General features: G+C 60.6%; 52 protein-coding genes (1 of these 52 running past the window's edge). 25 read left to right on the top strand and 27 right to left on the bottom strand.

Translation table 11 applies throughout. The annotated features are described in order from the left end of the window. The 13 genes from bhcA to ACR0E6_RS14030 all read right to left on the bottom strand — a co-directional run. Positions 1–153, bottom strand: the 5' portion of a protein-coding gene (gene bhcA, locus ACR0E6_RS13970; RefSeq protein WP_480584399.1) for an L-aspartate--glyoxylate aminotransferase BhcA. The gene continues 1038 nt to the left of window position 1, outside the view; only the first 153 of its 1191 coding nucleotides appear in the window; the start codon lies at positions 151–153; its stop codon lies beyond the left edge, outside the window. A 257-nt stretch (positions 154–410) separates the two neighbouring features. Beyond that, the gene (locus ACR0E6_RS13975) at positions 411–1145 is read right to left on the bottom strand and encodes a proteasome-type protease (RefSeq protein WP_480584401.1); all 735 of its coding nucleotides are present in this window, start codon (positions 1143–1145) and stop codon (positions 411–413) included. Between the two features lie 11 nt (positions 1146–1156). After that, complete coding sequence (locus ACR0E6_RS13980; protein WP_480584403.1) at positions 1157–1954, bottom strand: transglutaminase family protein; 798 nt, start codon at positions 1952–1954, stop codon at positions 1157–1159. A 3-nt stretch (positions 1955–1957) separates the two neighbouring features. After that, a complete protein-coding gene (locus ACR0E6_RS13985; protein ID WP_480584405.1) occupies positions 1958–2899 on the bottom strand; it encodes an alpha-E domain-containing protein in 942 nt (313 codons plus the stop codon). Positions 2900–2902: 3 nt separating this feature from the next. Next, complete coding sequence (locus ACR0E6_RS13990) at positions 2903–4321, bottom strand: circularly permuted type 2 ATP-grasp protein (RefSeq protein WP_480584407.1); 1419 nt, start codon at positions 4319–4321, stop codon at positions 2903–2905. A gap of 144 nt (positions 4322–4465) precedes the next feature. Further along, a complete protein-coding gene (locus ACR0E6_RS13995) occupies positions 4466–5686 on the bottom strand; it encodes an aminopeptidase P family protein (protein ID WP_480584409.1) in 1221 nt (406 codons plus the stop codon). A 161-nt stretch (positions 5687–5847) separates the two neighbouring features. Beyond that, entirely contained in the window at positions 5848–7059 is a 1212-nt protein-coding gene (locus tag ACR0E6_RS14000; RefSeq protein ID WP_170630803.1) for an ABC transporter permease, read from the bottom strand. Positions 7060–7064: 5 nt separating this feature from the next. Next, complete coding sequence (locus ACR0E6_RS14005) at positions 7065–8339, bottom strand: ABC transporter permease (protein WP_170622431.1); 1275 nt, start codon at positions 8337–8339, stop codon at positions 7065–7067. A gap of 72 nt (positions 8340–8411) precedes the next feature. Further along, positions 8412–9503, bottom strand: a complete 1092-nt coding sequence (locus tag ACR0E6_RS14010) for an extracellular solute-binding protein (RefSeq protein ID WP_170622430.1) — start codon at positions 9501–9503, stop codon at positions 8412–8414. A gap of 104 nt (positions 9504–9607) precedes the next feature. After that, positions 9608–10696 carry an ABC transporter ATP-binding protein gene (locus ACR0E6_RS14015; protein ID WP_480584500.1) on the bottom strand — a complete coding sequence of 363 codons (1089 nt, stop codon included), beginning with the start codon at positions 10694–10696 and terminating at the stop codon, positions 9608–9610. 148 nt (positions 10697–10844) lie between these two features. Then, positions 10845–11555 (bottom strand): maleate cis-trans isomerase family protein, encoded by a 711-nt coding sequence (locus ACR0E6_RS14020; protein ID WP_480584411.1) that lies wholly within the window; start codon positions 11553–11555, stop codon positions 10845–10847. After that, complete coding sequence (locus ACR0E6_RS14025; RefSeq protein ID WP_480584413.1) at positions 11552–12697, bottom strand: M24 family metallopeptidase; 1146 nt, start codon at positions 12695–12697, stop codon at positions 11552–11554. The genes ACR0E6_RS14020 and ACR0E6_RS14025 overlap by 4 nt, the downstream gene beginning before the upstream one ends. Then, entirely contained in the window at positions 12694–13737 is a 1044-nt protein-coding gene (locus tag ACR0E6_RS14030) for a pyridoxal-phosphate dependent enzyme (protein ID WP_480584415.1), read from the bottom strand. Before ACR0E6_RS14030 ends, ACR0E6_RS14025 begins: the two co-directional genes overlap by 4 nt. Before the next feature lie 124 nt (positions 13738–13861). On the opposite strand from ACR0E6_RS14030, the gene ACR0E6_RS14035 reads away from it, so the two are divergent. After that, the gene (locus ACR0E6_RS14035) at positions 13862–15046 is read left to right on the top strand and encodes a M24 family metallopeptidase (protein WP_480584417.1); all 1185 of its coding nucleotides are present in this window, start codon (positions 13862–13864) and stop codon (positions 15044–15046) included. Positions 15047–15220: 174 nt separating this feature from the next. Here ACR0E6_RS14035 and ACR0E6_RS14040 read toward each other — a convergent pair whose 3' ends face one another. The 4 genes from ACR0E6_RS14040 to ACR0E6_RS14055 form a co-directional block, all read right to left on the bottom strand. Continuing rightward, positions 15221–16684, bottom strand: coding sequence for a cytochrome-c peroxidase (locus ACR0E6_RS14040; RefSeq protein ID WP_480584419.1), 1464 nt, complete (start codon positions 16682–16684; stop codon positions 15221–15223). Between the two features lie 65 nt (positions 16685–16749). Beyond that, entirely contained in the window at positions 16750–17346 is a 597-nt protein-coding gene (locus ACR0E6_RS14045) for a GNAT family N-acetyltransferase (RefSeq protein ID WP_480584421.1), read from the bottom strand. Positions 17347–17426: 80 nt separating this feature from the next. Then, positions 17427–18062, bottom strand: coding sequence for a hypothetical protein (locus ACR0E6_RS14050; protein ID WP_480584423.1), 636 nt, complete (start codon positions 18060–18062; stop codon positions 17427–17429). Positions 18063–18168: 106 nt separating this feature from the next. Further along, positions 18169–19107 (bottom strand): homocysteine S-methyltransferase family protein, encoded by a 939-nt coding sequence (locus tag ACR0E6_RS14055; RefSeq protein ID WP_480584425.1) that lies wholly within the window; start codon positions 19105–19107, stop codon positions 18169–18171. Between the two features lie 148 nt (positions 19108–19255). On the opposite strand from ACR0E6_RS14055, the gene ACR0E6_RS14060 reads away from it, so the two are divergent. Then, a complete protein-coding gene (locus ACR0E6_RS14060) occupies positions 19256–20812 on the top strand; it encodes a winged helix-turn-helix domain-containing tetratricopeptide repeat protein (protein WP_480584427.1) in 1557 nt (518 codons plus the stop codon). Here ACR0E6_RS14060 and ACR0E6_RS14065 read toward each other — a convergent pair. Next, positions 20787–21791 carry a hypothetical protein gene (locus ACR0E6_RS14065; RefSeq protein WP_480584429.1) on the bottom strand — a complete coding sequence of 335 codons (1005 nt, stop codon included), beginning with the start codon at positions 21789–21791 and terminating at the stop codon, positions 20787–20789. The two genes, ACR0E6_RS14060 and ACR0E6_RS14065, sit on opposite strands and share 26 nt — an antisense overlap. A gap of 295 nt (positions 21792–22086) precedes the next feature. Between ACR0E6_RS14065 and ACR0E6_RS14070 the strand changes: the two genes are divergently transcribed. Next, entirely contained in the window at positions 22087–23610 is a 1524-nt protein-coding gene (locus ACR0E6_RS14070) for an ABC-F family ATP-binding cassette domain-containing protein (RefSeq protein ID WP_480584431.1), read from the top strand. 32 nt (positions 23611–23642) lie between these two features. Here ACR0E6_RS14070 and ACR0E6_RS14075 read toward each other — a convergent pair whose 3' ends face one another. After that, positions 23643–24686 carry a helix-turn-helix domain-containing protein gene (locus tag ACR0E6_RS14075; protein WP_480584433.1) on the bottom strand — a complete coding sequence of 348 codons (1044 nt, stop codon included), beginning with the start codon at positions 24684–24686 and terminating at the stop codon, positions 23643–23645. 164 nt (positions 24687–24850) lie between these two features. On the opposite strand from ACR0E6_RS14075, the gene ACR0E6_RS14080 reads away from it, so the two are divergent. Beyond that, positions 24851–26041, top strand: a complete 1191-nt coding sequence (locus tag ACR0E6_RS14080) for a sterol desaturase family protein (protein WP_480584435.1) — start codon at positions 24851–24853, stop codon at positions 26039–26041. 11 nt (positions 26042–26052) lie between these two features. Here ACR0E6_RS14080 and ACR0E6_RS14085 read toward each other — a convergent pair whose 3' ends face one another. Beyond that, positions 26053–26466, bottom strand: coding sequence for a VOC family protein (locus ACR0E6_RS14085; protein ID WP_480584437.1), 414 nt, complete (start codon positions 26464–26466; stop codon positions 26053–26055). 201 nt (positions 26467–26667) lie between these two features. On the opposite strand from ACR0E6_RS14085, the gene ACR0E6_RS14090 reads away from it, so the two are divergent. The 8 genes from ACR0E6_RS14090 (at position 26668) to ACR0E6_RS14125 (ending at position 34898) form a co-directional block, all read left to right on the top strand. Beyond that, entirely contained in the window at positions 26668–27039 is a 372-nt protein-coding gene (locus ACR0E6_RS14090) for a YciI family protein (RefSeq protein WP_480584439.1), read from the top strand. 3 nt (positions 27040–27042) lie between these two features. Further along, positions 27043–28278 (top strand): RNA polymerase sigma factor, encoded by a 1236-nt coding sequence (locus ACR0E6_RS14095; RefSeq protein ID WP_480584441.1) that lies wholly within the window; start codon positions 27043–27045, stop codon positions 28276–28278. Positions 28279–28346: 68 nt separating this feature from the next. After that, a complete protein-coding gene (locus tag ACR0E6_RS14100; RefSeq protein WP_480584443.1) occupies positions 28347–28733 on the top strand; it encodes a VOC family protein in 387 nt (128 codons plus the stop codon). 24 nt (positions 28734–28757) lie between these two features. Next, positions 28758–29156 (top strand): MAPEG family protein, encoded by a 399-nt coding sequence (locus tag ACR0E6_RS14105; RefSeq protein WP_170622413.1) that lies wholly within the window; start codon positions 28758–28760, stop codon positions 29154–29156. Next, positions 29156–29500 carry a TfoX/Sxy family protein gene (locus ACR0E6_RS14110; RefSeq protein WP_480584445.1) on the top strand — a complete coding sequence of 115 codons (345 nt, stop codon included), beginning with the start codon at positions 29156–29158 and terminating at the stop codon, positions 29498–29500. The genes ACR0E6_RS14105 and ACR0E6_RS14110 overlap by 1 nt, the downstream gene beginning before the upstream one ends. 12 nt (positions 29501–29512) lie before the next feature. Continuing rightward, entirely contained in the window at positions 29513–30172 is a 660-nt protein-coding gene (locus ACR0E6_RS14115) for a DUF2461 domain-containing protein (protein WP_480584447.1), read from the top strand. Positions 30173–30645: 473 nt separating this feature from the next. Then, positions 30646–34557: an OmpA family protein gene (locus tag ACR0E6_RS14120; protein ID WP_480584449.1), complete on the top strand. Its 3912-nt coding sequence runs from the start codon at positions 30646–30648 to the stop codon at positions 34555–34557. Continuing rightward, complete coding sequence (locus tag ACR0E6_RS14125) at positions 34539–34898, top strand: hypothetical protein (protein WP_480584451.1); 360 nt, start codon at positions 34539–34541, stop codon at positions 34896–34898. Before ACR0E6_RS14120 ends, ACR0E6_RS14125 begins: the two co-directional genes overlap by 19 nt. Positions 34899–35010: 112 nt before the next feature. On the opposite strand, the gene speB is transcribed toward ACR0E6_RS14125, so the two are convergent. The 4 genes from speB to ACR0E6_RS14145 form a co-directional block, all read right to left on the bottom strand. After that, positions 35011–35973: an agmatinase gene (speB, locus tag ACR0E6_RS14130; RefSeq protein WP_480584453.1), complete on the bottom strand. Its 963-nt coding sequence runs from the start codon at positions 35971–35973 to the stop codon at positions 35011–35013. Between the two features lie 21 nt (positions 35974–35994). Next, complete coding sequence (locus ACR0E6_RS14135) at positions 35995–37275, bottom strand: TRAP transporter large permease (protein ID WP_480584455.1); 1281 nt, start codon at positions 37273–37275, stop codon at positions 35995–35997. Next, positions 37272–37868 (bottom strand): TRAP transporter small permease, encoded by a 597-nt coding sequence (locus ACR0E6_RS14140; RefSeq protein ID WP_480584457.1) that lies wholly within the window; start codon positions 37866–37868, stop codon positions 37272–37274. The genes ACR0E6_RS14135 and ACR0E6_RS14140 overlap by 4 nt, the downstream gene beginning before the upstream one ends. 72 nt (positions 37869–37940) lie before the next feature. Further along, positions 37941–38957 carry a TRAP transporter substrate-binding protein gene (locus ACR0E6_RS14145; protein ID WP_480584459.1) on the bottom strand — a complete coding sequence of 339 codons (1017 nt, stop codon included), beginning with the start codon at positions 38955–38957 and terminating at the stop codon, positions 37941–37943. A gap of 146 nt (positions 38958–39103) precedes the next feature. Between ACR0E6_RS14145 and ACR0E6_RS14150 the strand changes: the two genes are divergently transcribed. Further along, complete coding sequence (locus tag ACR0E6_RS14150; protein ID WP_480584462.1) at positions 39104–40039, top strand: LysR family transcriptional regulator; 936 nt, start codon at positions 39104–39106, stop codon at positions 40037–40039. 86 nt (positions 40040–40125) lie between these two features. Here ACR0E6_RS14150 and ACR0E6_RS14155 read toward each other — a convergent pair whose 3' ends face one another. Beyond that, on the bottom strand, positions 40126–41748 hold the full coding sequence (locus ACR0E6_RS14155; RefSeq protein ID WP_170630850.1) for an acyl-CoA dehydrogenase family protein: 1623 nt from the start codon (positions 41746–41748) through the stop codon (positions 40126–40128). 119 nt (positions 41749–41867) lie between these two features. Beyond that, the gene (locus ACR0E6_RS14160) at positions 41868–42539 is read right to left on the bottom strand and encodes a GntR family transcriptional regulator (RefSeq protein ID WP_480584464.1); all 672 of its coding nucleotides are present in this window, start codon (positions 42537–42539) and stop codon (positions 41868–41870) included. 126 nt (positions 42540–42665) lie between these two features. On the opposite strand from ACR0E6_RS14160, the gene ACR0E6_RS14165 reads away from it, so the two are divergent. Genes ACR0E6_RS14165 through ACR0E6_RS14180 form a run of 4 tightly spaced genes read left to right on the top strand, consistent with a single transcriptional unit; the run spans position 42666 to position 46433 of the window. Continuing rightward, positions 42666–43610, top strand: coding sequence for a class II glutamine amidotransferase domain-containing protein (locus ACR0E6_RS14165; RefSeq protein ID WP_480584466.1), 945 nt, complete (start codon positions 42666–42668; stop codon positions 43608–43610). After that, on the top strand, positions 43607–44320 hold the full coding sequence (locus tag ACR0E6_RS14170; RefSeq protein WP_480584468.1) for a GltB/FmdC/FwdC-like GXGXG domain-containing protein: 714 nt from the start codon (positions 43607–43609) through the stop codon (positions 44318–44320). Before ACR0E6_RS14165 ends, ACR0E6_RS14170 begins: the two co-directional genes overlap by 4 nt. Then, positions 44305–45729 carry an FMN-binding glutamate synthase family protein gene (locus ACR0E6_RS14175; RefSeq protein WP_480584470.1) on the top strand — a complete coding sequence of 475 codons (1425 nt, stop codon included), beginning with the start codon at positions 44305–44307 and terminating at the stop codon, positions 45727–45729. Before ACR0E6_RS14170 ends, ACR0E6_RS14175 begins: the two co-directional genes overlap by 16 nt. After that, positions 45726–46433 (top strand): type 1 glutamine amidotransferase, encoded by a 708-nt coding sequence (locus ACR0E6_RS14180; protein ID WP_480584472.1) that lies wholly within the window; start codon positions 45726–45728, stop codon positions 46431–46433. Before ACR0E6_RS14175 ends, ACR0E6_RS14180 begins: the two co-directional genes overlap by 4 nt. Here ACR0E6_RS14180 and ACR0E6_RS14185 read toward each other — a convergent pair. After that, positions 46430–47569 carry an FAD-dependent oxidoreductase gene (locus ACR0E6_RS14185; RefSeq protein ID WP_480584474.1) on the bottom strand — a complete coding sequence of 380 codons (1140 nt, stop codon included), beginning with the start codon at positions 47567–47569 and terminating at the stop codon, positions 46430–46432. The genes ACR0E6_RS14180 and ACR0E6_RS14185 overlap by 4 nt on opposite strands. Before the next feature lie 91 nt (positions 47570–47660). Between ACR0E6_RS14185 and ACR0E6_RS14190 the strand changes: the two genes are divergently transcribed. From ACR0E6_RS14190 to ACR0E6_RS14225, 8 genes are read left to right on the top strand one after another with little or no spacing between them, the layout of a single operon-like run. Beyond that, the gene (locus tag ACR0E6_RS14190; RefSeq protein WP_480584476.1) at positions 47661–48953 is read left to right on the top strand and encodes a glutamine synthetase family protein; all 1293 of its coding nucleotides are present in this window, start codon (positions 47661–47663) and stop codon (positions 48951–48953) included. Then, positions 48953–49219 (top strand): EutN/CcmL family microcompartment protein, encoded by a 267-nt coding sequence (locus ACR0E6_RS14195; protein ID WP_480584478.1) that lies wholly within the window; start codon positions 48953–48955, stop codon positions 49217–49219. The genes ACR0E6_RS14190 and ACR0E6_RS14195 overlap by 1 nt, the downstream gene beginning before the upstream one ends. A 40-nt stretch (positions 49220–49259) precedes the next feature. Further along, the gene (locus tag ACR0E6_RS14200) at positions 49260–49568 is read left to right on the top strand and encodes a BMC domain-containing protein (RefSeq protein ID WP_170630867.1); all 309 of its coding nucleotides are present in this window, start codon (positions 49260–49262) and stop codon (positions 49566–49568) included. Between the two features lie 19 nt (positions 49569–49587). Beyond that, positions 49588–50772, top strand: a complete 1185-nt coding sequence (locus tag ACR0E6_RS14205) for a hypothetical protein (RefSeq protein ID WP_480584480.1) — start codon at positions 49588–49590, stop codon at positions 50770–50772. Continuing rightward, positions 50772–52151: an aldehyde dehydrogenase family protein gene (locus ACR0E6_RS14210; protein ID WP_480584482.1), complete on the top strand. Its 1380-nt coding sequence runs from the start codon at positions 50772–50774 to the stop codon at positions 52149–52151. The genes ACR0E6_RS14205 and ACR0E6_RS14210 overlap by 1 nt, the downstream gene beginning before the upstream one ends. Continuing rightward, positions 52148–52771 carry a BMC domain-containing protein gene (locus tag ACR0E6_RS14215; protein ID WP_170611731.1) on the top strand — a complete coding sequence of 208 codons (624 nt, stop codon included), beginning with the start codon at positions 52148–52150 and terminating at the stop codon, positions 52769–52771. Before ACR0E6_RS14210 ends, ACR0E6_RS14215 begins: the two co-directional genes overlap by 4 nt. Further along, on the top strand, positions 52771–53952 hold the full coding sequence (locus ACR0E6_RS14220; protein WP_480584484.1) for a malate dehydrogenase: 1182 nt from the start codon (positions 52771–52773) through the stop codon (positions 53950–53952). Before ACR0E6_RS14215 ends, ACR0E6_RS14220 begins: the two co-directional genes overlap by 1 nt. Beyond that, complete coding sequence (locus ACR0E6_RS14225; RefSeq protein ID WP_480584486.1) at positions 53949–54356, top strand: Rid family hydrolase; 408 nt, start codon at positions 53949–53951, stop codon at positions 54354–54356. The genes ACR0E6_RS14220 and ACR0E6_RS14225 overlap by 4 nt, the downstream gene beginning before the upstream one ends. Positions 54357–54469: the final 113 nt, after the last annotated feature.

Consider the following 54469-nt stretch of genomic DNA (forward strand, 5'->3'; position numbering starts at 1 on the left):
GCCAAACACCTTCTTGGTGTCTTCCAGCACCGGTGCGAAGGTCTGTACAAAATCCGGGGCGCGGTGGTCCTGAGTCTGCACCTGCATCGCCAGCCGCAACCTGTCGGGGATGTTCGTTGGACCGGGAATAAAGACCGGGTTCTGGTTGGACATTTTCGCTTCCTCCGCTTTGACGAAATTGTCTTATCGGGCGGGGGAAACTGCAATTTTCTCGAAAATGTTTTTTACTGGGTGAAAAAATGCCTTAACGCGTTGAAAATCAGTGCCTGCGTATTTTTTCAAAAAAGTAGCTAAAATTTCCGAAAATGAAAAAGTAACCGCAGTCATCATCTCCGACTGCGGTTTTCACCTTCGAAAAGGAAGAGATTCGGCTTGCGGTCCGTCAGACCCAAAGGTCCGAACACCCCCCGTTAATCGGGTGCATATTCCGGCAGTTTCGACAGCGCAGATTTCAGCGCGTCCCCCCACCCATCCGAGATGGTTCGGAAATAGGGATCGTCCCCTTCGAACCGGGTGCGCTGACCGGGTTCGAAACTGTCTTCGTCATAAAGAAACAGGTCGAGCGGTGCGCCGACGGACAGGTTGGCCTTGATGGTCGAATCAAAGCTGACAAGCAGCAGTTTCACCGTTTCGGCAAAGCTCATGTCGGGATCATAGGCACGCACCAGAATGGGGCGTCCGTATTTGGTTTCGCCAATCTGGAAGAACGGCGTTTCGTCGCCCGCCTCGATGAAATTGCCCTCGGGGTAGATCAGAAACAGGCGCGATGGTCCGCCCTTGATCTGGCCGCCCAGGATCAGCGTGGCGTGAAAGGCGCTGTCGGCCTGTTGGCCCGAGCGGGCGTGCTGTTCGATGACGTCGTTCAGCGTATCGGCAACCAGTTGCGCGACCTGAAACATCGTCGGTGCTTCGAGGATCGAAGGGGATCGGTCTGCGGGCACCTTGGTGCGTTCTTCCAGCAGGCTGATCGTCGCCTGCGTCGTGGCCAGATTGCCAGCGGTCAGAATGGTGATCGAACGGTCGCCCTCGACCGTCCAGTTGAACATCTTGTTGAAGGTCGAGACATTGTCAACGCCTGCATTGGTGCGGGTATCGGACATGAACACCAGCCCACGGTTCAGCCGCATCCCCACAGCATAGGTCATCTTGGTCTCCGTTACTGCTGTGCGACCTGCAATTGCACTGTCAATTGCTCGCCCGCTGCCCCAATTCTGCTTCCTCTTACCGGGGCAGCCTGCGCATAGTCCAGACCGGTTGCAACACGGACGTAGCGGCTGTCGGGGGATATTCCGTTCGATATGTCAAATCCGACCCATCCCAGCCCGTCCAGATGCGCTTCGGCCCAGGCGTGGGTGGCGTCCTGAACCTCGGTATCGCTCATCATCAGATAGCCCGAGACATAGCGGGCCGGAATGCCAAGTGCGCGGGCGCAGGTGATAAAAATGTGGCTATGGTCCTGACAGACGCCGCAGCCAGCCTCCAACGCGTCTTCGGCTGTCCAGTCGGGTTCCGAGCATCCGATCTTGTAGGTCACATGATCGCGGATCGCGGCAGACAGCGCGTGCAACCGGTCCAGCGGTTCGCCATCGGGCAGGGATTTGATCAGTGCGGCCACGCCCTTGCCGGGCTTGGTTTGATGCGTGTCGCGCTGAAACAGCCACAGCGGGATCGACCCTTCATGAGGCCCCAGAACGCCGTGGGTGTCCGAGATATCGACCACGCCTTCCGAGATCAGCGAGACGCTTTGCGTGTTAGGCTCGAAACTGATCAGTTCCACCGTGTTGCGGTGATAATCCTCAAAGCTCAGCTCTTTGCGGCCACCAAGGACTTGCGTGGTCCAGCTGTCGATTTTCTGGTTGCGGAACGACTTGGGCGTTTTCCTCAGCTGTTGCAGGCCAAAGGGCACCGGGGCGTCGAAATCGTATCGGGTTTCGTGTCGGATGTGCAGTTTCATGGCTTACTCATAGAAACGATAATCGATTTCGATCTGTCGGCTCAGCCCGGCGAGATCGTTCTGGAATTCCTGAATGTACTCATGCAGGCCAAACTCGAAGATATCTGCGATGGCGCGATCCAGATATTTGTCGTACAGCGCATTGGACGCCTCGCAGGATGGACCGGCGAAGCCATAGTCCTTCTTCAGATATGACAGGTTTTCCTGAATCTTGCGGCAACAGAAATGCAGGCTGCGCGGCATGCGCTGGTCCAGTATGAGGAATTGCGCAATGTCCGAAGGCGAGGTTTTTTGGCCATGCGTCATCCGATAGCCCCCGCCAGCCCCTACGGATCGCAGGATGCTTTCCCATTGGATATTGTCCAGCGACGATCCCACCGAGAATGCCGTTGGCAACAGCACATAATATTTGACGTCCAGAATGCGCCCGGTGTTATCGGCGCGTTCGATGAAGGTGCCGATGCGGGTGAAGTCGAACATGTCGTTGCGCAGCATGGTGCCAAGTATGGCGCCGCGCACAAGCGCCGATTGATGGCGGATCAGTTCCAGCAGGCCGGGCAAGTCGCGTTCGTTCACCTTGCGCCGAAGGGCCCCGTCCAGTTGCATCCATGTGGCGTTCACCGCGCTCCAGACATCATGGGTCAGCGCCGTGCGCACCAGTTTTGCATTCTCGCGTGCCTGTTTGACAACGGACCAGACCGATGACGGGTTATCCCCATCGCGCAGCACCCAGTCGACCGCATTGTCGCGGGTGACGTCGTCATATTTCTCCTGATAGGTGCCCAGAACGCCCGCTGTGCGCAGGACCGAACTCCATTCCTCGACCGAGTTCTGGGTGCGGGTCAGCGCCATGCGTTGACCGGTTTCCAGCAATCTGGCCGTGCTTTCCGCGCGTTCCAAGTAGCGGGACATCCAGAACAATCCACCTGCAGTTTTTCCCAGCATGGCTTAGTCCTCCAGCACCCAGGTGTCTTTGGTCCCGCCACCCTGGCTGGAATTCACCACCAGCGATCCCTTTTTCAGTGCAACCCGCGTCAACCCGCCGGGCGTGATCTTGATCCCGTCGGGCGAGACCAGCACGAAGGGGCGCAAGTCCACATGGCGGGGGGCCAGCCCCGAGCGGGCAAAGATCGGAACCGTGGACAGCGACAGCGTAGGTTGCGCGATATAGTTGGCCGGGCGCGCCTTTAGCTTTGCTTTGAAGGCTGCGATCTCTTTCTTGCTGGCGGTCGGGCCGATCAGCATCCCGTAGCCGCCCGAACCGTGAACCTCTTTCACCACCAGATCGGACAGGTTGTCGAGGACGTAGGACAGGGATTTCGGATCGGCGCAGCGCCAGGTCGGGACGTTTTGCAGGATCGGCTTTTCGCCGGTGTAGAACTCGACGATTTCGGGCATGTAGGAATATATCGCCTTGTCGTCCGAGATGCCCGTGCCCGGCGCATTGGCGATGGTGATGCCGCCTGCGCGGTAGACGTCCAGAATGCCCGGAACGCCAAGTGCGCTGTCGGGATTGAAATTCAGCGGGTCCAGAAAATCGTCATCGACCCGGCGATAGAGCACATCGATGGGCCGATATCCGCGCGTGGTGCGCATACAGACGCGCCCATCGACCACGCGCAGATCGTGGCCTTCGACCAGTTCCACCGCCATCTGATCGGCCAGGAACGCATGCTCGTAATAGGCCGAGTTATAGATGCCGGGCGTCAGAACAGCCACGCTCGGCTCACCTTCGGCACAATCGGGCGCGCAGGCGGCAAGCGACCGCCGCAGATTGCGCGGATAGTCCGAGACGTTGCGCACATTGTTGGCGCTGAACAGTTCCGGGAACATCTTCAGCATCGTCTCGCGGTTTTCCAGCATATAGCTGACGCCCGAGGGCGTGCGCGCATTGTCTTCCAGCACGTAAAACTCATCCGGCCCGGTGCGGACCAGATCGATGCCGACGATATGAGTGTAGATCTTGCCCGGAGGGGCGACACCGATCATCTGGGGCAGGAACGCCTCGTTCGCGGCAATCATCTCGGGCGGTAGGCGACCGGCGCGGACAATTTCCTGCCGGTGATAGATGTCGTAAAGAAAGGCGTTGATCGCGCGTACGCGTTGTTCGATCCCGCGTTCCAGCCGTTGCCATTCGCGGCCCGAGATGATGCGGGGGATGATGTCGAAGGGGATCAGTCTTTCTTCCGCTTCGGCCTTGCCGTAGACGTTGAAAGTGATGCCTGTCAGGCGAAAGACCTCTTCGGCTTCGCGCTGTTTTGCCCGTAATCTGGCGACATCTTCGTGATTAAGCCAGCGACCGATTTCTTCGTAAGGACCGCGCAGAGATCCGTCGCCATTGTACATTTCGTCAAAGAATTCTCCCATGCAGGAAGTTTGACGAACATATCCGAGTTTGCAAGGGGAACGGCCGAAATGGCCCCGAAACGGTTGTATTGCTGACTATTTATAGGGCTTTCAGCGCGCAGCCGCAGGAAAATGGGGTGGGGCACAGGCCCCACCCCGGATCGGTCAGGCACCGATGATGTTGTGGCCCGGCCCATAGGGGAAGCCGGTGATGTTCTCGGCCCCGTCTTCGCCCACGACCAGAATATCATGCTCGCGATAGCCACCCGCGCCGGGCTGGCCTTCGGGGATCCACAGCATCGGTTCGATCGAGACGACCATGCCGGGCTCCAGAACGGTGTCGATATCTTCGCGCAGTTCCAGACCGGCCTCGCGCCCGTAATAGTGGCTGAGGATCCCGAACGAGTGGCCATAGCCGAACGAGCGATACTGCAGCAGGCCCTCATCCGCGAAGAGCCGGTTGATCTCGGCGGTGATGCCCGAGCAGGTCGCGCCGGGTTTGATCAGGCTGAGGCCCAGTTCATGCGCGGCCACGTTGGCCTTCCACAGGCGCAGGCTGTCGGCGTCCGGCTCGCCCAGGAATAGGGTGCGTTCCAGCGCGGTGTAATAGCCCGAGATCATTGGGAAGGTGTTCAGCGACAGGATATCGCCCTTTTGCAGCGCCCGTTTGGTGACCGGGTTATGGGCACCATCCGTGTTCAGCCCGGACTGGAACCAGACCCATGTGTCGCGAATTTCGGAGTCGGGATAGGCCCGCGCGATTTCCTCTTCCATCGCGTCGCGGCCGGCCATGGCGATCTCGATCTCGGTCGCGCCTTCGCGGATGGCCGCGTGGATGGCGGCGCCGCCGACATCAGCGGTGCGCGCGCCGCCTTTGATCAGCTCGATCTCTTCCGCGGATTTCACCATGCGGGCGAACATTGTGTCGGGTGCGATATCGACCAGTTCGGGCGTGTCCAGCATCCGCAGCGCGGTGTCGCGCGCGGCCAGGGTCATGTGGTCGCCTTCGATCCCGATCCGTTTCGCGCCGCCGATCAGGCTGGCCACGGCGCGCCAGTAATTGTCACGCTTCCAGTCGGTGTAGATCACATTCTCGTCAACCGAGCGTCGCCAGGGCTGGCCCGCATCGATATTGGCCGAAACGGTGGTGCAGGCGTCCTGCGTGACAACGCAGCCATAGGGGCGGCCGAACGAGCAATACAGAAAGCCCGAGTAATAGGCGATGTTCTGCATCGAGGTCAGCAGCACCGCCGGGATATCGCGCTTGGCCATGATGGCGCGCAGGGCGCTCAGGCGGCGGCTGTATTCGGCTTTGCTAAAGGGCAGGGGGGCCTTGTCACCATTGTGGCAAGTGAAGAATTCGGGGCGTTGAGCTATATCGTTCATCCTTGGTCTCTCATCTTTGCCGGGTATGCAAAGCCCGGCCACTTGTCCCGGCGTTCAGGACAGGCGGTCTCGGGTTCCGAGAGCCGTTCGCCCCAGTGCGTCCGCGACGCCATCGCGGCTGGGGTGAACAGGTGAATCGTTAGATCAGCTTTGTCCCTGCGTCAAGCGGGCGAGAGACCCCGCAAACGCTCGGACCTGCGGCGCAGCAGTTCAACCGTGGTCAGCAGAGCAATCGACAACACCACAAGGATCGTGGCGACCGCCAGAATGGTCGGGCTGATCTGCTCGCGCAGGCCGGTGAACATCTGCCAGGGCAGCGTCTTTTGGCTGGCCGAGCCGACGAACAGCACCACCACAACCTCGTCAAACGAGGTGATGAAGGCAAACAGGCCGCCCGAGATCACGCCCGGCAGGATCAGCGGCATCTGGATCTTGAAGAAGGTCCGCACCGGGCCTGCACCCATATTGGCCGCCGCCCGCGTCAGCGACCGGTCAAAGCCCACCAGCGTCGCGGTCACGGTGATGATGACGAAGGGGATGCCCAGAACGGCGTGCGCTAGGATCACTTTTACGTAACCCACGAAGTTCTTGTTCATACCCAGCGTCCCTTCGAGGAAGTTCCCGATGTCGCTGTAGAAAAAGAACATGCCGGTGGCCGAGATGATCAGGGGCACGATCATCGGCGAAATCAGGATCCCCATGATCGCCCGCCGTCCCGGCACGTGGGACTGGCTGAGCCCGATGGCGGCCAGTGTTCCCAGCGAGACCGAGATGACCGTCGCAATCGGCGCGATGATCAGCGAGTTCTTGAAGCTGCGCTGCCATTCATTGTTGGTGAAGAAGTCGCGATAGTGTTTCAGCGAATAACCTTCCGGGTCCAGCCGCAGCATCTCGGGCGTGAAGGTAAAGAAGTCCTGTGCGTTGAACGACAGGGGCAGAACCACAAGGATCGGCGTGATCAGGAACACAAAGATCGCGCCGCAGATCACCCGGAACAGGTAGTGATAGAATACCTGTTTCGGCGTCAGATAGGGCAGCAGTTTTTGCCGATAACGCCCCTCGTACAGCCAGTAGGTAAACCAGGCAAAGAACCAGCCGCCCAGCAGGCCCAGAACGCCGCCCATCGGACCGGCGACCAGAAAGCCAACAATGCCGAAACCCAGGATGTTGACCCAGCGGGCCAGCTTCTCGTTCTTGAGCAGGTTGATATAGACCCAGGCCAGCCCGGCAATCAGCACAGCGCCGCCCAGAAGGCCCAGAAGGATCGATCCGTTGCCTGCGCCGACAAAGATACCGGCGAAGGCCCCTGCCAGCGCGACGCTGGGCAGGACCATGGACATGGGTTTGCGGGAAATCGGAGTCAGTGCGGCCATTTTGATTATCCCAGCTTCACGTTATCGATGCCGACGATCTTGTCGTAGACCCAGTAGAGTAACAGCACGACGCCCAGAAGGATCGTCCCCAGTGCCGCGGCCAGCCCCCAGTTCAGCGAGGACGAGATGTGATAGGCGATCCGGTTCGAGATAAAGACGCCCTTGGTGCCGCCCACGATCTCGGGCGTGATGTAGTAACCGATGGACAGAATGAACACGAGGATCGATCCCGCGCCGATACCCGGAATGGATTGCGGGAAGTAGATGCGCCAGAACGTGGTCCAGTTGGTGGCCCCCATCGATTTCGCCGCGCGGGTGTAAGAGGGCGGGATGGTTTGCATCACCGAATACATCGGCAGGATCATGAAGGGCAGCAGGATATGCGTCATCGCAATGATCGTACCGATCTGGTTGTTGATGATCACAAGCCGCGCGTCATCCGCCACCAGCCCAAGCCAGACAAGGGTTTCGTTGATCACCCCCTGTTGTTGCAGCATTACTTTCCACGCCGAAGTTCGCACCAGCAACGAGGTCCAGAAAGGCAACAGGACAAGGATCATCAGCAGGTTCGACACCCGCATCGGCAAGGTCGCCAACAGGTAACTGACCGGATAGGCCAGCAGAATACAGGCCCCCGTAATCACCAGTGACATGAACAGCGTGCGCCCGAACAGCTTGATCAGAATCTGTTTGTCTTCGGGCTGGGCCTGCGCGCCTTCGGGCGTGCGGCGCATGTCGACCGCGTTCAGGAAATAACCGTTGGTAACAGCAGGCGAGTGGGTTTTGATCACGGCCCAGGTCTTTGGGTCCCCCCAGCCATCGTGCACGTCGATCAGTTTTTCCTTGAACGGACCATCCGTTTCCGGATCCATTTTGTTGATTTGCCGCCCGGATCTGCGGAACATCGAAGACATGCCGGTTTCTTCGTAGTTCAGACGCGAGCCCAGACGGGTGTGCTGTTTGTTGTCGATGGCGACAAGCATATCGCGCACAAAGGCATCATAGACGGCCTCGTCGGGCAACTCGCCCGAGGTGTCGTCCCAATCCTTGAGGGCTTCGACGGTCAGAGGCAGCGTGTCCGCAACAATGCTGTTTTCGACCGAGCGGAACAGCATTGAGGCAATGGGAATGATGAACGAGAACATCACGAACAGCAGCAAAGGGGCAATCAGCAGCAAAGCCCGCATTTTCTGTCGCCGCAAAGAACGGGCCAGCGACTGTTTCAGCGGCGTCCCATCTGCCGCCAGCATTGGCCCTGCATTATCGCTTGCGTCCGTCATCGTTATTCCCTGTTTTGTCTTGGTCTGGGGGCGGCGCACCGCCCCCGACAATCCTATGTCGTCAGGTCCGGCTTATTGTGCCAGCCACGCCTGGAATTTGGCGTCGATGTCGTCGCGGTAGTCCGCCCAGAACTCGTAGTTATACAGGAACGTGTTCTTTGCGTTTTCCGGATCGGTCGGCATGTGCGGTGCCATGTCGATGCCCAGATCGGCATGCTGACCCACCAGCGGAGCCGACGAGGCACGGGCCGGACCGTACGAGATCCACTTGGCCTGATCCGCCAGACGCTGAGTGTCGGTGGCGAACATGATGTAGTCCAGCGCCTGCTTCTGACGCTCTTCGCTCAGACCAGCCGGGATGATCCATCCGTCCAGATCGAACACCTGCGCGTCCCACAGCATGGCGACGGGCTGGTTCTGCTCTTCGATCACGCTGAACAGACGACCGTTATAGGTCGAGCCCATGATGACCTCGCCATCCGCCAGCAGCTGCGGCGTGTCAGCACCGGCAGACCACCAGACAACGCTGTCCTTGATGGTGTCCAGCTTGGCCAGTGCCTGATCCTGACCTTCCGGGGTTGCCAGAACGTCATAGACATCGTCCTTCGCAACGCCATCGCAGATCAGGGCCCATTCCATGTTGTTGATCGGGCGCTTCTCCAGCGAGCGTTTGCCTGGATAGGCTTCCAGATCAAATACGGCGCAGACATCGGTAGGCGGTGTGTCACCAACCAGATCGGTGCGGTAGCCGAATGTGGTCGAATACACGATCTGCGGGATAAAGCAGTCGCTGACCAGCAGGTCGCCAAAGTCTTCGGACGCGGGCGTGCCATCGGGGGCAGGGGCCAGCATGGTGTCAGGGTCGATTTCCATCGCCAGACCTTCGTCGCACAGACGGATCGCATCGGCGGCAACAACATCGACCACATCCCATGTAATGTTGCCCGCTTCGTTCATCGCGCGCAGTTTGGCAACCGCTTCGGCCGAGCTGTCATCGTTCAGAATGGTGACGCCGGTCTTTTCCGAATAGGGCTCGTGATACGCCTTAAGCTGCGATTTGGAATATGCGCCGCCCCAGGAAACGATCGTCATTTCCTGCGCGGACACGCCGCCCGCGGCGATTGCAACGGCGGCAGTAGTCAGAAGGGTTTTGGTTGCTTTCATGTGTAACTCCCAGTTCATCCCGTTTATGTATGTGGTCAGCTGATGCACGGGTCTTCATCAGCCGGTCCCTCTCGTATAGATCCGCTTGTTTTGCGCGGCTTGGTCTATGCGTCGAGCGCACGACAATCCTGTGCCAGCCACCCGATCTCGATCTCCTGACCGGCCTGCAGGCGAATGGCGTCGGGGGCGTTCCGTGTTTTGACGATAAAATCGTCGTTTCCGGCAACCGACATGCGGAAGCGGAAGACATCGCCCATATAGATGAATTCCTTGACCGTCGCTTTCAGCGTATGCGCGTCGGCATGCAGACGGTCCTTGTTGAATTCGACCCGCTCGGGCCGGATCGAGACCTTGGTCCGTTCGCCCGGATTGTGCACGTTGATCGGCACCGCATCGATTTCCGAGCCGTCGTCCAGCTGGATCAGGCAGGTGTCGCCGTCGATTGACTTGACCACGCCTTCCAGCGTGTTGTTCTCGCCAATGAACTGCGCAACAAAGCTGTTTTCCGGCTCTTCATACAGTTGATCCGGCGGTGCAAGCTGTTGAATGCGGCCATCGTCAAACACCGCGACACGGTCTGACATGGTCAGCGCTTCGGTCTGGTCGTGGGTCACGTAGACGGTGGTAATTCCCAGCTCATGCGCAAGGCGGGTGATCTCGAACTGCATATGCTCGCGCAGCTGCTTGTCCAACGCACCCAGCGGTTCGTCCATCAGAACCAGTTCGGGCTCGAACACCAGCGCGCGCGCCAGAGCGATCCGCTGTTGCTGACCACCGGACAGTTGCGCCGGACGACGTCCGCCAAAGGCACCCATCTGAACCATGTCCAGCGCACGTTTGACCTTGGCCTCACGTTCGGATTTGCCCAGCTTGCGCACTTCCAGTGGGAACGAGAGGTTCTCGGCCACGGTCATGTGCGGGAACAGCGCGTAGTTCTGGAACACCATGCCAATTCCGCGCTTGTGCGGTGGAATGTTGTTGATGGGTTTGCCGTCCAGCAAAATCTCGCCATGGGTGGCAGTTTCGAACCCGGCCAACATCATAAGGCATGTGGTCTTGCCAGAGCCCGACGGCCCGAGCATGGTCAGAAATTCGCCTTTTGGCAGTGCCAGATTGAGGTCTTTAACGACGAGGATTTCGCCATCATAAGACTTTTGAACGCGTTGAAATTCGACAAACGCGGCGTCGTTCATTGCTTCGGTCACAAGACCCCCTGTTTCGTCAAATGATTATCCGGCTTTTTCGGATTTCATTGATCTGTCCGCATGAATTAAGACCAAGCCGAATACGTTTTGCAACAAGGAATGTCGTTTTTTGTTCCCGGGGTCTCGAATTGACAATTCAATTGACGGAATTCAGGCGCCGCATGTGCCACGCAAGGCTTTGATTGCTTGATAATACAGGCTTTCCAAGCCGCGCCCGTATTTCCGGCAGTGCTGACAAAGTTTTGAGGTTGGTACAGCTTAAGAAAACAGCATCCACCTGTGGATCAGACCCCAATTCAACGGCTGCCGAGACAACCGAATCATTGGAAATCCGCACAACCTTTGCTTCTTCTGATTCGCCGAATGTGCCAAAAACATCGGTCGAGATTCCGTTTTCAGCAAATGCGCGCCGCAGCGGGATGTTCACTTCCTCAATATAAGGCGACAGAAGCGCGAATTTCGAAACGCCGTGATTCGCGGCGCAGGCCACGGCGGCGCGCAACGGGTTTGTCACTTCGGCCGTGTTGCAGGTCTTCTTGACCATTTGGGCAACACGATCTGATCCAATCACCGAACTGGCCGAGGTGCAGCCATAACCGACAACTTTGTATGGCCGCGCCTTGGGCAATAAATCGGCAGCGGCGGGCAGGGCGTTTTCCATCTCGGCCAGCGTGCCGGTCGTCACTTGGATTCCGCTGGGAATGCGGGTGACGTAGAACGGATATTTCCGGTCCGAAAAATAGTCGCTGAACTCGGGTTCAAGCGTTTCGTCGGTTTGCAGCACGATCAGGCCCATCGGCGTGGCAGCCGGATCGTCAGCGTCCAGAGTATAGGGGATACGTGTCATAGCTGGGCCACCTCCGGCCCTTTTCGGGGGCTGATGAAACGCGGTGCATCTTCGGTGATCACGATGTTTTCCTCGTGCACCAGTATCTTGTCCGCCACGGCGATGCCGGGCTCTAGCGTCAGAACCATTCCGGGTTCCAGCACCGTATGATCCGTCGGGATGAGTGAGGGCCATTCGGTCAGCGACATGCCCAGCCCGTGACCCAACCGCCCGGCGTCGGTCCCTTCGCTATCTGCGGTCAGAATGGTGTTCATGGCATGGAACAGATCCGATGCCGTGGCACCGGGTCGGGCGATCTGAAACGCCGCGTCCGAGGCTTCGATCAGCCGCGCATGGGCCGCACGGACAGCGGGCGTTGCCGGTCCGACTGACCAGTTGCGGTCGAAATCCGAGAAATACCCGTCCCAAACCAGCCCGGTGTCCAGCATCAGCACATCGTCCTTGGCCAGCGGGGTGGGACTGGCTGGCGAGATCACATCGCTATATCCGCCTTGCTCTGCGCCCCCGGCAAGGTAGGGAACCCAATCCGCGCCTTCCTCCAGACAGAGCATCTGGAACTTGCGAAACACCTCATCCAGCGCCACGCCTTCCCGCGCGATTTCCGGGACTCGGGCAAAGGCGCGCCCGGCGATTCCGCAAGCGGTTTCGAGCTTGGTGATTTCCGCCGCAGATTTGACCATGCGCAACTGGCGCAGGATGCCGTGATCGCCTGACAGGCTGCGCGGAGTGATGGCCTGACGCACCCGCTCCAGATCGGCCAGCGGCATTCTGGCGTGGGTCTCATGCCCATCCGGCAGGCCTATGACACCGTCCGAAGGGGCCAGTTCGGCCAGCGCGTCCACCAGAAGCGAGACGCCATCATCCTGCAAATCCGGTGAGGACCACGTTCGGATATCGTCGATCCAGCTCTGTGCCATCAGGGCCGCGCCGATCGAAGGGATCACCGCAACCGGTTTGCCGCTGGCAGGTACAATCAGAAACCAGGGCCGGGTCGGGCTTTCCCAGAACCGGGTCAGGAAGCCGGTGAAATACCGCACATCCGTTTCCGTGGTCAAAAGCAGCGCCGACAGGCCCGCCTGATCCATCAGTCGTTGAGCACGCTCGGTTCGGGCCTGAAATTCGGTCGGGTCAAACCCCCTCATTCCGCGACCTCGGACAGGATGCAGAGAACGCGCGCGTTTTCGTCGATGCCCGTTGCGGCCCGAGCCTCGGCGCTCATCACGGCAGCAACCCCGGCCCCGCCCGAGGCCGTTGTTGCCAGCCCCGCATCCGCCATCGCATCCAGATGTCTCGTCACTTCGTCATCGCTGAGGGTCAGGAACTGATCCGCATCGCGGGCCAGCCCGTTCAGCGCAATCAGCGAGGGTTCCTTGCAGTCCAGCCGCCCCATGACGCTGTCCGGGCCATCGGCGAAAACGCATTCGCCTGCTGAAATGCTGGCCTGAAGGGCGGGCGCATCCTCGGGCTCGACCACGATGATCTTCGGCGCGTTTCCCCACACGGTACGCGCATACGCCGCGACCGCCCCGGCCAGCCCGCCGACGCCAGCTTGCAGCAGGATATGAGTCGGGGGCTCGGGGCATTGCTCCACTGCTTCGGCGGCCATCTGCAAATAGCCCTCCATCAACGTGTGAGGCAGGTCAAAATACCCCTCCCACGAACTGTCGGACAGCAGGATCCAGCCGTTGTCGCGGGCAGCCGTGCTTGCGCCGTCCATGCTGGCGGCATAGTCCGTGCCTTCACGCACAACCTGCGCATTCTGCGCGCGCAGGCGGTCGGCAAAGGTTTCGGGCACCTTGTCGGCAATGTAAACGACAGCCTTCGCGCCGAACATTCTGGCTCCGGCTGCGACACTCATCCCGTGATTGCCTGCACTGGCGGTCACGTAAGTACGCCCCTGCAATGTTGTCGCGTCCGGCTTGCCTTTTTCTTCGGCAGCATGCCGGGCTATCACATAAGCCGCACCAAGCGCCTTGAACGATCCCAGGTTCATCCGCCCGCGTTCATCCTTGACCCACAGACGCGCGACCGGCGCCAGACCTGAAACCTCGACCAATGGCGTTTCCCTGGCTGCCGGGCACTGCGCTAGCAGGTCGGCCACGCGCGCCGCATCTGTCGATGGATAAGGGGCGGATGGTGCCAGTTTCTGACCCCGCCGATGCGGGTTGTTGACAGTGTGCATGGGACCTCCGACGTTTCGTTTCGTTTCGTTTCGTTTCGTTTCGTTTCGTTGCGTTGCGTTGCGTTGACCTGAGCCATTTGGTGCGGTTGTGTCAACGCAAACTGTTTCATAACCCGAGGTGGCGATGACTCATTCCGACCCTGCGTTCACTCAAGACGAATATAACCGCCGCCTGGCCAAGACCCGCACCGCGATGGCGGCGAAAGGTCTGGATTGTCTGTTCGTTCAGGACCCGTCCAACATGGCCTGGCTGACAGGGTATGAGGGGTGGTCCTTCTATGTGCATCAGGGGGTGCTGGTCTTCCTCGATGCAGATCCGCTCTGGTGGGGGCGGCAGCAAGACAGCAACGGCGCACTGCGGACGGTGTGGATGGGGGATGATCGCATTCTGGGATATGCCGATCACTTTGTGCAATCCACAACCCGTCATCCGATGCAGGATCTGGCGCAGGTCATCGACCGGTTCGGTCATGGCAAAAGCCGTATCGGTGTCGAGATGGACAATTACTACTACTCGGCCAAGGCCCATCAGACGTTAGAGGCCGAACTGCCCAACGCGCGTTTTGTGGATTCCACCGCCTTGGTCAACTGGCAGCGGGCGGTTAAATCCGGCGAAGAAATCGCCCTGATGCGCAAGGCGGCGCGGATTTCCGAGCATATTGTCGATGGTGTGCTGGACAGGGTCGAACCGGGCCTGCGCAAGAACGAACTGGTCGCGCAGATCTATCACGACGCGATCACCGGAGTTGGTGAGGATTGGGGCGATTACGCTGCGATTGTGCCGCTGTTGCCGTCCGGATCGGATGCAGCTGCGCCGCATCTGACCTGGAACGGTGACGTGTTCAAATCTGGTGAATGCACGTTCTTTGAACTGTCAGGGTGTTACCGGCGCTACCACGCCCCATTCTGCCGCTCGGTCTTTCTGGGCGAGCCGCCGGAGCAGATGAAACGGGCCGAAGCGGCGCTGGTCGAAGGGTTGGAGGCCGGGCTGGACGCGGCGCGCGCCGGCAACCGGGCGCGGGATATTGCAGCCGCTCTGGCAGCCCCTCTGGAACGCGCCGGGATCGAACGCGGCGCGCGGTGCGGCTATCCGATTGGCCTGAGTTACCCGCCGGATTGGGGCGAGCGGACAATTTCTCTGAGGGATGAAGACGAGACCATCCTGGAACCCGGAATGACCTTCCACTTCATGCCGGGTCTGTGGATGCAGGATTGGGGTCTGGAGATCACCGAATCCATTCTGATCCGCGAGTCCGGCCCGGCAGAATGTTTTTGCAACCGCCCCCGGAAACTGTTCGTAAAGCCCTGACGTCTTTGCTCGCATCTTGCTGAGCCTCAGCATGAGACAGAAAGGACACCAGCTGACACCTCGGGACGAGCCAAAATCACCAGCCTTGCGGTATCCGAAATCGGCAAGGTGCTGTTTCAGAATGGCATCTCGGCCCGTCTCGATCCGACCGGGTGCGGCAACCCCAATTCCAACCTAGTTTGGCTGCGGATCAAGCCCCGAGGGTACTTCATCGGGAACCCAGTGGCGCAGGGTGTTCGTGGCCGGATCCGTCAACGCGTTCAGAAAGGCCACCAGATGCGCAACGTCGCGATCTGTTAGATCGGGGCGCGGCTCGAGCTGGTTCGCGGCGGCGATGCGCGCTTTCAGGTTGGGGGTTTCAAGAACCCAGCCATCGCGGGTATCGAAAGCGCCCCGGCGGTCGGGTTCGACTGCGGTGAAACTCAAGGCCGACCCACGCGCCGAAAGCCGTTGGACATGCTTCAGTTCAGGCAAGACATCGGGTTTTAGGCCATAGCGGTTCAGGCTGCCGACCGGGTCAAGGTGGTGACGGATGACGTCTTCAAGCGTGTCATACGCGCCGCTATGCCCCCACGGACCTGTAATCGCGACGTTTCGCAAAGACGGGGTGCGAAACGCAAACAGATCTTCGCTGCGTTTGCTGACCCGGTATCGGCCTTCATCCTCGGTTCGGGCAAAGAACCCGGTCTCGCGCCAGTATTCCAGATCCGCCCCGTGGCCCTTGCCGGGCCCAATCTGCGGCATGGCGATGGCGTGAAAACCATGATCGGTCAAAAGCGGCCCGCTATGGCAGCCGGAACAGCCCGCCTTGCCGAAAAACAGCTGCAGACCTGCCTGCGCATCGCGGGACAGATGCGACATATCCCCTGTCCGCAATACCAGATCAAACGGGCTGTTGTCGGATCGAAAAACTACGGTCTGAAAGGCTGCAAGTGCTTCGGCAATATGCGCGTAGGTAATGTCTGACGGCTGCCTGATCTCGTGAAAGGCGGCATCAAAAAGGGCCACATATGCGGGAATTTCGGAAACCGTCTTGGCAAGCAGCGCCCAGACTGTCGCTCTGTCCTCGGTTGCTGCGGCATCGGCGACTGGGTTCTCGCCATACTGACCGGCCATTTCCAGCGGAGATGTCACCGGGAAAAACGCCTGAGCCGCCAGAATGCTGCTCAGATCAGGCGGAAGGGCTGATCCGGCCGGGTTTCGAATGGTTGCGCCCATCGCCTCGACCCGCCCATCGTGAAACATGCTTGTGTAGGCCCGTGCCCCGATGTTCCAAAGCGTCTGAGCGTTGCGCGGAATGCGCCCGTTGACGGCATCATGCGTGACGCGATGCGCCCCGGCCCCGGTACCGCCTTCGCCAATGCCCAAGGCCAAACCATCCCCCGAACCCAGGCTGGGGTCATGGCAGGTGCCACAGGATATGTTCTGGTTTCCGGACAGGATCGGGTCGAAAAACAGGTTGCGGCCCAACTCGACCAACGTGTCCGAGGGTGCACCGTCATACAGGAAATCCGTGTCCTCCAGCGGATCGGGCAAGGGCAACCAATGCTCGGCCCAGGAAACCTGCGGCAGGGCGAAGGTCGAAAGCATGACGCCCAAAAAGGGCGTCACAATCAAAGATCTCAAACTGGTGCGCATTGTTTTCAACTCCTGAAATGGCTGGGGCAAGCACTGGGCGGGTGCAGACCCGGTCAAACGGCGGGTCAGGGCAGGTTGCGGATCAGCAAAACGACGTCGCCGGTGTAGTAGGGCTGGCAAGGGTGGTTCCGCACAGGCGCCTGCGCGACCGGTTCAAAGCCAAGCCTGCGATACAGCCGCAGCGCGCCGGTATTTTGGCCATAGACCTGAATGCTCAGCTTTTGGTACCCGGCCCGGAGCGCGGTGTTCTCGACCTCGGCCAGCAGCGCGCTTCCGATGCCCCGGTTTCGGGCCGAGGCGTAGACGGCCAGCGCGTTGATAAACCAGGTTCCGGTCGACAGCGCCTCAAGCTCGACGAAGGGTTTGATCGGATCCGGAAGGTCCGCGATGTTTCCTTCGTGCACCGTTTCAATCGGATAGGTCAGCGCCATGCCCAACACGTGGTTCTGGTCCTGGGCAAGAATGGCGTTGGTATAGGAAAAGCCGCCGCTGGTGCGTTGCGCCCGCGCCATGCCGACGTCCAGCACGGTTTGTCCGGGGGCCACTGACTTTGCCCACAGCCATGAGGGGATACCCTCGCCTGCAATGTCGATCAGCTTGGCAAGGTCCCTTGCGTCGTTTCTGAACGCAGGTCGAATTTCAGGGAGTGTTGTGTCTTTCATAACGTCCACGCGTGAGTTGGATGATTTTGCGCAAGGCACCATGCCCGGTCGGATACCGGGCATGGCGCAGTTAAGGGCGATCAGGAATTGGCGTCGGTCGCGAACTCGATCGGGCCAACGGGCACGCCCGAGTCCCATTCCAGAAAGTCACCGTCATCGACCTTGTAGGAGGCATGATCCTTCTCGGCGGTTTCAAACTTGAAAGTCGCGTTGATGGCCATGAATTCGTTGAAGCCCAGGGTGGTCTGAACCAGCCCGCCCTCAATCCCGACAAATTCGCCTGTCGATCCGGTGACCGGGCGCAGGTTTTCCTTGCCGATATCAGCGATTTCGGGGCCTTGCGTGATCACTGTGTCCCCGTCGTTGAATTCAAAAACCTGCCGGCTGATGACCCAGACACCCGAGGTCGCGTTGCCGCCTTCGCCGACAAAGTACCCATCACAGGTCCAGGTTCCCAGAACCAGTCCGGGAAAGGCCGGGCTGCCATCCTGATTGACGCCCTTGGTCTGATCGCTGAGCGTGCCGGCGGGGTAGATGTAACCCTGGCTTACGAATGCGTTGCCATGGGCTGGCATCCCGTTTTCGTGCACAGGGTCCGCCGCCATGAAGATCCGCGTGTGATCTTCGGCCACATCGAACGCCATCAGCGGCTCTTGCGCATTGGCCATTCCGGTGGACGCCAGAATTGCGAGCATTGAGAGAATTGATTTGGACATTGAATTTTCCTTTCAGTTTCAGTTTTCAATGGGTCATCACCCGCCCGCGGACCTGTCCGCAGGCGGCGATCTGGTCAGGGCCAAAAGCCCGAAGGGTTGGACGATCTCAGGCGGGTTCCGTTGCCTTGCAGATCGCAGAGACATGGCGGTGGTCCGTGCCGCAGCATCCGCCCATGACGGTCAGGTTCGGCAGCATCGCCGACAGTCCTGCATAAAGCGCCCCAAGCTCGGCCGGGTTGCCGTCATCCAGCGTCTCGGCAGCATCCAGTTCGGCGTGGCTTTGCCGTGACGCGTTGGCACGCAGCCCCATGATCCGTCGGGTCCAGTCGCCGGTCAAAACATGGGCGAAATGGTCGGGGTGGGCGCAATTGATCATGTAGTAGGCAGGGTAGGCGTCGGTATCGGCATCAACCGCCTCGATGGCCTGCTGCAAGGTCTCGCCCGAGGGCAACAGTCCGTCGGTTTCAAGCGTAAAGGCGATGGCCACCGGAATGCCCCGTGCCTTCGCGGCCCGTGCGATACCCAAAGCCTCGGCCGAGTAGGTCATCGTGATGGCCGAGACCATGTCAGCCCCGAACTCTTCGAACCAACCGACCTGCGCGTCATGGTAGGCTTGGGCCTGATCCGGTGTCAGAATGCGCGTCGGCGCGTATCCATCATCCTGCGGCCCAAGGACGCCATTGATGACAAAGGGGGATCGGCCTTCGATTTCCATCCGCTCGCGTAGCTTGCTGAGGTTGCAGATGGCTTCCCGGTGTACCGCGCGCAACGTGTCATGGCTGATGCCCAGTTCGGCGGCCCAACGGGCACTGGCGCGCCAGGTCGGAGTGTCCATGACAAATCCGCGTTTTTCCGCGACGGCCATCTCGGCGAACTGCATCATGTAGGCATCCAGGGCGGCGACGCCCTCTTCGGTCTCCAGCGCCTTGAAAGAGGCAAACAGCGGCAGGTCGATCCCCTTCTGGAAGATCAGAAAGGTCTCTAACCCACCATCGGTGATCATCGAATGTCCGGACAATTGCGGCAGAGCGTTTCGGTATTTCATCTTTCCTCCCTCCTGAGATTGGGGTGTCTTCGTTCAGTGATGAGGATGTGCTACCCCGGCGGCGCAATGCGGGCTTGAGGCAAACCTGAGAAAACCCTGAGAATGTCTGAGGCTTTGCGTGGATTTGCAGTGCAGCTAGTGTGAGGTCATGAAAGTCCGGATTTCAGATGCCGAGATCGATTTTGATCAGGTGACGGCCACCCATGGCGGTCAGACCCTTCGATTGACCCGGCAGTCGCTTGGAATATTGCGCGCGCTTTTTGAGGCTGGCGGAGCTGTCGTCAGCAAGGATGACCTTATTCTCAGGGTCTGGGGGGATCGCATTGTCACGGACGCCACCCTTTCGACCGCCATAAAAGAAGCGCGGCGCGCGGTCGGGGACAGCGGCACGGCGCAGCGGGTCATCAAGACGGTTCATGGTGTGGGCTTCCGAATGGCCCTTGATCCCGCCCCGGTGGCTGAGAGGGGCAGACCTGAACCGGCTGTCCCTTGTCTGGTTGTTTTGGCCTTCAAGAACACAAGCCGGGATACAGAGGCCCAGTTCATCTGCGACGGGATTACGGATGAAATCATTGCAAGCCTGTCCCGGTTCCGGGACTTCAAAGTGTTGTCCCGCACCACCGCAGACGCCATTCAGGCTGCGCAACTGGATCATGACGAGATCCGCCGCCGTTATGGGGCAGAGTTTGTCATCGAAGGCAGCGTTCGTCAGACCGAAGCCAGATTGCGTGTCAGCGTGCAACTGGTATCGACGGAAACCGGCGCGATTGTGGTCACCGATCAGTTTGATAGCGAGGCCACGGTTGCGTCGCTGTTTGATGTGCAGGACAAGATCGCCTTGACTTGCGCAGGCCGACTTGCTGGCCCGCATGGGCCGGTGGCCGACAGGATCGCCGCAGAGATCCGAACCGAAACATCCCATTCCAGTTGGACGATGTTTCGTCTGGTGTCCGAGTTTCGCCGGTTTTACCGCACCTACGACATAGAATTGCACGCCCGTTTGCGCGAGGAACTGCCGCAGGCATTGGATCGCCACCCGGATGCCTCGGACGGATGGGCGGCCTATTCTGTCATCTTGCTGGAAGAGTTTCGGTATCACGTCAACGAAAGGCCCGGTATAGATGCCCTGGCCTTGGCGACGGAGGCGGCAGAAAAGGCGACTGTCTCAGACCCGCGCAATGCGTTTGCCTGGGTTGCACTGGCTATGTGCCGGTTGTTCGCAATGGATGTCGCCGCTTTTGATCAGGCGGCGCAAAAGGCGCTAGCCTTGAATCCGGGGCATTCGGATGTGCTGTCGGAAATCGGCCATTGCTACGCATTTCTGGGTCGGGAAGATGAGGCCTTGCAGCTGTTGGACCGGGCCATGGACATCAGCCCGGAACATCCCGGTTGGTACCATTTCGCCAAGGTCTGGAGATACGCCAGACTGGGACTGAACGAGGCGGCGTTGGTCGAGCTTCAGAAAGTCCCGATGCCGGGGTTTTATTGGTACCATGCGCATCTTGTCTGGCTGTATGTCGCCCTCGACGATCTGGACGCGGCGCGGCAAGAGGTTTTGGCCCTGAAACAGGCTTTCCCGGATTTCGAGACCCGCGTCTTTCAGGAACTGGCGATGTGGGAGGCGAACTCGGACCTTGTCGAGCAGGCCTTGTCAAGCTGGCGCAGGGCAGGGTTGACCATTACCGGCGCGGCAGAAGGCCAATAACGCCGGACAACAGGATCGCGGCTGCAAGCGATGCGTATCCCGCAGCATGGACCAGCACGGCCCCGGCCACCCCTCCGATAGCGAACCCAAGCAGGTATCCGGCCATCGCCCCCGGTGCCCGGTCCCCGGCGGTTTCCAAATAGAGGGGAAAGAACAGAAACAGGGCGAACCCGTTCAAGAGTATTGTCAGGCCGAACAGGAACAGGGTTGGCGCCACGTAGCTCAGCGCCCCGATCAGCGCGGCGGCAAACATTGACAGGGATTGGGCCCTGCCGCGCCAGTTTGCTGGCACCTGCGAGGCAAGGATTGATCCCAACGCCCCTGTTACAAGGCTGGCAAGCAGCCAGAAGGGCAGGTTCTGCGCGTTCTCGAACCGGCCTCCGAAAAGCTCCAGATAGGTCCAATACGCACCCATCAGCACGAAAAAGGGAAGGTAACGGGCTGGCACATCCGCGATGATGTTGCGCCAGTTGACGTGCTGCCCGGTGGGTGATGTCTGCAGCGGGGCTGCGAGCAGGCCGAGAGAGATCACAGCCAGAACCCAGAAGGACGAAATACCCAAAACTGGCAATACCAGATAGACGATCAGTGAGACCACCAACCCGACCGTCATCGCCGTGCTGATAACGCGAAGCCCTGTGCCAAGACTGCCCAAACCGCGTGTCGCCAACCCGGCCAAAGACCCGATCGCCAGCCCGAGAATACAGCAGGCGACCGCCGTGAAGACAGCGTTCAACGGCGGGCTGAGGGCCAGATAGACAAGGCACACCGGCACGCCGATCTTTGCCAGACCGGCACGGCTTGCGTGTCTGGCAGTGGCGCAGGCCACTGCGGCGGACAACAGGACCAGACTGCCGATACCCCCGGCCTGGGCGTCAGACAGACGGGCATTTGACGCCAGATCGCCAATCCAGACCGGCATGGTGTTGATCAGGACCAGACCAAATCCGATTGTCAGGACGATTGAACGCGAATCCACTGCCTGCTCCTGTCGCAATCACGCCGTAGACACCCGAACATCACCCCTGTTTCAGCAAGAATGCAAGATCAAGACGTCCGCTGCGACTTGCCTGACCACCACAGCCCGGCTAATCTTTCCCTGTCTGAACGGTCACAAGAGGAGGGCAATTGCTGAGCATGCGCATCACACGCCGACTTCAGCATGGTCCCCGTTTTGCCCTGCAAATCCGTTTGCAGGGCTGACCAAATCCTTATCCGATTGACGGTCTGCCCAAAGCCGCGTGGCGGCGCATTTCTTGTGACACGAGACCGTTATGACTCTTCTCAATACAAAGTCGCTTGGCGTAACGCTGGGGACTCCTCTTTTTCAGAACCTTGATCTGACCATCTCAAAAGGTGACCGCATTGGCCTGATCGCAGCCAATGGCCGTGGTAAATCCACGCTTCTGAAATGCCTTGCTGGTTTGATCGAACAAACATCCGGCGAAATCACGCGCAGCAGGGGGCTGCGCGTCGGATATGTTCCGCAAGATGTCCCTGATGCTGCGCTGTCGGTTACGTTGTATGACTGGGTACTTCGCAACCTGCCGCCCGAGGTGGCAGAATATGAAAGCTGGAAAGTCGACGTGGCCCTTGCGGATTTGCAGGTGCCGTTCGAGGTTCAGCAGGTCCCTTTGACCGAACTTAGCGGAGGCTGGCAGCGAACGGCGTTGCTTGCCGCGGCTTGGGTCAATCAGCCGGATCTTCTGTTACTGGACGAACCCACCAACCATCTGGACCTGCGCCGGATCGCCTTGTTGCAGGATTGGCTTGCAGCCCTGCCGCACAGTGTCGCCATTTTGATGACCTCGCATGACCGGGCCTTTCTGGACGAAACAACGAACAGGACGCTGTTCATCCGACCGGACCATTCGCGCGTGTTCAACCTGCCGTTTTCTGCAGCGCGGGAGGCATTGGACGAGGCGGACACAGCCGATGCGCGCCAGTATTTCAACGACATGAACAAGGTGCGGCAATTGCGGCGCCAGGCGGCAAAACTCAAGAATGTCGGGATCAACTCGGGCTCGGACCTGTTGCTGACCAAGACAAAGCGCCTGACCGAACGTGCCGAACGGCTTGAGGAGATGGCAAGGCCAGCACATCAGGAAAAGGATGCAGGGCAAATCAGGTTGGCAAATAGCGGCACCCATGCAAGGGCACTGCTGTCACTGGATGATATGACCATCACCAAACCCGATGGCGCACCCTTGTACCGAACCGGTCAAAAATGGATCACCAAGGGCGACCGCGTGGTTTTGCTGGGCACAAACGGGGCCGGGAAAACCCGGCTGATCCAGGCGGTCCGGCGTGCGTTGACTGGTGAAGAGGGGCAGATCCGATGCGCATCCTCGATCATTCCGGCTTATTCAGGTCAGAGTTTTGAGCAATTGAACGATGCAACAACGCCGATGATCGCTGTCACGCACCGGTCCGACATTGGCGACCGGCGCGCGCGTCAGTTTCTGGCCGGGGCAGGGATCGAGATTGCGCGGCAGGACCGCCCGATCGATCAGCTTTCAGGTGGGCAAAAAGCGCGTCTGGCCATGCTGGTCCTGCGGCTAGATAATCCCAATTTCTATCTGCTGGACGAGCCCACGAACCACCTGGACATCGCCGGGCAAGAACTGTTGGAGGCAGAGTTGATCGCCCAGGATACCACCTGTCTACTGGTCAGCCATGACAGGCAGTTCATCCGCACTGTCGGAACCCGGTTCTGGTGGATCAAGGGCCGAAAGCTGAAGGAAGTCGATAGCGCCGAAGCGTTTCTGGACGCCGAGATGTCGGGCGACACGGGCTAGGAGATTGACGTGCAAAGGAAGCTCTGCCGCCGTTAAGCCGGGGTCGGGGTGGTGCCCTGGCCGTGTTGTTTTCTGAACTCGGTCGGTGTCATGCCTGTGCTGGCCCGAAACGCCCGGTTGAACGGGCCGATAGACGAAAACCCGACATCATACGCGATGCTTAGCACGGTGCTGTCCTCCATGTCCGGCGCGATCAGCAGTTTCCGAGCCTCGTAAATGCGAAAGGTGTTGACGTAGCTGGGAAAGTTCCGGTGGCCCATGCCCTGATTGATGGCCGCCCGGATACGGTGTTCGGGTGTATCAAGATGGGCGGCCATTCTCGTCACGGTCAGACCTTCCTCGCGCCACAGCCCGTCTGACATTGTCTTTTCGATCCGCCTGATCAGTGCGGCCTGCGCGGGGCTGAGCGTCACGTCCTCTGGTTGCCCGGCAGGTTGGACGATCCAGATATCCGATCGCAATCGCACCGACCACAGCAGGAATGCGCCTGCCGACAGAAAGATGAGCGTCGCTTGGGACATGTAGACCCAATGCGGCAGGGCACGGTCCAATTGCGTGATCTCAAGCGCTGTAATGATGATGCCGAGGCACAGAACCCAGGCCAGAAACCAGCGCCGGAACTGGCGGCGGGTGGCCACCAGATCATCCGCGTCGCCCTTTATGACAACGCCAAGGATATGCGCAAAAAGAACCAAAGCGCAGGCACCCCGTATGAAACCTGTAGAATGGCCCAAATGTGCCAGCCAGGCCGAGACCACAAGGATTGCGGCAATGACAATCTGCCATGGCCTGATCCCAACGCTGTCCTGAAACAGTTCAATGGCGGCCCAGTACACCAAAACGGGAATGGTCGAGGCCACCATAATAAGCGCGGACTGCGCGGCTGGGGCCAGCTCGATATTTGGGGACGACAGGACAAGGTAAGGGCCAAGGCTTAGGCATAGCAGAGCAACTGACACGCTTTTGCGCGTCCGCGCGCCGTTGATCAGAAACACCAGGGCGCAAAGCGCAAGCGCACCGAAGGCGCTTCCCCGAAGGAAAAGATCAAAGATCGCTGTGTCCGGCATCGTGGCCATAAGCAAATTCCGGTTTCCCGCGCGGGTCAACGGCACAGGCTTGCCGATTGTGAAAAATCCTGACCGATCCTGAAGAATCCGCGCCGTGTTTCGAAATCGGCGCGCCAGCGCTCACCACGCCCGCGCATGTTCCGCCCATATCCCATTTGATGACGGAGCGAACAATGACAGCCCTTTCAGAAATACCATCCATCTATGCCGATATCTTCGGCGCGGACCTGCTGCGATATGTTGTGGGCGCGGGCGGCACCTATCTGGTGATCTGCGTTTTCCTGTCCCGCCGTCTGCGCGATCAGAAAATCAGAGCCACGGAACCGCCAAAAGGCCAGATCAGGCGAGAAGTTCTGGCCAGCCTGCGCACTGTTTTGATCTTTGCCGCCGCCGGAACGTCAATCGCGTTGGGGGCCAAAGCCGGTTTGATGACAATCTACCCGGACGTCGCGGCCTATGGGTGGGGCCATTTCCTGCTCAGCACAGGCTTGTTGATCGTCCTGCACGATGCGTGGTTCTACTGGACCCATCGCGCCCTTCACTATCCGCCTCTGTTTCGGAGGTTTCACCGGTTGCACCACAGATCGCATCAGCCGACACCGTTTACGTCCTACAGCTTTGATGTGGGCGAGGCCGTGGTGAACGCCGCCTATCTGCCTTTGGTACTGATCCTGATCCCAGCACATCCCGTGGCGCTGTTCATCTTTGTGACTCATATGATGTTGCGAAATGCCGTGGGTCATTGCGGGGTCGAGGTCTTTCCCGCAACAGCCACAGGACGCCCCGTTTTCGGCTGGATGACCACGGTGACGCATCACGATCTGCACCACGCCCATGCGGGTTACAATCTTGGCCTCTACTTCTCGTGGTGGGATCGCCTGATGAAAACCGAGCATCCGCACTATCTGCAGGCGTTCGCGAAGACGGCCCCTCGGATCTCAGGGAACCGCCTCAAAGCAGGGGCGCTGGTCTTTGCCATTTTCGGTGTGTGTCTGGCAGACCGGGGAGATGCGTTCGAACTTTCCGGCAGCTACGCCTCGCCGGGGCTGGGTGTCATTGTCAGGTTTGAACCCTGCACGGCAGACGCCACCACCAAATGCGGTCGTCTGGTTTGGGTCTGGGATCTGGACAAGACCCCCCATGCGCGGCTTGGAGATGTGATCCTGACCGACCTTACATTGGACGGGGCCGTTTGGAGGGGTGCGTTGCTTGACCCCGAAACCGGGCGAAGGTTTCAGGGATCCATTCGCGCTGCATCCGGGCACAGTTTGAAACTGAAAGGCTGTGCGGGGATATTCTGTGCCAGCCAGACATGGCATTCGACAAGCTACTTGGGGCAAATCCTTACCCGTCACAGCGACTGATTGCGCTCGGCCTAGTCGCCCCGTCCGGGCTCATTCGGATTGCTGGAAAACAAAGCGATCTTGTTGCCCTGAGGGTCTCGAAGGTAGCCAACATAGAATTGCGGGCCGTAAGATTCGCGAAACCCCGGCTGCCCTTCGTCAGATCCCCCAGCTGCAAGGGCTGCCGCGTGAAGATCGCGAACCTGGCGCTGGCTTTGCGCCTCGAACGCGACCATGGTCCCGTTCCCGGCCGAGGCGGGGTCTCCGTCAAATGGTGACTTGACGTAGAACTCTGGCAAGGGGGGCTGGCCGGGTTTCACTGGCAGCGCATAGCTGAGGTCCCCGTGATACCTTTCCAACGAGTATCCAAGGGCAGGCAGAAACGCGGAATAAAACCGCTCGGCCCGTTCGATATCGTCGACTCCAATGGTGACATAGGCAATCATTCTGAAGGTTCCCTTGCAGGCATTTGGCCCCAGCTTACGGCATCTTCATCGCCACAGGTACATAGCTTGTACATAGCTTGGAACAATCACCGCGATTTGCACTTGGGTGTGCCGGACGGTTTTGTCAAAGCCAAAACCCGCTGTCGGATTTGCATGTCTTCGCGCGTCCTTGCAGCATGTAACCGAACTGCGGAGGCTGAAATGATCTATGTAATCTCGATTTACGGGCAGGCTGGCGTGTTCGAGGCATTGCCCAAGGATCGCCAGGATGAGGTGATGTCGGGCCACGGCGCGCTCCAATCGGCCCTGAAGGCGCGGGGAGAGTTTGTGACGATGAAACTGATGCCGCCCACCGCAGCCGTCACGGTAGAACCTGCAACGGCCGAGGGCGCTGCGCCGCTGATCACGGATGGGCCGTTTTCGGAAACCAAAGAGAGTTTTCTGGGCTTCTACGCCGCAGATTTCAGGGATCTTGATGAGGCGCTGGAGTATGCAAAGATGATCTCGTCGCCCGTTGCACGGCTAGAAGTGCGCCCTGTTGCCTGGGCCGGGGGTCTGATTTCGTCGGAATAGCCTATGTCGGATTGGCTGGAGGCCACATTTTCCCAACACCGCCCGCGCGCCCTTGCGGCGCTGACGCGGGTGTTTGGCGATATCGACCTGGCCGAAGAAGCCTTTGCCGATGCGTGTGTAAAGGCGCTGACGGTCTGGCCAAAGGACGGTGCGCCGCGCGATCCGCTGGCGTGGTTGCTGGCCACGGCCCGGAACGCGGGTCTGGACCACGTGCGCAAGTCCAGCCGCCGCAGCGCAATCCTGTCGCGCCATGCCGAAGAGTTTCAGCCGATGCCCGCCGAAACGCCTGACCCTGATGAGCTGCGCGACGATGTCTTGCGGCTTTTGTTCATCTGCTGCCACCCCGAACTGGATCGGCGCGATCAGATCGCCATCGCCCTGCGGATCGTGGCCGGGCTGAGCGTGGATGAGATTGCCAGCGGCTTTCTGGTCAAACCCAAGACCATGGAACAACGCATCACCCGCGCCAAGAAGAAGATCGCCAGCAACCGGGTTGCCTTTGAAACGCCCAGCCCGGCGGAACGCGGCGCGCGGCTGGGTGAGGTGTCGCTGATGATCTACCTGATGTTCAGCGAAGGCTGGTCCTCATCCGCAGGGCCGACGCAGATGAAGCTGACCTTGTGTGAAGAGGCCATCCGCCTTGCCCGCCTGTTGGCGGGTTTGTTTCCTGCGATGGGCGAACAGGCGGCGCTGCTGGCGCTTTTGTTGCTGCAACACGCCAGACGGCGCGCGCGGATGGACGGGCAGGGCAAGCTGGTTGCGCTGGACGATCAGGACCGCAGCCTGTGGGACAAGGCCAACATCGCAGAGGCGACGGCGCATTTGCAAAAAGCGCAGCGGATCGGCCATCGCGGGGTGTTTATCATTCAGGCTTCGATTGCGGCGGAACACGCCCGCGCGGCCTCGTCTGATCAGACGGATTGGGCCTTCATCGAAAGCCACTATGCCGCCCTTTACGCCCTGCAACCAACCCCGGTTGTGCGGCTGAACCAGATCGCTGCGCAAGCCAAGCTGTACGGGCCGCGCGATGCCCTGAAGGCTATGGAAGTGCTGGCTGCGGATTTGTCCTCGTATCGCTGGTTTCACGCCATGCGAGGGGGGCTTTTGCAGGACATCGGCGACCACAAGGCGGCGATTGCAGCGTTTGAGACGGCGCTGACCCTCGCCCCAACCGGCCCGGAACGCGTTGCAATCAAAGATAAAATTGCAATCAGTCAAAAAGAACTGGGCGAGATGTAGGGATACGGCCCCCTCATGCGTCCTTGGATCAGACCCGCATGTGGCGGGCGCAACCAAGGGAGAAAGCCATGAGTATTCTTGAGATGACCGCAATCGGCAATTCCGGCTGGATCGGCCATTCCGGCCCGAATCAGAGCAAGGCCAAGGCGTTTTATCAGGACGTTCTGGGCTGGGCGATCAACGACATGCCGATGCAGGACGGGTCCAGCTATTCGGCTGCGGTGGTCGGTGAAACCGCCATTGGCGGCTTTTCCCCGATGCCCGAGGACGATGGCAGCTGGACGATCTTTTTCACCGTTGCAGATGTCGACGCAAGTATTGCCAAGGCGCAGGCCAAGGGTGCCACGGTCATTCAGCCAGTGATGGACATGCCGGGCGTTGGGCGCATGGCCACGCTGACCGACCCGCAGGGCGCCCGGTTCGCGCTGATCACATATGAAAGCATGGCGTCTTAAGCGCAGCGTGGAAGGAGGGTTCAGATGGTACATATCCCCGAAATCACCCTCGCCGTGACGGCGGTGTTTGTGTTGATCAGCATTCCGATGGCCATCGCCGTCGGAGTGCGCCGCGCCCAGACCGGGATCCAATTGCTGCATGGCGAGGATGAAGGGCTGCTGCGCCTGATGCGGGCGCATGGGAACTTTGTCGAATATGTCCCGCTGGCCCTGTTGGCCCTTGCGGGGGCCGAGGTTGCGGGAACCCCGACCTGGCTGGTGGCGACCTGTGGTGGTGTTTTGCTGCTTGCGCGGTTGATCCACTATTTCAGCCTGCGCGCCTCGACCAACGGCAAGGGCCGCGCGATTGGTGCGGGGCTGACGACCTTGACCATGCTGGTGCTGGCGCTGGCGATCCTCTGGCACCTTGGCGCGGGCGTCTGATGCCTGTGGACGAAGCCCTGAACGCCCGCATGCGTGACGCTTTGGCCGCGCATGTGGGGATTTCCGAGAAACAGATGATGGGCGGGCAATGTTTCTTTTTGAACGGCAACATGCTGGGCGGCGTGCGACGGCACAAGGACGGCATTGGCCGGTTCATGTTTCGGGTCGGCAAGGCGAACAAGGCCACGGCGCTGACGGACCCAACGGCCCAAACGGTGATCCACGGAACCCGCAAATTGGGCGGTTTTATCCGTGTTGATGAGGGGGATTGTGACGACAATGCCCTGCAGCGCTGGTTGCAGATGTGCCTTGAACACGCCGCAGCCCTGCCCGCAAAAGACTGAACGGAGGAAATGATGGCCGGATTCAACTGTTTCTCGCCCGAGGCGCTTGGCTTTCTTGAGGGGTTGAAGGCGAACAATACGCGAGAATGGTTTGCCGCGAACAAGACGATCTATGAACGTCACCTGAAAGAGCCCGGCAAACAGTTTGCAGGCGACATGGCAGCGGCATTGCATGACCTGACCGGTCAGAGCCATTCCAGCAAGATCTTTCGCATCCATCGGGACGTGCGTTTTTCCAAAGATAAGACTCCGTACAACGCGCATCTGCACATTGCCTTCACGCCCGAGGGGCAGGCGAGTCAGTCGCCGATGTGGTTCTTTGGGCTGTCACCGGGCAAGCTGTCGCTGGGATGCGGCGTGTTCCAGTATGACAAGACGGCATTGGCCGCGTTTCGGACCGCGATGGCAGGGTCGCAGGGGGCCGAGTTGCTGAAACTGACTGCCGAGTTGCAGGGCGCTGGCATACGGGTCAGCGAACCCGATCTGAAACGCGTACCGTCCGGTTTTGACAAAGATCACCCCAATCAAGATGCGCTGCGCCGCAAGGGGTTTTCGGCATGGATTGACCGGGCCGATCACGAAAGTGTTATCAGGCCGGATCTGGTGAGGCGATCCATCGATGATTTCCGACGGCTTTTGCCTGTTTATCGATTGCTGTCCCCGGTCGAATGACGACGGCAGCGGGCAGAAACAAATGTCAGATCAGTAGGTTAAAGACAAGAAGGACAGAGCCTGAATTCAGCGGGTGGCCCGGCGCACGGATCCTTGGGCTGCGGCCTTAGCGCTTGGATCAACAGCCGATCGCCGTGGCGCAGCGATGCTGCGCCGCAACATTGCCTAAATTTTAGTCAAAAAAACCGCATTTGGTCGCAATCTTAACAAAATGTTAATAGAAGCCAGTCCTTCAAGATGGGACGAGCATGTAACGTTCGGCAGCACCCAATCCACTCTGATTGCGCTGCAAAACGATCCGTTTCGAAATTGCGTTTTCCTAAGGAAAGCGACCGCTTCTGCGGTAGCTTTTTTCGAAATTCAACCTGCAACTCCAGCACCTTAACAATGGAAACGGCGGTCAGGACTTTGATATCTGGCGCTTTGGCAAAGTGAATTGTGCCCCCCGGCGGGCCTGTTAAGTGGTGATGAGAATGAAGGTGAACGCGTTGCCTGTGCGCGGTGGTTTCCTGGCCAAAACCCTCTTCGTTTGGGCGCTTTTGTTGGGACTGATACTGACACCGGTCGAGACCCTTGCGCAGGACAGCGACAGCGATGGTGTCTCTGACGCTCTGGAAGGGTTCGGCACCTTGCCGGACGGTACGCCAATCTCCAACATCGTCGGCACCGGAACCCTTACGGACGGGGCGGCGTGGGACAGTGTGCTTGCCGCTTTGCCCTCCAGCCAGTTCTTTTCCGAAAGTTTCGAAGGCGCGGCAATCGACTCACCGCTGAACGGCTTCAGCAACTCCCGGTTCTCGATCACCGCGACACATTCCAGCGCCCTTCCCCGCGATCTGGATATCGACAACGCCGAGTATGGCACATCCCCAAGAACCGGATCGCGTCAGGCAACGGTCCAGATCGGCGGGTCGCCAAGCGAGACCGCAACCGTGTCGATCAATTTCAATCAACCCGTTGTAGGGTTCGGTCTGTATCTGGGCGATATTCATGATGGCGGTGCGATCTCGAACCTGCAGATTTCCTTCGATGGCACACCGGTTTGGGACAGCACGGATTGGGTGGGAAGCAATCTGGTCGGCACCGTAACGGATTCGATTACCGGCGCTTCGGTGACGCTGGGCAATCAGGTCTTTGGGTTTATCGGAAATTACGATCTGTCAAATCCTGTCAGCAACGTGACCATTACCTATAACGGAGCCGGTACCGGCGACAATTTCACGTTTGACGATATCTCGGTCATCTTTCCCGGCGCGGATTGGGACCAGAACGGATTCCTTGACCACGATGAGCCCAACCAGTTCATCGCCGTGACCAAGGCGGTGGATACATCCGCATTGTCCTCGCCGCCTCAGGCCGGTGAAATCGTCACCTATACATACACCACGCGCAACCTGCGTAACGTGACGATGTTCGACATCGATGTGATTGAGGACGGGTCCAGCTTTACGGGCAACGGCACACCTCCGGTCCCTGCCTTTGTCAGAGGTGGCGGGAATGTCGATGGTGATGGCGACGAGGCAGACCTCGTCGGTCGCACCGAGCCGACAGACCCGTTTACGCTGGCCCAGACAACGGTTCACCGGGCGACCTATGCCATTACCGAAGCAGACATTGTTGCCGGATTTGTGGACAACCAGGCCTCGGCCAATGCAATCGACGCCGAGGGGTCGCCCCAGTCGGATTTGTCGGATGAATCCGCCTTTGGCGAAGGGGCAGGGGCCGATGATCCGACCCGCTTCACACTGACGCCCGCCCCACAGCTTGGCGTTGCAAAATCGGCCTCTGTGGGGGCATTGCTGGCCGATCGCACCGCGAATGTGACCTATACGATCGTCGTGCAGAACACCGGGAACCTGACGCTGGATACGCTGAGCCTGGTGGATGACCTGACAGCATCGGATCAGCTCGGCTCGACCTTCAATGGGGTGACGTCAGCCCCGGTGGTCAGTGCTGTGACCATCGGCGCAGGATCCAGCCTGCCGACGAGCAATGGCGCGTCTTATGACGGCACAAATGACCTGCTTGTGGGCAGCGATGGCGTTCTGGCGCCGGGTGACAGCTATCAGGTCGAATTCACCGTCAATGTGGACCCGACTGCAGCAGGGGCGCCAGCCAGCCTGAACAACATGGCGACCGCTAGCGGGGATGATCTGGGCGGCACGACGGTATCCGATGCGTCCGACAACGGAACCAACCCAACGTCGAACCCCGGCGGGCCGGGCACCCCGACCCCGATCGTGTTGCCGATCCCGGTCATCGACGCAGTGGACGATGCGCCGACAGCGGTAAATGGGGTGAGCGGCGCGACGACCGCTTCGGTTCTGGACAATGACACGCTGAATGGGACTGTTCTGGACCCGGCGGATATCTCGCTGGGCACCACCGGCACGGCGAATGACGGTGTCACCGTGCTGGGTCTGGACGTGACCCCGACGGCGGGTTCCATCACGATGAACGCGGCAGGTGAGATTGAGGTGGCTCCGGGCACCACCGCAGGCACCTATGTCTTCACTTACGAAATCTGCGAGACGCTGAATTCCACCAACTGCGACACCGCGCAGGCGACGGTTATGGTCGATGCAGCGGCGATTGACGCGGTGGATGATGCGCCGACGGCAGTGAATGGGGCGAGTGGGGCGACAACCGCCTCGGTTCTGGACAATGATACGCTGAACGGCTCTGTTCTGGACCCGGCGGATATCACGTTGACCAACACCGGTACGGCCAGCGATGGTGTCACCGTTCTGGGTCTGGATGTGACCCCGACGGCGGGTTCCATCACCATGAACGCGGCAGGCGAGATCGAGGTCGCTGCGGGCACGACCGCAGGCACCTATGTGTTCACCTATGAGATCTGCGAGACGCTGAACTCCACCAACTGCGACACGGCGCAGGCGACGGTTGTGGTGGATGCGGCGGCGATTGACGCGGTGGATGATGCACTGACGGCTGTGAATGGGATCACCGGCGCAACAACGGCCTCGGTTATGGACAACGACACGCTGAACGGCATCGCCCTGAACCCGGCGGATGTCACGTTGACCAACACGGGCACGGCCAGCGATGGCGTCACCGTTCTGGGTCTGGACGTGGCCCCGGCGACGGGTTCCATCACCATGAACGCCGCGGGCGAGATCGAGGTGGCTCCGGGCACGACCGCAGGCACCTATGTCTTCACCTACGAGATTTGCGAGACACTGAACCCCACGAACTGCGATACGGCGCGGATGAGTGTGGAAGTATCGAATCCATCGCTGATCGACGAGATCGCCGAGGACCTGATTGCAATTCTGGAGGAAGATCGCGACACGACTGTCGAATTGCAAAGCCAGCAGACCCGGGATTTTGCCGCCGGAGCGCTGGATCGCCTCAGACAGCGCGGCGCGCGTCTATGTGCGACCGCCGTGAACGATCATCTGAACGACCGGCCGATCCTGTTTGATACCGACAAGGCAATCATCAGGCCGGAAAGCGATCCCATTCTGGATGAGATCGCCGAGATTCTGGGAAGCTGTGAGGGCAGCGCATTCGAGATTGCTGGCCACACCGACAGCGACGCATCGGATGCCTACAATCTGGCGCTCAGCCAACGGCGGGTTGATGCGGTTTTGCAGGCCCTGACGGCCCGTGGCGTGGACACAGTCGGGTATCGTGCACGCGGGTATGGCGAAAGCCGTCCGATCGACACAAACGCGACGGCCCAAGGCAAGGCACGCAATCGCCGGGTCGAATTCACTCCGATCGAAGCGCAGGAACAGTATGACACCTGCAAGAACACATCGGACCTGGACCGAACCTTCAATTTGCAGGCCAATGGCTCGGACGTGACGGTGGATGGTGGGCTGTTCCACCAGAACTACAATTGCGCCCGCGACGTGTGGGAAACCATCGAAGGCTCATTGAACTTCCTCGAGACAGACAGCGGCCTGTCGCAGACCCTGTTGAACCTGTCATACCGTCGTGAACGCTTTGTCAGCGACAACCGGGTGCGCGGCTACTTTGTCGGGATTTATGGAAGCACCGGTGATGTGACCAGCAGGGCGGAGGGCGAGATTCAGGGCTTTGGCGTCAATGCCGGTATCTTCGGTGCGAACCGGTTCAGCAATGGTCTGTATCTCGACTATTATCTGGGCGGTGCCGTCGGGCGTCATGATTTCGATCTGGATTTCGAAAGAAGCTTTGGCACCATCGCGGCGACCGGCGATTACAGGTATTTTCCGGTTTCGCGGGCGTGGCCTTGTCGGGTGAGATCGACCGCGAGACCTATCGTTTCGTCCCGCGCGCGGGTATCGACTATGCGTATTCGCCGTCGGTCGATGTGGATGTGGTCGCGAGGTTCCAGAGCATCACTGAATCGGGTCTGGTGGAACTGGCCTCGCTGACCAACACGCGGCTTTTTGCAGAACTGCGGATCGAGCGCGAGGTGAACGACGGCGCGTCGCTTCTGGCCTTCACGCCGGTTGTGGCGTGCTATGCCTCGTCGGGAAGTTTCGACAATGCCTGCAGCCTTGGGGCCGAACTTGAATACGAAAGCTTCAATGAAACAGCGCGTGGCTGGCAGCACGGCATCCGCATCAGCGGAGAGCGTGGGAACGGGTTTTCGACCCTGTCCGTTGCCGCTGACGTGTCACGACGATTGCAGCTGGGGCAGGTCACTGCCCGCGCCGGTGTGGATGCGGCCGGGTATTTGAGCCTGGGCGGCGAATATGAGCTGAAGTTCTGACGCTGCAGGCGATGCCCGCGTCCGGATCCATTGGCGGTTCGGACGCGTGTTGGCCCAAGAAAAAGGCCCGCCAGTGATCTGGCGGGCCTGTCGTTTTTCGTATCGGCGCGTCTTACTTGTTGTGGAAGATGAACCCGATGAAATTCAGCAGCAATTGTGCCGCCAGAATCTGCGTGCTTTCGCTGGGGTCATAAGCGGGCGCAACTTCGACCAGGTCGATGCCCACCACGTCACCGCGTTTGCTGAGGCCCTGCAGGATTTCCAGAACGTCGTAATACTGGAACCCGCCATGGCTGGGCGTGCCCGTGCCCGGCGCGATTGAGGGGCAGAAGGCGTCGATATCGATGGTGACGTAATACCGAACACCTTCGGGGATGCGGTCCAGCACACCTTCGGTGCCCAGCTTGCGCACCTGACGCACCGACAGAATGTCCGAGCCACGGGCGCGGGCGTCGTCATACCCCTCTTTCGCGGTCGAGGACACGTTGCGGATGCCCAGTTGGGTCATGCCCGAGACGTAGTCCTTTTCGATGGCGCGACGCATCGGGTTGCCGTGGCCGATGGTGACGCCGTGGCGTTCATCGACAAAGTCCAGATGTGCGTCGATCTGGATCACGTGGATCGGGCCGTTCTTTTCGCAATCCTCGGCATAAGCGTTGATGCAGGGGATGTTGACGGAATGGTCGCCGCCGATGGTGACCGGGATCGCGCCCGCGTCGAGGATTTTCTTGACGCCATATTCGATATTGGCGTGGCTTTCCTCGGTCTTGGTGTGGATGATGTCGGCGTCGCCCAGATCGACGATGCGCACGTCTTCGCCCAGATAGGTGGCGTCATCCTCGTGGTCATAAGCGCCTGCATGGCCAAAGCTGAACAGGGTCGATGCCTCACGCACCGAACGCGGGCCGAACCGCGCGCCCGAGCGGAACTGACAGCCGAAATCAAACGGCGCGCCCAGGATCGCCACATCGGCGTCGATCTCATCCCAGTTCTCGACATAGGGTTTCTTGCCAAAGGTCGAAATGCCGACAAAAGGCAGGTTCAGACGACCAGATTCATAACCATGACCCGACATGATTTCTCCGTTTCTTATGGTTTAACGATAGGCCAATTCCGGAAGGAACAGCGCGATTTGGGGAAAAGCTATCAGCAACCCTGTCACAATCAACAAAATGATCAGGAACGGGGGCACGCCGCGGACCACCTCGATGAAGGGGCGGCGGAACACGGCGATGGCCGTGAACAGGTTGCAGCCGAAGGGTGGCGTGGCCGCGCCGATGGCGACCTGCAGCGTGATCAGCACGCCGACCAGCACCGGATCCAGCCCGCTGGACTTGATCATCGGGGCAAAGATCGGGACCAGGATCAGGATCACCACGATCGAGTCCACGAACATGCAGCCGACAAAGAAAGCCACGTTGATCGCCAGCAGCACCATCAGCGGGCTGGCGCTTTCCAGACCCAGCGCGGCGATGATGGTTTGCGGCACCTGCGCAAAGCTCAGCGTCCAGCTGAACGCCGCACCCGCCGCGATCAGGATAAACACGACCGAGGTGATGGCCCCGGTGGAGAGCGCGATGTCGAACAGGTCTTTCACCTTGATCGAGCGGAAGATCACGACCTCAAGGATCACCGCATATAGCACGCAGATCGCCGCCGCCTCGGTGGGTGAGAACACGCCGCCATAGATGCCGCCGACGATGATGGCCGGGAAGCCCATCGGCCACAACGCCTTGCGCAGGGCGGTGAAACGCTTGCCCCAGCCTTCGCGCGGCAGCACGGGAATGTCGTGGCGATAGGCGTAGAACATGCAATAGGCCGAGAATAGCACCACGATCAGCAGCCCCGGCAGGATGCCCGCGATGAACAGTTGCGAGATCGAGGTGCCCGAGACCACGCCATAGATGATCATGCCGATGGATGGTGGGATCAGATAGGCAAGGTCGGCGGCGTTCACGATCAGACCGATCGAGAAACTGTCGCTATAGCCCGATTTCAGCATCCGGGGTCGCATCGCGCCACCAATGGCCACAACGGTCGCCTGGGTCGAGCCGCAGACCGCGCCGAACAGGGCGCAGGCCGAGGTGACGGAAATCGCCAGACCGCCCTTGATATGGCCCATGAAGCTCATGACAAGGTCGATCAGACGGTTGGCGGAATGGCCGCGCGTGATGATGTCGGCGGCCAGAATGAACATCGGTACCGCGATCAGCGCAGCGGGTTTGACCCCCCCGATCATCTGCTGGATCAGGATCTGCATGTTCATCGTGGGGAAATAGACCAAGAACCCCAGCACGGCGGCCGAGATCAGCGGCATTTTCATCGGAAAGCCCGCCAGCAGCAGGACGATCATGACGGCCAGCATCAACTCGGTCATTTGTCGGCCTCCTCGAATTTCTTGATGGCGGCTGCGGTTTCGGGGTCTTCGTAGCTGTCAATTTCGAGGTACGAGAGGTAGACGTCCTCATCGGCGAAATTCAGGTTCCGGATTGCGGTCAGCAGATACTGGAACGAGGCCAGCGCCAAACCGATCACCACCCAGACATAGGTCAGATACAGCGGCAGTTGCAGCGCCGGGGTGATCCGCCCGCGCGAGGCGACTTTCTGCACATATTCCAGCGCGTACCAGGCCAGGACGGCCATGACGACAGCGGTGGTGGCGGCGATGACGACCATCAGGCCCTTGCGCATCTTGATGGGTAGCGCGTCGTAGATCGCCGACATGCGAATGTGGATGCCTTTGCGGGTGGCGTAGCCCAGCCCCATGAAAGTGACGATCACGATCAGGAACTCGTTCAATTCTTCGGAAAAATAGATGGATTGGTTGAACACATAGCGGCCAAAGACATTGGCGATTGTGTTGACGGCCATCAGGATGATGCCCCAGCCCAGGATCCAGACTTCGATCCGGCCTATGACGGCATCGACCTTTCCCAAAATGCCGAAAGGAGTGGCAGTCCCGTTTTCCATGGTGTCCCCCCTTTTAGAAAGCCTCACGCGCAGAGCGCGTGAGGAAGTTTGGAGTGAGTGGTGGGGGAGTGGTTAATTTCCGGCCAGTTCGGCCTGCAGGGCGTCCAGCAATTCCTGACCGCGGGGGCCTACGGTCTCGACATAGGCTGCCGATGTGCCGGTGCTGCGTGCGCGGAAGGCGTCGCGCTCTTCTTCGCTCAGGACGACCAGACCGATATCGGGCTTGGCTTCCTTGATGATGTCCAGACGCTGCTGGTTGAAATCGGTGACAACACCGTCGATGAAGCCGGTCATGTCGGCCATGGTGTCACGCACCAGTTGCTGGCGGTCGGGGGTCAGGGTTTCGAACCAGTCGGACCCGGTAACAACGGTGGTGACCAGTTCCTGTTCGCCAGCCCAGATCAGGTGGCTGGTGACTTCGTAGAACTTCATCTCTTCGATGGTCGGGATCGGGTTGACCTGACCGTCGATGGCACCGAGTTGCAGCGCGCCGAACACTTCGCCAAACGGCAGCGGCGTCGGGCTGGCGCCCATGTTGTTGTAGGTTTCAACCAGAATCGGCGAGACCATCACGCGCATTTTGAAGTTGTCGAAATCCTCGGGGGTGCGGATTTCACGGTTGGTGGTCCAGACCTGCGGACCTTCGGAATACATGGTCAGAACTTCCAGCCCGCGCTTGCGGAAATCGTCATTCAGCGGACCATAGATGGTTTCCGAGCTGCTCAGCACTTCTGAAATCGCTGCCGGGTCGGAGGGCAGCAGATAGGGCAGCAGGAACACCTGGCTTTCCGGCACAACGGTACCCAGGTTGCCGATCGAGACGTTGGTGAACTGGATCACGCCATCAGCGGCCTGTTCCACGGTTTCGGTGGGCGTGCCCAGCGTGCCCATCGGAAAGACAGTGACGGTGACTTCGCCGTCGGTTGCGGCCTCGATGCGCGATTTGAACTCTTGCGCGTAGGCATCCATGATCGAGCCCGGAATTTCCTCGATGGCGAATTTCCAGTCCTCAGCCAAGGCGGTGAATGGGGCAAGGCCAAGCAGGGCGGCGGCTGCGGTCGTGCGCATTTGTCGTAGAGTGAAGGTCATGCGGGGGTCCTCCCTTTTATCCTTTTGGGGGTCTTGTTGGGAAGAAGCACAGCACAGATCATTACACGAAAAAATATCATATTGCTTATGTTCACATAAATGAAAGTTGTGTAAGAAAACGGCACAACCTGCCAGAGCTGACGCCGTTGAAACTGTTCAGAAATACACTGCTGGAAACCTTCGTGACCGTCGTGGAATGCGGCGGCTTCACGGATGCGCAATACGCTTTGGGCATCACCCAATCCGCGATCAGCATCCGAATCCGTGATCTGGAAGAGGCGTTGGGGTACCGGATCTGCGAACGTGGGCGTGGCGGGTTTCGCCTGACCGAGCGGGGTGAGATCGCCTATCGCAAGGCTGGTGAGATCCTGCGCAATATCCGGGATTTCGATGCCGAATTGCTGGAGCTTCGGGATGCCGTCACAGGCGATCTGCGGATCGGCATCGTAGATGCGGTAAATACTCTGACCGATCTGCACCTGACCCGGTCCCTGCAACAATTCCTGGACCGCCCGAATGAGGTCAGGCTGGAAATGGTGGTGGCCTCACCGACCGAACTGACGCAAAGGCTGATTTCGGGCGATGTGCACGTGGCCATTGCGCCGTTCCGAAGCCAGGTACCCGAATTGCGCTATACCAAACTGTGTGATGAGGAGCACCGGCTGTATTGCGGTCGGGGTCATCCGCTGTTCGACTGGCCGGACGAGGATATTGACCTGAGTGTCGCGTCATGTTTCGAGATTTGCCGGCGCTCGTATAGCGCGCTGATGCCGCCCGAACTTCAACCCAGCGATCCCAAGGCCGTTGTGGCAAACATGGAGGCGATGGCGACGCTGATCGAAACCGGAGCCTATCTGGGCCCTTTGCCGGTTCATTACGCCGAGAGCATGGGCCGTAAGAAGAACCTCAAGGCGCTGGCCCCTGACCGGTTGCACTGGACCTCGACCTTTTTTCTGGCGACGCGGGCGTCCAACCTGCAACGGCGCGCAGTTGAGCTGTTTGTCGATTGCGTCATTCAGGGGTGCAACGGGGGGTATCCTGGCGCTGATGAGTTCAGGTCAGGTTGGGAAGGGCACAGCTAAGTCTTGCGCATGTATGGGTAGCCTTCAGGCATCAGGCAAGCTGCCCAGCCGCGCAGCGCACGGCTGGACCGCTTGGCTATTGGGGGTTATCCCAGCCGCTCAAGAATGGCGCTGGTGTCCATGCCGCTGACGGCCCCGTAGATCCGGCCGCGCCCTTCCGGGTTCAGGCGGGTTGCGACATAGGCATCCGACACTGCGGCGGGTGAATGACGCAGCAGCACCGACGCAGTCATCAGCGTGGCAAGGCTTTCGGCAAACCACCGGGCCTCGGCTTCCGCCGGAAGGGCAGGCCAGCGGGCAAAATGCTGATCAAGTGCGGCGTCAAAGGCGGTATTGGCCCCACGCGCCTTGTCCAGATCCGCGCGCAGTGCCTCACCGCTTTCCGGTTCGCGCGTCAGGGCGCGCAACACGTCCAGACAGATCACATTGCCGGACCCTTCCCAAATCGAGTTGAGCGGCGTTTCACGGAACAGCAAGGGCAGGGGCGTGTCGTCGGTGTATCCGACCCCGCCCAGACACTCCATCGCTTCATAGACGATCGTTGGCGCAAGCTTGTTGCCCAGAAACTTGGAAAGCGCGACCGCGATACGGGCATAGGCCATGTCATCTGCCGAGCCGCTGTCAAAGGCGCGTGCGATGTGCAGGGCCAGCGCGGTTGTGCCTTCGAAATCCAGCGTCAGATCGGCCAGAACCGACCGCATCATCGGCTGGTCGATCAACCGGCGCTGAAAGGTCGAGCGTCCTTCGACCCACCATTTCGCCTCGGCCAGTGCGCCGCGCATCAGACCGGCGGGTGCCATGGCGGTGCCAAGACGGGTGTGCTGCACCATCTCGATGATGGTGGGCACGCCGCGCCCCTCATCACCCACGCGATAGGCCAGCGTGTCGTGATATTCGATCTCGGACGAGGCATTGGCCTTGTTGCCCAGCTTCTCTTTCAAGCGCATCACATGCAGCGAATTGCGCTCGCCCTCAAGCCAGCGGGGCACCAGAAAACAGGTCAGCCCGCCGGGGGCCTGCGCCAGCGTCAGGAAGCCGTCGGACATGGGCGCGGAACAGAACCATTTGTGGCCGCGCAGCCGATAGGCGTCACCATCGGGCGTGGCCACGGTGGTATTGGCCCGCACGTCCGAGCCGCCCTGTTTCTCGGTCATCGCCATGCCAAGGGTGGCAGCGCGTTTTTGCTGTACCGGTTTCATGTCCGTGTCATAGGCTCGCGCGGTCAGCTTGGGCCGCCAGATCCGCTCCAACTCGGGCGCGGCCATCAGCGAGGGCGTCGCAGCATAGGTCATCGTCACCGGGCAGCTTGTTCCCGGTTCAACCTGGCTGAGCATATACATGCCCGCCATGTAGTGAGTGTGCCCACCCCTGGCCCCGTCCCAGGCCGCTGCGGCAATGCCCGAGGTAAACGCCAGATCCATGATCTTGTGATAGCCGGGGTGAAACCGCACCTCGTCCAGCCTGCGGCCCGAGCGGTCAAAGCTGATCAGTTTGGGCTCGACCCGGTTGGCCTCACGCCCGGCTTCGCGCATCTCGGCGCTGCCCAGTCGGGCACCCATATCGGCCAGCGCGGCGGTATCGGCCTGACTCAGCCCGATGTGATCGCGCAGGATCGGGTCGGTGGCCCAAAGATCAAAACCATCGCGGGGGACGGGCTGGTTTTGCACCTCATGCGTGGGCAGGTGGCTCATTGATGCGGATGTGGTCATGGCGCTCACGTTAATTTCTGTCATTTCTGACAAACGGTGACACGGAGGCCCCTGCTTTGCATTTGTATCGTCACGTCATCCACGGACGGGCTGGCCGTCTGGACTGCCCGTCAACGGTTTTAGCTTTTGTGTTCTTCCTTCAGCCCTTCGATCTGCAGGTCAAAACCGGCCTGAATATGGGCAGTAAAGGTTTCAAGTGCTTCGGTCGCGTCACCCGAAGCAATGGCATCGACCAGCATCAGATGGTTTCCCAGGGACTTTGAAATATCGACGTTTTCAATGGCCGAAAACAGGTGAAACGCCATCGCCTTGCCCCAGATCATGTCGAACATGTCCAACAGGAACTTGTTGCCCGCCTCGACCATGAAGGCCCGGTGGATACGGCGGTTGGCGATGAAATAGTCGCGGGTGGACGGGTCTGTCAGATCCTCTTCGCGACGAATGAGATCTCGCAGCCGGTTCAGCACGTCCGGTTCGGCGTGAACGGCCAGAATCCGTGCTGCCTGCCCTTCGATTGCGGCCCGCGCCTGATATAATTGCCGGACCTCGTTCTGATCCATCTGGGCGAGACGAAAGCCGCCGCTGGCCGCAACCTCAAGCACGCCTTCGGTTTCCAGCCGCATCAAGGCCTCGCGAACGGGGGTGCGGCTGATGTTCAGCTCGGCGGCCAGTTTTTCCTGCACTAGCCGGTCCTCGGTCGTGATCTCGCGACTCATGATCGCGTCGACCAGTTGATCATAGACCTCATCCGCCAGCCGTCGGCGTTGTGTCTTTATTTGTTTCAGAGCCACTCGCAGCCTCTCTTTCTGTCTTTTGAATTCTGTATTCAAAAATCCAACAGGTGCCAAGGCGAATAGGGTTGCTATTACTCGTGTACTGTATACAGTATACAAACGCGATTGAACAGGGAGCTCTTCATGTGTGGAATAGCTGGCAGGATACTGGCCGCGCCCGGCAAGGTTGGTGCGGATCTGGTTGACCTGATGGATGCGCAGGAACACCGGGGCGCGGACAGCACCGGGTTTGCTGTTTATGGCGTGCCACGGGAAACCGGGTATGTCCTGCGCGGAATGGGGTTTGACAAATCCCGGCAGGATGCGGACCTGACCGCCTTTGAATCCGTTTTGCGTGAACATGGCAGCAGCTTTCTGTCCGACCCCCAGATCGTGACGGATGAAAACCGCCATTACTGTTTTCGGATCGAGATCTCGGACCCGTCGAATCTGCAGGCCTGGGTCGCAGATGCCGATGAACTGACCGACCGGATCGAGGTTCAGTCCTGTGGCCGCAGCCTTGAGATCATCAAGGATATTGGCGGGGCCGAAGCGGTGGCCGACAAGCATGGCGTGCGTGACATGATCGGCACCCATGGGTTGGGCCATGCGCGGCTGGCGACGGAAAGCTCGGTTCTGCCCAATGCCTCGCACCCGTTCTGGGCACGCCCATTCTCGGATGTGGCGATTGTCCATAACGGGCAGATCACCGACTATTTCACCTGGCGCGACAGGTTGACCCGCGCGGGCTATCGGTTCCTGACCGAGAATGACAGCGAGTTGATCGCGGTCTGGGTCAGCGACCAGATGAAAGCGGGCCTGACGATGGAGCAGGCGTTGAAAAAGTCGATCACCTCGATCGACGGGGTCTTTACCTACATGATCGCCACGCCGGACGGGATCGGCTTTGCCAAGGACCGCTTTGCGATGAAGCCGCTGGTCGTCGTCAACCGCAACGGCGACCTGGCCGCCGCGACCGAGGAACAGGCCGTGCGCCGGGTGATGACCGAGGAATGTGACGTGATCAACTATGACGGCCCCTCGCTGACCGGCATCTGGGGCGTCGGCAACCGGACCCTGGCGGCATGAGCGAGGTGGCAGCACAGATGGATGAGATCGTTATCGAGGTTGGCAAGCGCCATATCCGTGAGGTGAACCGGGACATCATGGCCGCCTGTGCCACAGGTCGTCCGATCCGGGTGGTTGATACGCTGTCCCGGCACAATCTGGGCGTGGGCCTGCCGGACAATGTGGACATCACCTTTGAAGGCTCGGTTGGGTATTACTGCGGCGGGCTGAATACCGGGGCCAATATCACCATCGAACGCAATTGCGGCTGGGCCGTGGGGGAAGGCATGGCCAAGGGTCACATCACTGTCGGTGGTTATGCGGGCATGTCCTGCGGGGCCGCGATGATCGGCGGCACGATCCACGTCAAGGGCGATGCCGGGCCGCGTGTTGGTGTTGCCATGAAGGGCGGCAATATCGTGGTTGAGGGCAAGATCGGCTATCAATCGGGCTTTATGGCCCATTCCGGGCGGATCATCGCATTGGGCGGCGCGGGCGAATCCTGCGCTGATGCTTTGTGGGAGGGCGAGGTCTGGGTCGCGGGTGAGGTCGATAGCGTCGGCGTCGATGTCAACGTGATCGAACCGACCGCCGAGGAAGTGGCCGAGGTCGACGCGATCCTCGATCCGCTGGGGCTGGTCGACCGTTCCCGGAACTGGCGCAAGATGGTTTCCGGTCAACGCCTTTGGTATTTTGAAAGCAGGGACGCAAGCGCATGGCTCATGATCTGAGTAAACCCTATGAGTATCCATTCGACGTCGCCCCCGAGGAGGAAATCCGGTTCCGCGACGCAGGCGCAATCGAGGGTCGCCCGGCGGGTGTGCCCTCCTCATACGACGAAGGCGGATCGACGCGCTGGACGCCCGAGGCGATCTCGGAGGTTCACGCTTTGGCGCAGTTGGGCCGGTATCAGGTGCGCGGCTACAACACGTTCAATAAGCGGATGCCGACCTTTGACGACCTGACATTTGTCCCCGCAACCATGACCCGCCTGCCGCTGGAAGGCTATCGTGAGAGTTGCGATACGACGACCGTTCTGGGCGGTGGGCGCGGGTTGGTCGAACGTCCGCTGGAGTTGAAAATCCCGATCTACATCGCCTCCATGTCTTTCGGCGCATTGTCGGCCTCGGCCAAGGCGTCGCTGGGCTATGGGGCGTCAAAAGTGGGCACCATGACCTGCACCGGCGAAGGCGGCATGTTGGAGGAAGAGCGCGAAGCCTCGCAGCGCCTGCTCTATCAGATGTCGCCCGCCCGGTATGGGGTGGATCTGGACCATCTGCGCCGCGCCGATGCGTTGGAGATCGTGGTGGGGCAGGGGGCCAAGCCGGGGACCGGCGGCCTGTTGCTGGGTATGAAGGTCAGCCCGCGTGTCAGCCAGATGCGGACGCTGCCCGAAGGGGTTGATCAACGCTCGACCATCCGGCATCCGGATTTCCTTGGGGCCGACGATCTTGCGGTGAAGATCGAGGAATTGCGGATCGCCACCAATTATCAGGTGCCGATCTTCATCAAGATGGGCGCAACCCGTCCCCGGTTCGACGTGGCAGTTGCCGCCAAAGCGGGCGCGGATGTGGTTGTGGTGGACGGGGCCGAGGGTGGCACCGGGGCCTCGCCCGAACTGCTGCTGAACCACACCGGCATTCCCACCATGAGCGCCATCCGCGCCGCGCGCGAGGCGTTGGACGACTGCGGCATGACCGGCAAAGTGTCCCTTGTGGCCGCCGGGGGTATCCGGTCGGGCGTGGACGCGGCCAAATGTCTGGCCTTGGGCGCGGATGCGGTGATGATCGGCAACGCGGCGATGGTGGCCCTTGGGTGCAACAGCCCGCGCTATCTTGAGGATTACACCGCTTTGGGCACCTCTCCGGGCGCTTGTCACCACTGCCACACGGGCCGCTGCCCGGTGGGTGTGGCAACGCAGGACCCGGACCTTGAGGCGCGCATGAACCCCCATGCCGGGGCCGAGCGCATCGCCCGCTATCTGACCGCGATGACGATGGAGATCACCGCACTGGCCAAGGCCTGCGGCAAATCCTCGGTCCATAATCTGGAGGTCGAAGACCTGCGCGCGCTCAGCTTTGAGGCGTCGGCCTTTACCGGCGTCAAGATGGCCGGGATCGACCGCGCGTTTGATTGGTGAGGATTGCACTTCTTGAACTGACCGGCCATCCGCTGCCGCTGTTGCAGGGTCTGCCGCGCACCGCGCAGCAGATCCGCGACTGGCTTGCGCCACATCTGCCCGAGGCACGGTTTACCGCAACCAACGTGGTGGACGGCGCGCCACTGCCCGCGCTTGAGGATTTCGATGGCGTCATCGTCGGAGGTTCGGAGTTTGGGGTCTATGACGACACCGATTGGATGCAGCCCTTGCGGGCGTTTCTGGTGGAGTGCAAAGCCGGGCAACAGCCGGTCTTTGGCATCTGTTTCGGCCATCAGATCATGGCTGATGTCTATGGCGGCAAAGCCGAGAAGGCGGCGGTTGGCAATATCGTCGGCGCACGGCGCTTTGAATATGGCGGCGATCATGTGGACGCCTATGTCTGGCATCAGGACCAAGTGACGAAGGTGCCGCCTTCCGCGCGGGTGACCGGGTCGGCCAGCCACTGCCAGGTTGGGGCGCTGGATTATGATTTCCCGGCGCGGTCGGTGCAGTTTCATCCCGAATACCAGGCCGTCCACCTGCGCGACCTGTTCCAGCGCGGGCGCGATGTGTTTCTGACCGGGGATGAGGCCGATGCCGGTCTGGCCGACCTGCAAACCAGCGACGTGCCCACGGATCTGGCGGTGTCTCAGGCCGTTGATCTGTTTCGCGGAACCTACAGGCCCGACCAACCCGGGGGTTAACGCCCGCTGGGGCTTTCCTTGGGGCTCAGCTTTCTGCGACCTGTGATCTTGAACCGGTCTGCGGTGCCGAAATCCTTTAATCCGACGCCTGCCACAAACTCTCCGAACACCGGGGCATGTTTGAACAGATGTCCCGAGCACCCACCGGCGAACAGCACGTTGTCATGCTCGGGGTGCCAGTCGACGATGAAATGGGTGTCGGGCGTCAGGATGATCTGGTTGAACTTGGAATCCACCACCCGTTGCCCGTCCAGCCCCGGCAGGCGGTGACGGATATAGCTGCGGGTGCGGCCCAGCGTTTCCCGGCGGATCAGCCGTTCGTCATTGTCCAGATCGATCTTGTCCGGGATCACCACCGCCGCCTTGACCCCCGAACCTTCGGAGGACGGCAGCCCGAACGAGCCCTGCCCGTGATCGATCCAGCAGGGCATCCGGCTCATGTCGAAATCCTCGGACCCGTCGGGGGTCGAGGTATACAGGACATTGACCCCAACCACGGTCGAGATCGGCTTGATCGTTTTGGGGAACATATCCGCCATCCAGGGGCCGGTGGCGATGACGATCAGATCAGCCTCAAGCGGTTTGCCATCCAGCATCGGACGCTCGGACCCGTCGGTGGTGACGCGGCCCCGTTGCACGGTGCCGCCCGCGCGGCGGAACAGGTCCAGCCCGGTCAGCACACAGCGATGGGCCATCAGCATCCCGGCCTCGGGCTCGAACAGGGCATAGTCGATATCGGGCACCCGGAATTGCGGAAACCGGGCCTCGATGTCCTGCCGGGCATACTTGTAATAAGGCACGCCAACCCGGTCGAAGGTCTCGGCGGTGGCGTCTTCCCAGTCGCAATGCCCGCCGGTCGCCAGAATCAGCGCGCCGCATTCATACATCAGGTTCTGCCCGCTTTCGGCCTGTAGCTCGAGCCACCGCAGGCGGCTTTCGCGCGCCCACCGCGTATAGAACTCGTCCCGCCCGGAAATGGCGCGGATCACCCGGTTGTAATCCGTTGAAGATGCACGGGAATGTCCCGGCTCCCATCGGTCGATCAGCGTCGCGGCCTCGCCGCGCCGTTGCAGGGTCAGCGCCGTCATGACCCCGGCAATACCACCCCCGACAACGATGACAGAGCTTTTGGACATGGCGCAGATTTTCCTTGTTTCCGGGCTGGCTTTGTGAATACTGTATACAGAATACAGCAATTATAAAGCCAAAAACAGGGAGCGCGCGCAAATGAGTTCGGGGTTTGAACTGCCCGAGGGCATACATACCGTCATTCTGGGTGTGGGTGATCTGAACGGCATCATGCGCGGCAAGCGCATTCCGGCCAGCCATTGGGATCACGTCTGTCAAAGCGGCAATGCGCTGTCGATTGCCCTGCTGGCCATCGACATGACCTGCGATGTCTGGGACACGCCTTATGTCAATTTCGACAATGGCTATCCGGACATGCATGTATTTCCGCTGACGCAGCCCGTGCCGGTACCGTGGGAACCCGGCGTGGCGGTCTGTTTTGGCCGCGCCGAGGGTATGGATCACAAGCCGGTGCCGATCGATCCCCGTCAGGCTCTGGTCCGTCAGGTCGACCGCGCGCGCGACATGGGGTTCGAGGTCAATGTGGGTACCGAGCTGGAGTTCTACCTGCTGGACCCTGAAACCGGCCAGCCGCGCGACAGTGGCATTCAGGTCTATGGTCTGGGGCGCGCGGCGCGGATGGAGCATATCGTGGGCCCGATCCGCCAGCAGATCAACGAATGCGGCATTCCCATCGAACAGTCGAACCCGGAATACGCAGCCGGTCAGATCGAGGTGAACATCCGCTATGGCGAAGCGCTGGCGGCGGCGGATCGCGTGGTTCTGTTCAAATCCCTGATCCGCCAGTTGGGCATTGCCCATGGCTATCTGGCGACCTTCATGCCCAAGCCGTTCTTTGACCAGTCCGGCAACGGGTTCCACACGCATTATTCACTGTGGAAGGATGGCGTGAACGTCTTTGCCGACAATGGAAAGATCAACGACACCGGAAAATCCTTCATCGCCGGTCTGCAACAGCGCATGTGCGAGATGTCGATTTGCGGCGGCGGGACGGTCAACGGCTATCGCCGTCGGCAGCCCTATACGTTCTGCCCGATCAACACCAGCTGGGGCTATGACAACCGCACCGTGGGCATTCGCGTGATCGAGGGGTCCGACAGTGCCGTGCGCGTCGAGAAGCGCGATGCGGGGGCGGATGCGAACCCCTATCTGCTGCTCGCCGCCGAGATTGCCGCGGGGCTGGACGGGATCGAACAGGGGCTGACGCCCACCGATCCCACACCCGGAAACGCCTATGAAGAGGGTATCGGCGATCCGATCCCGACCGATCTGCCAACGGCCATCGCGCTGGCGCAGGGATCGGACTGGCTGCGCGATGTGCTGGGCGAGATGCAATGGCAACTGGTGGTGCAACAGGCCGAGCGCGAGATGGATTTCTTCAACCAGCAGGTCACGCAGGTCGAACTGGACCGCTATCTGAGGACGCTCTGATGCATCTGGGCAAGGTCGCAGGAACCGTCACGGCAACCGCCAAGGACGCCAAGCTGGTGGGGTCGAAACTGCTGCTGACCGATCTGGTCGACGGCAAGGGCAAGCTGATCGATCCGGCGCGCGTGGCGGTCGACACCTGCGGCGCGGGGGTCGGCGACACGGTACTGCTTGTCACCGGATCGGCGGCGCGCATGGCTGCGGGACTGTCCACGACCCCTGTCGATCTGGCCATCGTCGCAGTGGTGGATCGCGTTTCGATCACCTGAGTCACAACACGCGGAACTTTTATCTTCGGAGGAACAGAAAATGGCGAAACCAGTGGCAGGGCAGATGGCCCTTGGCATGATCGAGACCCGGGGTCTGGTCGGTGCAATCGAAGCGGCAGATGCGATGGTCAAAGCGGCCAGCGTTGCAATTGTGGGCCAAACCAAGGCCGGTGGCGGGCTCGTCACAACGCTTGTGCGCGGCGAGGTCGGCGCAGTTAAAGCGGCCACCGACGCAGGTGCGACAGCGGCCAACAAGGTCGGCGAAGTGGTCTCGGTCCACGTCATCGCGCGCCCTCATGACGAGCTTGAGGGGATCATCGACAGCCTCGGTTCCGGATCGACGGCCTGATCCCGTCTGAGGAGGTCTCATGTCAGCCGGATTCGAGGATTTCACCCGCGCCGTGACACGCGGCGCCACGCGGGACGCGCCCGAGCCGCCCCGGCTCGACCGTATTTGCGTTCTGGGCGGCGGGCCGGACGCCCGCCTGCTGGCAGCGCTGTGTCTGGCTGAAGGGGCGGATGTCACCCTGTTTTCGGCCTATGGGGCCGAATTGGCGCTGCTGGCCCAATCCTCGGGCATCGGCATTCAGGGCGATGGGCCGGTGGGCACCTATCAGGTGGACCGCGACGGTCCATCGGTGCGCACCACCGCGGAACTTGATGCGGCGGTGCGCGACGCTCAGGCGATTTTCCTGACCGGTCCGATCCACAAACAACGGACCTATGCCATGGTGCTGGCCGATCACCTGAGCGACGGGCAGATACTGGTTCTGGCCCCGGGCCGGTCGCTGGGTGCGGTTGAAACCGCATGGCTGCTGCGGATCGGCGGATGCACCGCCGATGTCACGCTGGTCGAGGTTCAGGGCCTGCCTTACTGGTACCGGGCCGAGGGCTCGGGCCTGACACTCTCGCAAGCGGCACCGATGGCTGCGGCGACCTTGCCGCGTGGGTGGGATCAGGTTCTGGACGCGCTGTCGCGCTACCTGCCGAACCTGCACCCGGTTGAGTCCGTTCTCGCATCGGGGTTCAGCGACCTATCCGCCGCCGTTGAGATCCCGGCGCTGATCCTTGGCGGTGCGGCGATGGGCACCGGCGGTCCCGCTGTGCCGATGGGGGGTGTTCCGCTTGCGGAGAACCAGACCTTTGCCGCGTTGATCGGGGCCGACCAGATGGCGGTGATCCACGGGCTCGCCGACGAGAGGCGGCGCATTGCCGCCGTCTTTGGTGTACGCAACCTGCCGCAGACCGAAGACTGGGTCTCGACCTTTGCCGGGGCCGAGCGGGGCGCCGGTGCGCGTCCGATCCCGGATCAGCAGGCCGCGCGCGGTTTGATGCGCGACGGGGTGCTGGGCTCGCTGGTGCCGCTTGTGTCAGCCGGGGAACTGGCAGGTATTCCGACGCCGCTGACCAGCAGCCTGATCGCCATGTCCGACCGGATTTTGGGCGCGGACGTGGCCGCCGCCGGTCGTCGGCTGGAAACGATCGGGGTATCTGCAGGCGACGTCGATCAGGCCCGCCGTATCTTTGACACCATAGCCACCGGAGGCGTGTGATGGACGCTGACCTGAACTCCATCGCCGCTGCCCGCCGCGCTGCTGAAACCGCGTTCGAGGCCTACCGCGCCTTTCTGGACACCGACCCGGCGCAGGTGGATGCCATCGTCGACGCCATGGCCCGCGCCATCGAGCCCGAGGCTGAACGGCTGGGGCAACTGGCGGTCGAGGAAACCGGGTATGGCAATGTGCCCGACAAGCGGGTCAAGAACTTGTTCAACGCCTTGTCGGTTGCGGATTATCTGCGGGACGTGACCGCCCTTGGCCTGCTCTGGCGGGATGATGCCACCAAGGTCGCCGCCTTTGGTGAACCGATGGGCGTGGTGGCCGCGCTGATCCCGGTTACGAACCCGACCTCGACCATCATCTACAAGGTGCTGTCGGCGGTGAAGGCGGGCAATGCCATCGTCTGCGCCCCGCATCCGCGCGGCGTCAGTTGCGGGATCGAAACCGTGCGCATCATGGCCCGCGTGGCCGAGCAGATGGGTGCGCCCAAGGGGCTGATCCAGTGCCTTGATGCGGTGACCATTCAGGGCACAGCCGAGTTGATGAAACACCGCCGCACCTCGGTCGTGATGGCCACGGGCGGCCCTGCGATGGTCAAGGCCGCCTATTCCAGCGGCAAGCCGACGCTGGCAGTTGGGGCAGGCAATGTGCCCTGCTATGTGCACAAGTCCAAGGCGCGCGATCTGGCCGAAGTGGCCGAGATGATCGTGACCTCGAAAAGTTTCGATTACGGCACCGCCTGTGTCAGCGAACAGGCGGTGGTCGCCGACCCCGAAATCGCCCGCGATCTGCGGCATGAACTGAAACTCAAAGGGGCCTATTTCTGCACCCCGGCCGAGGCCGAGCGGCTGGCGAAAGTGATCTTCAAAGGCGCGCAGATGATGGACCCGGAACGGGTGGGGCAAAGCCCGCAGGCGCTGGCTGATGCCGCCGGATTTTCGATCCCGCCGCGTACCCGCTGTCTGGTGTCGGAAGAGGTCGAAGTGGGCTGGCAACGCCCGCTTTCGGCGGAAAAGCTGAACCCGGTGCTGGCGTTTTATGAGGCGAAATCCACCGATCACGGTATCGAGCTGGCGCAATCCATCGCCAAATTCGAAGGCTGGGGCCATTCCTCGGTCATCCACTCCGATGACCCCGAGGTGGTGGCCCGGTTCGCAACGGTCCCAACGGGCCGGGTACTGGTGAACACGCCGGGGATCATGGGGGGCATGGGCTATTCCACTGATTTGGAACCGTCCTTCATGCTGGGCACCGGCACGTGGTCAGGCTCGATCACCTCGGACAACGTGACGGCCCTGCATCTGATCAACATCAAGCGGGTCGCCTATGAAAGCAGACCCTGGCGCGACATTTACGAGGAGTATGGCGCATGAGCGAGATCACCATCCGGGCGCTGATGCAGATCGACAACCTGCAACCCAAATTCGCCGCTTATAACGGCGCGACGGTGCAGGGCTCGGTGCCCTTGTCCGGCGACACCGTGCTGATCGGAGAATTTGCACCGGGTAATGGGGTCTTCTCGCTGATCGACCGAGCGCTCAAGGCGTCTTCGGTCGAGGCGACGACGCAGATGGTGGAACGCGAGTTCGGGTTTTTCATCCTGCGTTCGCCGTCGAACGCCGAAGTTTCCGCCGCGCGCGATGCGATGCTGGCGGAACTGGGCGCGTCGATGTCGGACCGGCTGAAGCCCGCAATCAGTTCGACGCAGATCATCACCAGCGTCGAACCCTATCAGGCGCAATTGCTGAACAAATGGCGCAAGGGCGCGTTGATCGTGCCGGGGCAGACGCTGGGCATCGTGGAATGCGCGCCCGCCGCCTATATCTCGATTGCCGCGAACGAGGCCGAAAAAGCTGCCGAGATCGACATTGTCGAGGTGCGTGCGGTGGGGCGGTTTGGGCGTCTGTTCATCTCGGGCTCGGAAAACTCGGTCAAAACCGCTGTCGAGGCCGCCACCCGCGCCATTGAGGCCGTGGACGGGCAGGCTGGCTAATGGCCACCCCGCGCGTCATAGGTTCGGACGCGGTCGAAGACGCCCGCCGCCGCGGCAGGATCGTGTTCGAGGTACTGCCCGGTGACATCGTGACCGCATTGGCCCGCGAAACGGCGGAACGCGTAGGGATCACGCTGGTGGATGGGCCGCTGGAACGCCCGCAACCGCCACGCACCGATGGTGCGGTATCGATGCGCCGGGTGCTTTACCGCCGCTCGCCTAAATGGGTCGCCCCGTCGCGCGCGCCGCGCAAGGCGCGCAGGCTGGGCAAGCTTGCGTTGGTGGGGGCCGGGGGCGTTGGCGGCAATATCGCGCATCTGGCGGCGATGGCGGATCTCGCGGATGAGATTGCGCTGATCGACATTGCTCCGGGATTGGCGGCCTCGACCGCGCTGGACCTTAACCACACATCCGGCATCACCGGTGCCCGCGCCCGTTGTGTCGGAGGTGAAACGCTGGATCTGGTGGCCGGGGCCGAGGTGGTCGTCGTCACCGCAGGCCGCGCCCGCCGTCCGGGCATGAGCCGCGCCGATCTGATCGACGTGAACGCCCGCGTGATCCGTCAGGCGGCTGAGGCGATCCGGTCCGCCGCCCCCAATGCCATCGTGATCGTAGTGACCAACCCGCTGGACGAAATGACGGTCGAGATGCTGCGCGCCACGGGCTTCCCGCGCGAACGGGTTCTGGGCATGGCAGGCACGCTGGACAGCAGTCGGTTCCGCAATGCGCTGGCTGTGGCCGCCGGCGTGACACCCGCCGATGTCGAGGCGTTCACGCTTGGCAGTCATGGTGACGAGATGGCCCCGATCCCCAGCCGCGCCCGCATCAAGGGCCGTCCGCTGGACGTGTTCCTGTCACCCGAACAGATCGATGCCTGCGTGCAGGATGCGATCACCGGGGGCGGGCAGGTTGTGGCGCTCAAGAAATCGGGGTCCGCGACGATTGCCCCGGCCCATGCCTCGATCGAATTGATTGACCACATCCGGGGTGCGCGGACCGGGCCGGTTCCGGTCTCGGTCATGCTGCAAGGCGAATATGGCATTGATGGCGTGGTGCTGGGGGTGCCCGCCCATCTTGGCGCGGGCGGGTTGGTCGAGGTCGAGGAACTGCGCCTGACGCCCTCGGAACAGGCGGCGCTGCAAACGGCAGCGGATGCCATCCGGCTGAGGCTGGGCCTGTGACGGTGCGCATCTGGAAATCCGGCGGACGGTTTGAAGAGGTCGCCTCGTATTCCCGCGCCAAACGCATAGGCCCGTTTGTCTGGGTCGCGGGCACGACGGCAATCGAACCCACGGGCCGCATCCATGCGCCCGGCGATATGGGCGCGCAAACGCGCTATATCCTCTCTCGCACCGAAGACGCGCTAAAGCAGATGGGGGCCGAGCTGCGCCATGTGGGCCGGGTGCGGGCCTATCTGACCGATTTGTCAAAGGCAGGTGAGTTCGCCCGCGTGCATGGCGAGGTGTTCAAGGGTATCGACCCGGTTCTGACCGCCGTTCAGGCGGGTCTGACGCAACCCGGTCTGATGGTGGAGATCGACGTGGACGCGGTGATTCACGATGAAACCGGCCAGATCAGTTTCTGAACGGCCATCCGACGCGCCGCAAAAAAGGGCGCCCATTGGCGCCCTTTGCATTTTGATTACGACCCGTTTGATCAGTCGATCATAGGCAGCAGCTTGTCGAGCGACTGTTTGGC

Source organism: Ruegeria sp. AP12 (assembly GCF_056540025.1).

Excerpts from the sequence above, each read along its gene's own strand:
- ACR0E6_RS13975 (WP_480584401.1), bottom strand. The coding sequence starts at position 1,145 with ATGACCTATGCTGTGGGGATGCGGCTGAACCGTGGGCTGGTGTTCATG.
- ACR0E6_RS13980 (WP_480584403.1), bottom strand. The coding sequence starts at position 1,954 with ATGAAACTGCACATCCGACACGAAACCCGATACGATTTCGACGCCCCG.
- ACR0E6_RS13985 (WP_480584405.1), bottom strand. The coding sequence starts at position 2,899 with ATGCTGGGAAAAACTGCAGGTGGATTGTTCTGGATGTCCCGCTACTTG.
- ACR0E6_RS13990 (WP_480584407.1), bottom strand. The coding sequence starts at position 4,321 with ATGGGAGAATTCTTTGACGAAATGTACAATGGCGACGGATCTCTGCGC.
- ACR0E6_RS13995 (WP_480584409.1), bottom strand. The coding sequence starts at position 5,686 with ATGAACGATATAGCTCAACGCCCCGAATTCTTCACTTGCCACAATGGT.
- ACR0E6_RS14000 (WP_170630803.1), bottom strand. The coding sequence starts at position 7,059 with ATGGCCGCACTGACTCCGATTTCCCGCAAACCCATGTCCATGGTCCTG.
- ACR0E6_RS14005 (WP_170622431.1), bottom strand. The coding sequence starts at position 8,339 with ATGACGGACGCAAGCGATAATGCAGGGCCAATGCTGGCGGCAGATGGG.
- ACR0E6_RS14010 (WP_170622430.1), bottom strand. The coding sequence starts at position 9,503 with ATGAAAGCAACCAAAACCCTTCTGACTACTGCCGCCGTTGCAATCGCC.
- ACR0E6_RS14015 (WP_480584500.1), bottom strand. The coding sequence starts at position 10,696 with ATGAACGACGCCGCGTTTGTCGAATTTCAACGCGTTCAAAAGTCTTAT.
- ACR0E6_RS14020 (WP_480584411.1), bottom strand. The coding sequence starts at position 11,555 with ATGACACGTATCCCCTATACTCTGGACGCTGACGATCCGGCTGCCACG.
- ACR0E6_RS14025 (WP_480584413.1), bottom strand. The coding sequence starts at position 12,697 with ATGAGGGGGTTTGACCCGACCGAATTTCAGGCCCGAACCGAGCGTGCT.
- ACR0E6_RS14030 (WP_480584415.1), bottom strand. The coding sequence starts at position 13,737 with ATGCACACTGTCAACAACCCGCATCGGCGGGGTCAGAAACTGGCACCA.
- ACR0E6_RS14035 (WP_480584417.1), top strand. The coding sequence starts at position 13,862 with ATGACTCATTCCGACCCTGCGTTCACTCAAGACGAATATAACCGCCGC.
- ACR0E6_RS14040 (WP_480584419.1), bottom strand. The coding sequence starts at position 16,684 with ATGCGCACCAGTTTGAGATCTTTGATTGTGACGCCCTTTTTGGGCGTC.
- ACR0E6_RS14045 (WP_480584421.1), bottom strand. The coding sequence starts at position 17,346 with ATGAAAGACACAACACTCCCTGAAATTCGACCTGCGTTCAGAAACGAC.
- ACR0E6_RS14050 (WP_480584423.1), bottom strand. The coding sequence starts at position 18,062 with ATGTCCAAATCAATTCTCTCAATGCTCGCAATTCTGGCGTCCACCGGA.
- ACR0E6_RS14055 (WP_480584425.1), bottom strand. The coding sequence starts at position 19,107 with ATGAAATACCGAAACGCTCTGCCGCAATTGTCCGGACATTCGATGATC.
- ACR0E6_RS14060 (WP_480584427.1), top strand. The coding sequence starts at position 19,256 with ATGAAAGTCCGGATTTCAGATGCCGAGATCGATTTTGATCAGGTGACG.
- ACR0E6_RS14070 (WP_480584431.1), top strand. The coding sequence starts at position 22,087 with ATGACTCTTCTCAATACAAAGTCGCTTGGCGTAACGCTGGGGACTCCT.
- ACR0E6_RS14075 (WP_480584433.1), bottom strand. The coding sequence starts at position 24,686 with ATGGCCACGATGCCGGACACAGCGATCTTTGATCTTTTCCTTCGGGGA.
- ACR0E6_RS14080 (WP_480584435.1), top strand. The coding sequence starts at position 24,851 with ATGACAGCCCTTTCAGAAATACCATCCATCTATGCCGATATCTTCGGC.
- ACR0E6_RS14085 (WP_480584437.1), bottom strand. The coding sequence starts at position 26,466 with ATGATTGCCTATGTCACCATTGGAGTCGACGATATCGAACGGGCCGAG.
- ACR0E6_RS14090 (WP_480584439.1), top strand. The coding sequence starts at position 26,668 with ATGATCTATGTAATCTCGATTTACGGGCAGGCTGGCGTGTTCGAGGCA.
- ACR0E6_RS14095 (WP_480584441.1), top strand. The coding sequence starts at position 27,043 with ATGTCGGATTGGCTGGAGGCCACATTTTCCCAACACCGCCCGCGCGCC.
- ACR0E6_RS14100 (WP_480584443.1), top strand. The coding sequence starts at position 28,347 with ATGAGTATTCTTGAGATGACCGCAATCGGCAATTCCGGCTGGATCGGC.
- ACR0E6_RS14105 (WP_170622413.1), top strand. The coding sequence starts at position 28,758 with ATGGTACATATCCCCGAAATCACCCTCGCCGTGACGGCGGTGTTTGTG.
- ACR0E6_RS14110 (WP_480584445.1), top strand. The coding sequence starts at position 29,156 with ATGCCTGTGGACGAAGCCCTGAACGCCCGCATGCGTGACGCTTTGGCC.
- ACR0E6_RS14115 (WP_480584447.1), top strand. The coding sequence starts at position 29,513 with ATGGCCGGATTCAACTGTTTCTCGCCCGAGGCGCTTGGCTTTCTTGAG.
- ACR0E6_RS14120 (WP_480584449.1), top strand. The coding sequence starts at position 30,646 with ATGAAGGTGAACGCGTTGCCTGTGCGCGGTGGTTTCCTGGCCAAAACC.
- speB (WP_480584453.1), bottom strand. The coding sequence starts at position 35,973 with ATGTCGGGTCATGGTTATGAATCTGGTCGTCTGAACCTGCCTTTTGTC.
- ACR0E6_RS14135 (WP_480584455.1), bottom strand. The coding sequence starts at position 37,275 with ATGACCGAGTTGATGCTGGCCGTCATGATCGTCCTGCTGCTGGCGGGC.
- ACR0E6_RS14140 (WP_480584457.1), bottom strand. The coding sequence starts at position 37,868 with ATGGAAAACGGGACTGCCACTCCTTTCGGCATTTTGGGAAAGGTCGAT.
- ACR0E6_RS14145 (WP_480584459.1), bottom strand. The coding sequence starts at position 38,957 with ATGACCTTCACTCTACGACAAATGCGCACGACCGCAGCCGCCGCCCTG.
- ACR0E6_RS14155 (WP_170630850.1), bottom strand. The coding sequence starts at position 41,748 with ATGACCACATCCGCATCAATGAGCCACCTGCCCACGCATGAGGTGCAA.
- ACR0E6_RS14165 (WP_480584466.1), top strand. The coding sequence starts at position 42,666 with ATGTGTGGAATAGCTGGCAGGATACTGGCCGCGCCCGGCAAGGTTGGT.
- ACR0E6_RS14170 (WP_480584468.1), top strand. The coding sequence starts at position 43,607 with ATGAGCGAGGTGGCAGCACAGATGGATGAGATCGTTATCGAGGTTGGC.
- ACR0E6_RS14175 (WP_480584470.1), top strand. The coding sequence starts at position 44,305 with ATGGCTCATGATCTGAGTAAACCCTATGAGTATCCATTCGACGTCGCC.
- ACR0E6_RS14185 (WP_480584474.1), bottom strand. The coding sequence starts at position 47,569 with ATGTCCAAAAGCTCTGTCATCGTTGTCGGGGGTGGTATTGCCGGGGTC.
- ACR0E6_RS14190 (WP_480584476.1), top strand. The coding sequence starts at position 47,661 with ATGAGTTCGGGGTTTGAACTGCCCGAGGGCATACATACCGTCATTCTG.
- ACR0E6_RS14195 (WP_480584478.1), top strand. The coding sequence starts at position 48,953 with ATGCATCTGGGCAAGGTCGCAGGAACCGTCACGGCAACCGCCAAGGAC.
- ACR0E6_RS14200 (WP_170630867.1), top strand. The coding sequence starts at position 49,260 with ATGGCGAAACCAGTGGCAGGGCAGATGGCCCTTGGCATGATCGAGACC.
- ACR0E6_RS14205 (WP_480584480.1), top strand. The coding sequence starts at position 49,588 with ATGTCAGCCGGATTCGAGGATTTCACCCGCGCCGTGACACGCGGCGCC.
- ACR0E6_RS14210 (WP_480584482.1), top strand. The coding sequence starts at position 50,772 with ATGGACGCTGACCTGAACTCCATCGCCGCTGCCCGCCGCGCTGCTGAA.
- ACR0E6_RS14215 (WP_170611731.1), top strand. The coding sequence starts at position 52,148 with ATGAGCGAGATCACCATCCGGGCGCTGATGCAGATCGACAACCTGCAA.
- ACR0E6_RS14220 (WP_480584484.1), top strand. The coding sequence starts at position 52,771 with ATGGCCACCCCGCGCGTCATAGGTTCGGACGCGGTCGAAGACGCCCGC.